The sequence below is a fragment of the Acinetobacter sp. CIP 102129 genome (assembly GCF_000368305.1).
Taxonomy (GTDB): Bacteria; Pseudomonadota; Gammaproteobacteria; order Pseudomonadales; family Moraxellaceae; genus Acinetobacter; species Acinetobacter parvus.
Genome location: NZ_KB849341.1, coordinates 948273 through 1005943, shown reverse-complemented (window position 1 = coordinate 1005943; position 57671 = coordinate 948273). Strand labels below are relative to the sequence as shown.

Annotated in this window: 60 protein-coding genes and 2 pseudogenes (1 of these 62 only partly in view); 32 read left to right on the top strand and 30 right to left on the bottom strand. The window is 43.6% G+C overall.

Annotation, left to right across the window (positions count from 1 at the left end):
* From leuC to leuB, 4 genes are all read left to right on the top strand, one after another.
* A protein-coding gene (leuC, locus tag F973_RS12845; RefSeq protein WP_004659116.1) for a 3-isopropylmalate dehydratase large subunit crosses the window boundary here: on the top strand, positions 1-452 show its final stretch. The gene continues 967 nt to the left of window position 1, outside the view; 452 of the gene's 1419 nt are visible here — the last part of the coding sequence; the start codon falls outside the window, past its left edge; it ends in the stop codon at positions 450-452.
* Positions 453-464: 12 nt separating this feature from the next.
* Positions 465-1115, top strand: coding sequence for a 3-isopropylmalate dehydratase small subunit (leuD, locus tag F973_RS12840; RefSeq protein WP_004762188.1), 651 nt, complete (start codon positions 465-467; stop codon positions 1113-1115).
* Between the two features lie 138 nt (positions 1116-1253).
* Positions 1254-1829 carry a hypothetical protein gene (locus F973_RS12835; protein ID WP_004762186.1) on the top strand — a complete coding sequence of 192 codons (576 nt, stop codon included), beginning with the start codon at positions 1254-1256 and terminating at the stop codon, positions 1827-1829.
* A 45-nt stretch (positions 1830-1874) separates the two neighbouring features.
* Positions 1875-2954, top strand: a complete 1080-nt coding sequence (leuB, locus tag F973_RS12830) for a 3-isopropylmalate dehydrogenase (RefSeq protein WP_004762185.1) — start codon at positions 1875-1877, stop codon at positions 2952-2954.
* A 64-nt stretch (positions 2955-3018) separates the two neighbouring features.
* Here leuB and F973_RS15705 read toward each other — a convergent pair whose 3' ends face one another.
* The gene (locus tag F973_RS15705; protein ID WP_081399026.1) at positions 3019-3387 is read right to left on the bottom strand and encodes a hypothetical protein; all 369 of its coding nucleotides are present in this window, start codon (positions 3385-3387) and stop codon (positions 3019-3021) included.
* Between the two features lie 182 nt (positions 3388-3569).
* Here F973_RS15705 and F973_RS12825 point away from each other — a divergent pair, with 182 nt between their 5' ends.
* Positions 3570-3941: a lysozyme inhibitor LprI family protein gene (locus tag F973_RS12825; RefSeq protein ID WP_004762183.1), complete on the top strand. Its 372-nt coding sequence runs from the start codon at positions 3570-3572 to the stop codon at positions 3939-3941.
* A gap of 63 nt (positions 3942-4004) precedes the next feature.
* Here the strand turns inward: F973_RS12825 and infA are convergent, their stop codons facing one another.
* Positions 4005-4226, bottom strand: a complete 222-nt coding sequence (gene infA, locus F973_RS12820; RefSeq protein ID WP_001284370.1) for a translation initiation factor IF-1 — start codon at positions 4224-4226, stop codon at positions 4005-4007.
* A gap of 229 nt (positions 4227-4455) precedes the next feature.
* Between infA and F973_RS12815 the strand changes: the two genes are divergently transcribed.
* Positions 4456-5463, top strand: a complete 1008-nt coding sequence (locus F973_RS12815) for an AraC family transcriptional regulator (RefSeq protein ID WP_004762182.1) — start codon at positions 4456-4458, stop codon at positions 5461-5463.
* 44 nt (positions 5464-5507) lie between these two features.
* On the opposite strand, the gene truA is transcribed toward F973_RS12815, so the two are convergent.
* The 5 genes from truA to asd all read right to left on the bottom strand — a co-directional run bounded on the left by truA (position 5508) and on the right by asd (position 11527).
* Positions 5508-6305 carry a tRNA pseudouridine(38-40) synthase TruA gene (gene truA / locus F973_RS12810; RefSeq protein ID WP_004762181.1) on the bottom strand — a complete coding sequence of 266 codons (798 nt, stop codon included), beginning with the start codon at positions 6303-6305 and terminating at the stop codon, positions 5508-5510.
* 15 nt (positions 6306-6320) lie between these two features.
* Positions 6321-7286 (bottom strand): asparaginase domain-containing protein, encoded by a 966-nt coding sequence (locus F973_RS12805; protein WP_004762180.1) that lies wholly within the window; start codon positions 7284-7286, stop codon positions 6321-6323.
* Between the two features lie 62 nt (positions 7287-7348).
* Entirely contained in the window at positions 7349-8599 is a 1251-nt protein-coding gene (locus F973_RS12800) for a hypothetical protein (RefSeq protein WP_004762179.1), read from the bottom strand.
* Between the two features lie 61 nt (positions 8600-8660).
* Positions 8661-10265 carry a type IV pilus assembly protein FimV gene (locus F973_RS12795; protein WP_004762178.1) on the bottom strand — a complete coding sequence of 535 codons (1605 nt, stop codon included), beginning with the start codon at positions 10263-10265 and terminating at the stop codon, positions 8661-8663.
* A 143-nt stretch (positions 10266-10408) separates the two neighbouring features.
* Positions 10409-11527 (bottom strand): aspartate-semialdehyde dehydrogenase, encoded by a 1119-nt coding sequence (asd, locus tag F973_RS12790; protein WP_004674561.1) that lies wholly within the window; start codon positions 11525-11527, stop codon positions 10409-10411.
* Between the two features lie 202 nt (positions 11528-11729).
* On the opposite strand from asd, the gene F973_RS12785 reads away from it, so the two are divergent.
* Positions 11730-12863 carry an endonuclease/exonuclease/phosphatase family protein gene (locus tag F973_RS12785; protein ID WP_004674563.1) on the top strand — a complete coding sequence of 378 codons (1134 nt, stop codon included), beginning with the start codon at positions 11730-11732 and terminating at the stop codon, positions 12861-12863.
* 251 nt (positions 12864-13114) lie between these two features.
* On the opposite strand, the gene F973_RS12780 is transcribed toward F973_RS12785, so the two are convergent.
* Genes F973_RS12780 through F973_RS12770 form a run of 3 tightly spaced genes read right to left on the bottom strand, consistent with a single transcriptional unit; the run spans position 13115 to position 16088 of the window.
* A complete protein-coding gene (locus F973_RS12780) occupies positions 13115-13930 on the bottom strand; it encodes a hypothetical protein (RefSeq protein ID WP_004762177.1) in 816 nt (271 codons plus the stop codon).
* Position 13931: 1 nt separating this feature from the next.
* Positions 13932-14816, bottom strand: a complete 885-nt coding sequence (locus F973_RS12775) for a DUF6502 family protein (protein WP_004762176.1) — start codon at positions 14814-14816, stop codon at positions 13932-13934.
* A 57-nt stretch (positions 14817-14873) separates the two neighbouring features.
* On the bottom strand, positions 14874-16088 hold the full coding sequence (locus F973_RS12770; RefSeq protein WP_004762175.1) for a cupin-like domain-containing protein: 1215 nt from the start codon (positions 16086-16088) through the stop codon (positions 14874-14876).
* 130 nt (positions 16089-16218) lie between these two features.
* Between F973_RS12770 and F973_RS12765 the strand changes: the two genes are divergently transcribed.
* Entirely contained in the window at positions 16219-17751 is a 1533-nt protein-coding gene (locus F973_RS12765; protein ID WP_004762174.1) for a PT dipeptide repeat lipoprotein, read from the top strand.
* A 49-nt stretch (positions 17752-17800) separates the two neighbouring features.
* Here the strand turns inward: F973_RS12765 and F973_RS12760 are convergent, their stop codons facing one another.
* Positions 17801-18733, bottom strand: a complete 933-nt coding sequence (locus F973_RS12760; protein WP_004762173.1) for an LpxL/LpxP family acyltransferase — start codon at positions 18731-18733, stop codon at positions 17801-17803.
* Positions 18734-18735: 2 nt separating this feature from the next.
* Positions 18736-20643, bottom strand: a complete 1908-nt coding sequence (locus tag F973_RS12755; protein WP_004762172.1) for an ATP-binding cassette domain-containing protein — start codon at positions 20641-20643, stop codon at positions 18736-18738.
* 32 nt (positions 20644-20675) lie between these two features.
* Here F973_RS12755 and F973_RS12750 point away from each other — a divergent pair, with 32 nt between their 5' ends.
* From F973_RS12750 to F973_RS12700, 11 genes and pseudogenes are all read left to right on the top strand, one after another.
* Complete coding sequence (locus F973_RS12750) at positions 20676-20921, top strand: SlyX family protein (protein ID WP_004674576.1); 246 nt, start codon at positions 20676-20678, stop codon at positions 20919-20921.
* 3 nt (positions 20922-20924) lie between these two features.
* A complete protein-coding gene (locus tag F973_RS12745) occupies positions 20925-21881 on the top strand; it encodes a PIN domain-containing protein (protein WP_322782733.1) in 957 nt (318 codons plus the stop codon).
* A 72-nt stretch (positions 21882-21953) separates the two neighbouring features.
* Positions 21954-22403, top strand: coding sequence for a hypothetical protein (locus F973_RS12740; protein WP_004680560.1), 450 nt, complete (start codon positions 21954-21956; stop codon positions 22401-22403).
* Positions 22404-22436: 33 nt separating this feature from the next.
* The gene (gene topA / locus F973_RS12735; protein WP_004762171.1) at positions 22437-25076 is read left to right on the top strand and encodes a type I DNA topoisomerase; all 2640 of its coding nucleotides are present in this window, start codon (positions 22437-22439) and stop codon (positions 25074-25076) included.
* Between the two features lie 88 nt (positions 25077-25164).
* On the top strand, positions 25165-25923 hold the full coding sequence (locus F973_RS12730; protein ID WP_004762170.1) for a hypothetical protein: 759 nt from the start codon (positions 25165-25167) through the stop codon (positions 25921-25923).
* 178 nt (positions 25924-26101) lie between these two features.
* A complete protein-coding gene (locus F973_RS12725) occupies positions 26102-26674 on the top strand; it encodes an HdeD family acid-resistance protein (RefSeq protein ID WP_004674586.1) in 573 nt (190 codons plus the stop codon).
* A gap of 122 nt (positions 26675-26796) precedes the next feature.
* Positions 26797-28776, top strand: coding sequence for an ATP-dependent helicase (locus F973_RS12720; protein ID WP_004762169.1), 1980 nt, complete (start codon positions 26797-26799; stop codon positions 28774-28776).
* 61 nt (positions 28777-28837) lie between these two features.
* Positions 28838-29083, top strand: coding sequence for an RNA recognition motif domain-containing protein (locus F973_RS12715; RefSeq protein ID WP_004762168.1), 246 nt, complete (start codon positions 28838-28840; stop codon positions 29081-29083).
* Between the two features lie 4 nt (positions 29084-29087).
* Positions 29088-29447: pseudogene (locus F973_RS12710) on the top strand (ASCH domain-containing protein).
* A 78-nt stretch (positions 29448-29525) separates the two neighbouring features.
* Positions 29526-30029: a DUF6586 family protein gene (locus tag F973_RS12705; protein WP_004674592.1), complete on the top strand. Its 504-nt coding sequence runs from the start codon at positions 29526-29528 to the stop codon at positions 30027-30029.
* A 112-nt stretch (positions 30030-30141) separates the two neighbouring features.
* Positions 30142-30420 (top strand): hypothetical protein, encoded by a 279-nt coding sequence (locus tag F973_RS12700; protein ID WP_004674593.1) that lies wholly within the window; start codon positions 30142-30144, stop codon positions 30418-30420.
* Between the two features lie 56 nt (positions 30421-30476).
* Here F973_RS12700 and F973_RS12695 read toward each other — a convergent pair whose 3' ends face one another.
* From F973_RS12695 to F973_RS12680, 4 genes are all read right to left on the bottom strand, one after another.
* A complete protein-coding gene (locus tag F973_RS12695; protein WP_004762166.1) occupies positions 30477-32192 on the bottom strand; it encodes a cation:proton antiporter in 1716 nt (571 codons plus the stop codon).
* Between the two features lie 216 nt (positions 32193-32408).
* Positions 32409-32564: a 50S ribosomal protein L33 gene (gene rpmG / locus F973_RS12690; protein WP_003654787.1), complete on the bottom strand. Its 156-nt coding sequence runs from the start codon at positions 32562-32564 to the stop codon at positions 32409-32411.
* Between the two features lie 12 nt (positions 32565-32576).
* The gene (gene rpmB / locus F973_RS12685; RefSeq protein WP_004649871.1) at positions 32577-32813 is read right to left on the bottom strand and encodes a 50S ribosomal protein L28; all 237 of its coding nucleotides are present in this window, start codon (positions 32811-32813) and stop codon (positions 32577-32579) included.
* A 168-nt stretch (positions 32814-32981) separates the two neighbouring features.
* Positions 32982-34436, bottom strand: coding sequence for a coniferyl aldehyde dehydrogenase (locus F973_RS12680; protein WP_004762164.1), 1455 nt, complete (start codon positions 34434-34436; stop codon positions 32982-32984).
* Positions 34437-34556: 120 nt separating this feature from the next.
* Here F973_RS12680 and F973_RS12675 point away from each other — a divergent pair, with 120 nt between their 5' ends.
* The 5 genes from F973_RS12675 (at position 34557) to F973_RS12655 (ending at position 38240) form a co-directional block, all read left to right on the top strand.
* Positions 34557-35258 (top strand): TetR/AcrR family transcriptional regulator, encoded by a 702-nt coding sequence (locus F973_RS12675; RefSeq protein WP_004674599.1) that lies wholly within the window; start codon positions 34557-34559, stop codon positions 35256-35258.
* Between the two features lie 86 nt (positions 35259-35344).
* A complete protein-coding gene (gene purU, locus F973_RS12670; protein ID WP_004762161.1) occupies positions 35345-36208 on the top strand; it encodes a formyltetrahydrofolate deformylase in 864 nt (287 codons plus the stop codon).
* A gap of 212 nt (positions 36209-36420) precedes the next feature.
* Positions 36421-37173, top strand: coding sequence for an energy transducer TonB (locus tag F973_RS12665; protein WP_004762160.1), 753 nt, complete (start codon positions 36421-36423; stop codon positions 37171-37173).
* Positions 37174-37215: 42 nt separating this feature from the next.
* Positions 37216-37836, top strand: coding sequence for a MotA/TolQ/ExbB proton channel family protein (locus F973_RS12660; RefSeq protein WP_004762159.1), 621 nt, complete (start codon positions 37216-37218; stop codon positions 37834-37836).
* On the top strand, positions 37836-38240 hold the full coding sequence (locus tag F973_RS12655) for an ExbD/TolR family protein (RefSeq protein WP_004680539.1): 405 nt from the start codon (positions 37836-37838) through the stop codon (positions 38238-38240). Before F973_RS12660 ends, F973_RS12655 begins: the two co-directional genes overlap by 1 nt.
* 56 nt (positions 38241-38296) lie before the next feature.
* Here the strand turns inward: F973_RS12655 and msrA are convergent, their stop codons facing one another.
* The 8 genes from msrA to F973_RS12615 all read right to left on the bottom strand — a co-directional run bounded on the left by msrA (position 38297) and on the right by F973_RS12615 (position 44356).
* Complete coding sequence (msrA, locus tag F973_RS12650) at positions 38297-38821, bottom strand: peptide-methionine (S)-S-oxide reductase MsrA (RefSeq protein WP_004762157.1); 525 nt, start codon at positions 38819-38821, stop codon at positions 38297-38299.
* Between the two features lie 103 nt (positions 38822-38924).
* Positions 38925-39344 carry an META domain-containing protein gene (locus F973_RS12645; protein WP_228127463.1) on the bottom strand — a complete coding sequence of 140 codons (420 nt, stop codon included), beginning with the start codon at positions 39342-39344 and terminating at the stop codon, positions 38925-38927.
* Between the two features lie 67 nt (positions 39345-39411).
* Entirely contained in the window at positions 39412-40467 is a 1056-nt protein-coding gene (locus F973_RS12640; RefSeq protein ID WP_004762153.1) for an Lnb N-terminal periplasmic domain-containing protein, read from the bottom strand.
* 20 nt (positions 40468-40487) lie between these two features.
* On the bottom strand, positions 40488-40997 hold the full coding sequence (locus F973_RS12635) for a dihydrofolate reductase (protein WP_004762151.1): 510 nt from the start codon (positions 40995-40997) through the stop codon (positions 40488-40490).
* Positions 40998-41020: 23 nt separating this feature from the next.
* Entirely contained in the window at positions 41021-41863 is an 843-nt protein-coding gene (thyA, locus tag F973_RS12630) for a thymidylate synthase (protein WP_004762150.1), read from the bottom strand.
* A 183-nt stretch (positions 41864-42046) separates the two neighbouring features.
* Complete coding sequence (locus F973_RS12625) at positions 42047-42622, bottom strand: xanthine phosphoribosyltransferase (protein ID WP_004756157.1); 576 nt, start codon at positions 42620-42622, stop codon at positions 42047-42049.
* A 144-nt stretch (positions 42623-42766) separates the two neighbouring features.
* The gene (locus F973_RS12620) at positions 42767-43483 is read right to left on the bottom strand and encodes a DUF3108 domain-containing protein (protein WP_004762148.1); all 717 of its coding nucleotides are present in this window, start codon (positions 43481-43483) and stop codon (positions 42767-42769) included.
* Positions 43484-43678: 195 nt separating this feature from the next.
* On the bottom strand, positions 43679-44356 hold the full coding sequence (locus F973_RS12615; protein WP_004762146.1) for a hypothetical protein: 678 nt from the start codon (positions 44354-44356) through the stop codon (positions 43679-43681).
* Positions 44357-44597: 241 nt separating this feature from the next.
* Between F973_RS12615 and F973_RS12610 the strand changes: the two genes are divergently transcribed.
* Positions 44598-45482, top strand: a complete 885-nt coding sequence (locus F973_RS12610) for an energy transducer TonB (RefSeq protein ID WP_004762145.1) — start codon at positions 44598-44600, stop codon at positions 45480-45482.
* 37 nt (positions 45483-45519) lie between these two features.
* On the opposite strand, the pseudogene F973_RS15515 reads toward F973_RS12610, so the two are convergent.
* The 4 genes and pseudogenes from F973_RS15515 to miaB all read right to left on the bottom strand — a co-directional run.
* Positions 45520-45627: pseudogene (locus tag F973_RS15515) on the bottom strand (antibiotic biosynthesis monooxygenase); the annotation flags it as partial.
* Between the two features lie 11 nt (positions 45628-45638).
* Positions 45639-46124, bottom strand: a complete 486-nt coding sequence (gene ybeY, locus F973_RS12605; RefSeq protein ID WP_004762144.1) for an rRNA maturation RNase YbeY — start codon at positions 46122-46124, stop codon at positions 45639-45641.
* Between the two features lie 72 nt (positions 46125-46196).
* Positions 46197-47273: a PhoH family protein gene (locus F973_RS12600; RefSeq protein WP_004680518.1), complete on the bottom strand. Its 1077-nt coding sequence runs from the start codon at positions 47271-47273 to the stop codon at positions 46197-46199.
* A 39-nt stretch (positions 47274-47312) separates the two neighbouring features.
* Positions 47313-48764, bottom strand: coding sequence for a tRNA (N6-isopentenyl adenosine(37)-C2)-methylthiotransferase MiaB (gene miaB, locus F973_RS12595; protein WP_004762142.1), 1452 nt, complete (start codon positions 48762-48764; stop codon positions 47313-47315).
* Positions 48765-49073: 309 nt separating this feature from the next.
* On the opposite strand from miaB, the gene F973_RS12590 reads away from it, so the two are divergent.
* The 4 genes from F973_RS12590 (at position 49074) to F973_RS12575 (ending at position 53238) form a co-directional block, all read left to right on the top strand.
* Positions 49074-50972, top strand: a complete 1899-nt coding sequence (locus tag F973_RS12590) for a lytic transglycosylase domain-containing protein (RefSeq protein ID WP_171062362.1) — start codon at positions 49074-49076, stop codon at positions 50970-50972.
* A gap of 73 nt (positions 50973-51045) precedes the next feature.
* Positions 51046-51684, top strand: a complete 639-nt coding sequence (locus tag F973_RS12585) for a ribonuclease T2 family protein (RefSeq protein WP_004762139.1) — start codon at positions 51046-51048, stop codon at positions 51682-51684.
* Between the two features lie 168 nt (positions 51685-51852).
* Positions 51853-52839: a malate dehydrogenase gene (locus F973_RS12580; protein WP_004674630.1), complete on the top strand. Its 987-nt coding sequence runs from the start codon at positions 51853-51855 to the stop codon at positions 52837-52839.
* A gap of 156 nt (positions 52840-52995) precedes the next feature.
* On the top strand, positions 52996-53238 hold the full coding sequence (locus F973_RS12575) for a DUF2789 family protein (protein WP_004762138.1): 243 nt from the start codon (positions 52996-52998) through the stop codon (positions 53236-53238).
* 24 nt (positions 53239-53262) lie between these two features.
* Here F973_RS12575 and F973_RS12570 read toward each other — a convergent pair whose 3' ends face one another.
* The gene (locus F973_RS12570; RefSeq protein ID WP_004674632.1) at positions 53263-53790 is read right to left on the bottom strand and encodes a hypothetical protein; all 528 of its coding nucleotides are present in this window, start codon (positions 53788-53790) and stop codon (positions 53263-53265) included.
* A 64-nt stretch (positions 53791-53854) separates the two neighbouring features.
* Positions 53855-54463, bottom strand: coding sequence for a 2OG-Fe(II) oxygenase (locus tag F973_RS12565; protein ID WP_004762137.1), 609 nt, complete (start codon positions 54461-54463; stop codon positions 53855-53857).
* Positions 54464-54581: 118 nt separating this feature from the next.
* Here F973_RS12565 and F973_RS12560 point away from each other — a divergent pair, with 118 nt between their 5' ends.
* Genes F973_RS12560 through F973_RS12550 form a run of 3 tightly spaced genes read left to right on the top strand, consistent with a single transcriptional unit; the run spans position 54582 to position 57390 of the window.
* Positions 54582-55439, top strand: coding sequence for a 23S rRNA (adenine(2030)-N(6))-methyltransferase RlmJ (locus F973_RS12560; RefSeq protein WP_004674634.1), 858 nt, complete (start codon positions 54582-54584; stop codon positions 55437-55439).
* A 39-nt stretch (positions 55440-55478) separates the two neighbouring features.
* Positions 55479-56312, top strand: a complete 834-nt coding sequence (gene pssA / locus F973_RS12555) for a CDP-diacylglycerol--serine O-phosphatidyltransferase (protein ID WP_004762135.1) — start codon at positions 55479-55481, stop codon at positions 56310-56312.
* 16 nt (positions 56313-56328) lie between these two features.
* Positions 56329-57390 carry a DUF6670 family protein gene (locus F973_RS12550; RefSeq protein ID WP_004674636.1) on the top strand — a complete coding sequence of 354 codons (1062 nt, stop codon included), beginning with the start codon at positions 56329-56331 and terminating at the stop codon, positions 57388-57390.
* The last annotated feature ends 281 nt before the right edge of the window (positions 57391-57671 follow it).

Below are 57671 nucleotides of genomic sequence, written 5' to 3'. Positions count from 1 at the left end.
ATGACTGGACTCGTGCTTATCAATATATGGGTTTAACTGCTGGTCAAGCATTGTCTGATATTCAATTGGATCGTGTCTTTATTGGTTCATGTACCAATTCTCGTATTGAAGATATTCGTGCTGCGGCAGATGTCGTGAAAGGGCGTAAAGTTGCATCTAGTATTAAACAGGCCATGATCGTTCCGGGTTCAGGTTTGGTGAAGCAACAAGCAGAACAAGAAGGCTTGGATCAAATTTTCTTAGACGCTGGTTTTGAATGGCGTGAGCCAGGTTGTTCAATGTGCTTAGCAATGAACGCTGATAAATTACAACCAGGTGAACATTGTGCATCTACTTCGAATCGTAATTTTGAAGGTCGTCAGGGTAACGGTGGTCGTACACATTTGGTGAGCCCTGCAATGGCTGCAGCGGCTGCAATCGCAGGTCACTTTGTTGATGTACGTTCATTCTAAAGGAGCAAAATAATGAAAAAATACACTGTAGAACAAGGTGTTGTTGCACCTTTAGATCGTGCCAATGTTGATACTGATTTAATCATTCCAAAACAGTTTTTGAAGTCAATTAAACGCACAGGTTTTGGCGATAACTTATTTGATGAATTGCGTTATTTAGATGAAGGTTATTTAGGGCAGGACATTAGCAAACGTCCGATTAACCCTGAATTTGTGTTGAATAAACCGCGTTATCAAGGTTCAACGATTTTATTGGCACGCACGAACTTTGGTTGTGGTTCAAGCCGTGAGCACGCACCTTGGGCATTGAATGAGTATGGTTTCCGTACCGTGATCGCGCCAAGCTTTGCAGATATTTTCTTTAACAACTGCTTCAAGAATGGCATGTTGCCTGTGATTTTATCTGAAGAGATTGTTGATCAGTTATTCAAGGAATGTGCTGAAACTGAGGGTTATCAATTGACCATCGATTTAGAGGCGCAAGAAGTACGTACGCCAACAGGTGAAGCATTTAAATTTGAAATTGATTCATTCCGTAAGCACTGCCTATTAAATGGTTTGGATGATATTGGCTTAACTTTACAAGTGGCAGATGATATTCGTGCTTTCGAAGCCAAGGCAAAACGAGTACGTCCTTGGGTATTTCAGGAAATAAAGGCCTAGTTTTTTGTTGACTGGAGATACCTGAATGTCTGGGGACATTTTAAATATAGTCATAGCGCAGACATTGAACTCTTGCTAACATGCTAGCGAATAATATTTGCTTGCATGTGTGCATGTTATGAGGGCTGGGCTTGAATAATGAAAAGAAGACTCGCTTACAGTATTTTGCTGTGTTTAGGTCTTGCGACAACTTTAACGGCATGTCAAAACGCGCCGACTGTTGTTGATCAGGTTCGAATTGCACAGACCACATTGGAAAATAAAGTGAATAATGCAACTTTATATTGTTCAGGGACTGAGAGTTGTGAGTTTGAGCGAATCAATGACATTGTTGTGATGGATGCGAAATCGCACCGTATCAGTCGGCAGGCAATGGAACATGGCATCATCCGTCTGGATGGTTCGGTTTTCAGCCGAAAACAGCAGGTCTATTTAAGTATACCTGCCAAGCAATATGAGGTTGTGATTCGTTTCTATCCAATTTCTCTAGACCGCGCCGAGATATTCCATGTGATTCACGAGTTCAAGCCGCATCAGCGCTACACCTTTAAAATGTATCGGGACAGGGAAAAACGCTCAGGTAGTTTGTTGAATGTATCTGCACCTGAACCCTTATGTGTGGATTTACAGCAAGAACAGCATACCATTCGCCGCTTCTGTCGCCCATATGATGTGAGCACAGGTTTGGGTGAATTTGTTGAGAAAAAGATTTAATCGGCTTGCAGTATGAACGCTGCATATATGAAACTGGAAGAATAAATGTCTAAACATATTTTAATTTTAGCAGGCGATGGTATCGGTCCTGAGATTGTTGGTGCAGCTGAGCAAGTACTAACTAAGGTCAATCAGAAATTTAATTTAGGTTTGACATGGGAACAGGGTTTGTTGGGTGGTTCTGCGATTGATGCACATGGGGAACCTTACCCAGCTGTCACCAGTGAGCAGGCGAAAAAAGCCGATGCAATCTTGTTGGGCGCGGTTGGTGGGCCTAAATGGGATACCATTGAACGTTCAATCCGTCCAGAGCGTGGCTTGTTAAAAATCCGCAGCGAATTGAACCTGTTTGCCAACCTGCGTCCTGCAATCCTTTATCCACAATTGGCGGGCGCTTCAAGTCTGAAGCCAGAAATTGTTGCTGGTCTGGATATCCTGATTGTACGTGAGCTTACAGGTGGTATCTACTTCGGTCAGCCACGTGGTATTCGTGAACTGGAAAATGGTGAAAAGCAAGGCTATAACACTGATGTTTATTCAGAAAGTGAGATCAAGCGTATTGCCAAGGTGGCGTTTGAGCTTGCAGGTCTGCGTGGTGGCAAGGTGTGTTCAGTTGACAAGGCAAATGTCCTTGAAGTGACTGAATTGTGGAAGCAAGCCGTAACTGACTTGCAGCAGGCACAATATCCAGATATCCAGTTGTCACATATGTATGTGGACAATGCAGCGATGCAGTTAGTACGTGCACCAAAGCAGTTTGATGTGATCGTCACAGGTAATTTATTTGGTGATATCTTATCTGACGAAGCAGCAATGTTGACAGGTTCGATCGGCATGTTGCCTTCTGCATCTTTAGATGAAAATGGTAAAGGCATGTATGAGCCATGTCATGGTTCTGCACCAGATATTGCTGGTCAAAATGTTGCTAATCCATTGGCAACTATTCTTTCAGTTGCGATGATGTTACGTTATACCTTCCGTGAAGAAGATGCAGCAAAAGCAATTGAATATGCTGTAGGTCAAGTATTGGATCAAGGTTTGCGTACAGCAGATATTATGTCTGAAGGCATGACAAAAGTTGGCACAGATGCTATGGGTGAAGCTGTAGTTTCAGCACTAAACTAAGTGTTATAGCCAATTTAAAACGCAGCTTAGGCTGCGTTTTTTATAACTCAATGCAATAGGCGAACTAACACACCTTGCCTTCATAGCGAATAGAGCGAGCAATTTGTTGTTGGTCTAGCTCAAAAATGATATGACATTTTAAATTGAGATCATAATTACTATCTGTATTGCCAGCACTTTGAATTGGTATATTTTGAGCACCAAGTCCAGCCGATTGAGCGGTTGGAGTAGGAATACGAATTCGGCGAATGACAGTGTAAATTAGCTGACTGCTTTGTTTGATTGGCTGGGCGATAGTCTGAAAACCTAGAGGTTTTAAATCGAACTGCTGTTGGATTATGATTGCAGATTGCCCAATAAAAAGTTGTAAATAATTAGGTAGGCTGGTTCGATTTTGGTATGCAGTGGTACATGCTTGTAAAGATAATATGATTAGAAATTATAAATACTTAATTTTTCCATTTTGATCTATTTTTATTCAATTCTTAAATTATGTTGGTGGCAAGTTCATTTGTATGAACTGACAAAAATATACAAACTAGTCTATTTTAGGCAATATTCAATTGAGTTCAAATGTGCTTAGATAGATCGCAAATAAGCGATTGAGAAAACTTGATGCACAAATTTATATTTGGGCTGATGTGTGGCGCTTTAGCAACATTCAGTCATGCAGATAATTGTGATAAGGCACGCAATACGTATGATGATATTTACTGTACTAATAAAATTTATGCCAGTGCCGATGCTGACTTAAATAAGAATTATCAGAAGTTACGCCAGCAGCTCAATGAGACACAACAAAAGATTCTAAAAAAGGCACAGCTCGTATGGATACGTCATCGCGACGCAAGCTGTACAGATTCACAGCAGAACAGTGTTGATGTGCAATGCCGCCTGACCACAACACAGGAACGCAATCACTGGTTGCTGGAACGTCTACGTGAGTGCCAAACCGTGGGATGTAAAACCACACGTTTAACTGAATAATCCCTTGTTTATGCACCTAAAAAAAGCCACATATTGATGTGGCTTTTTTGCATTCACTAATTCTTAGCGTGCACGGTAAGTGATACGACCCTTGGTTAAGTCATAAGGTGTCATTTCAACTTTTACGCTGTCGCCTGTCAAAATACGGATATAGTGTTTACGCATTTTACCAGAAATGTGAGCAATAACTTCGTGACCGTTTTCTAGACGTACACGGAACATCGTATTAGGAAGCGTTTCGGTGACAACGCCTTCGAACTCAATGAGTTCCTCTTTATTGGCCATGGCCTACCTGATGATCAAATTGGAAAGGGGCAAATTATAGTCAATTTATTTGAATTTTACAAGGTGAAGTTGCAGCAAAGCTTTGAGTAATCATTTGGAAAAAACTGTCAGACAATCGACGAATTTTTTTAACAAAAGAAGCAGAATAGTGTTGTCAGTTTGGTCAATCAACGTTAATCTAAATTTAGTGTTATTGTCATAATAAAGTATCTACAGGGAAGGGCACTGCGTGGGTCAGTTAACAGATGCATCAGTTGTATTACGCTTTGGGTATCAGGCGATTCGTAAAGCTGGATTACCAACTGAAGAGATTTTAACAAAGGCAGGTGTGGCACTCAATCAGGTTGATACAAACGCCAGAACACCATTAAGTGCGCAAAATGCATTCTGGATTGCGGCACAGGAAGTCAGCAATGATCCTGATATTGGTTTACACTTGGGTGAGCATCTGCCACTTTATCGCGGGCAGGTGATCGAACATCTATTTATCAGTAGTGAAACCTTTGGGGAGGGTCTAAAACGTGCTCTGGCTTATCAGCGTCTGATTAGTGATGCCTTTGATGCCAAACTGGTGATTCAGGATGGACGCTGTTATTTAAGCAATGGCGAACAGTACTGGTCTGACAATCTGGTCAATCGCCATTTTTCTGAATGTGCGATGTCAGGTATTCTTCGTTTCTTTAAATTCATTACCGAAGGGCAGTTTCAGCCAATCTACATTGACTTCAACTTCAATGAAGGTGCGGATGATGATGAATATTTTCGGGTGTATGGTTGCCCTGTCAGTCTGGGTCAAAAAGAAACCCGCCTTTATTTTGATGATGCCGTGCTTGATTATCCATTATGGCAAGCTGAACCTGAATTACTGCAGCTGCATGAACAGCTTGCGATTGAGAAGTTGCAGGAACTGGCTCGATACGATTTAGTGGGTGAGGTACGCCGTGCCATTGGTTCGACACTGGAAAGTGGTGAAACCACATTGGAAACTGTTGCGGCACAACTCAATATTACCCCACGCCGTTTGCGTACCCAGTTGAGTGAAGCCAATACCAGCTTTCAGCAGATTCTTTCTGACTATCGCTGTCGTTTGGCGAAGAGGCTGCTGGCGAGCACCAATGAAAGTGTGGAGCGAATCGTTTATTTAACAGGGTTCTCCGAGCCAAGTACGTTCTACCGTGCTTTTAAGCGCTGGACCAATGAAACGCCAGTGGAATATCGTAAACGCAAACAACGCTAGATTTTTTAAAATGGCCAGGTCTTATCTTTTATTGATAGGGCTTTTTATTCAGGCAGGTTTAACCACTGTGGACCTAATGGTGGCTGTGGCAAGTCAAATTCTTCAGGGTAATAGGCCTGAATAAAGTAAAGTCCGTCAGGCGGTGCAGTAATACCAGCAGCTTTACGGTCCTGTGCAGCGAACATGGTGTCAATATGCTCAATCTCATATAGGCCCTGTCCAATCTCCAGTAAACAACCCATGATATTTCGTACCATATGGTGTAGGAAACCGTCTGCCTGAATATCAAGAACTAAATAACGGCCATGTTCAAATAGACGACAATGCTTTACATGGCGTACAGGCTGGTTTGACTGGCAGGCCGCTGCACGGAATGACTCAAAATTATGCGTACCTTCAAACTTGGACGCTGCCGCAATCATTTTCTCTGCATTTAACGCATAATAGATATGGGTAACCTGTTTATTTAGTAATGCTGGGCGATGAGGGGCATTATACACGACATAGCGATAACGACGTGCAGTCGCCTTGAAACGTGCATGAAAATTTTCATCCATGCACTTGATCCACTGAATTGAAATATCCTTTGGAAGCTGGCTGTTCGCACCCATCAGCCAACCGCGTTCAGGGCGGACTGCCTCAGTGTCAAAATGGGCAACCATATTGGTGGCATGCACGCCTGCATCGGTACGTCCAGCACCATGTAGTAGGACAGGTGCATTGGCAATTTTGCTGAGAACTTTCTCAATGGTTTCCTGAACACTTGCAACGCCTGCCTGTTGGGTTTGCCAGCCACGGTATTGAGTACCACAAAATTCAATACCAATTGCATAACGTTGCATATTTAAACCTCAGTGCTAATGATGATGCCAATGTTCAAAGCGTTGATCATGGGTCGGGTATTTTAAATACATTTGCAATGTTTTTGCATATAAATCGGCATGACTGTGGCAATCATTGATTAAAACCCTGGCAGATTGCATCCATGAGCTGACCGCATAACGCTGGTCAAGTTGGCCAAAAGTAACCTGACTGCTGACAATGGTCAGGCACTTTTGATGATATAGATCTTCAAACAAGGCCAAAATCTTATCATTGACAGCGATATTGCCTGTTCCAAAACCTTGCAGCACCAAAAAATGTGGGGGTGCAGCCAGAATGTTTTTGAGTTGTAAGATTAGTTGCTGTTGCGGTATTGGCTGTAGCATGAGGTTAAGCACACACAGTTGTGCAGCCTGTGTAATGTGATCATCTTTTACAATAAACTGATGGGTAGATGTCAGGCATTCTTTGGTAGCAGGGATTCCTGTAAAAGCATCCAGTTCGGTTGTGTGTACTTTCAATGTGGTTTGAGCATGAAAAACCTGTTGGTGGAAAGCAAGATATACACCCGCAGGGAGTTTTAGTACCTGTTCCAGTGCCAAATACAGATTTCCAAGCGCATCGGTAAATTCCCGTGTGTCATTTCCGTCAATATTCAGTAGCGGATACTGGCTTCCTGTAATGATTGCATGGCATGAATCTCCTAGAAAACGGGCAAGTGTTGCCGCAGCATAACTTAGTGTGTCTGTACCATGAATAATCACGAAATATTGGTAATTGTTGTGCTGTAATTGCTGAATCTGTTGTATCAGTTGCAGCCAGTCCACTGCTGTGCATGCACTGCTGTCCTTAATGCTAGGAGCTGCGAAACATTCAACCTGTAAATGGGGGGGGATAATCTTTTCCAGCAAAGGTAAAAAGGCTTGTTCGGGCATTGGCATAAGTGGTTCGCCAATACAGCCAAATGTACCACCCATATAAATCAAAGCAATTTTTTGCATAATCAGAATTTTTGGTATAAAAAAAGCAGTCTATAAGACTGCTTATATTAGACGGATCAAATTCAGGAAGCTATTTTATTGAGTAACTTTTCTGAACGTTGTTGTTGCTCCGCATTTAGAAGCGCTTGGCTGTTCTTTAACAGTTCCCGTGCTGACTCATAGGCACCGAGCTCAATATATTGTTCAGCCAGTTCAAGGTTAAGCTGTGCTTCATCAAGCTGTTGCAGATCAGGGAATGATTGGGCCAAAGGATCATTGCCAGTTGCGGGTGTTTGCGGTGCGGGTTCAATAAATGCTGTTTTAGGTTGAGTCTGGGTAATTGTCTCTGTAACATCAAAGGTGAACTCGGTTTTTTCAGCCGCAGCTGGCGTCTCTACTTTATTCTCAGATGGCTCAAAATTAAAATCCAGGCTTGGGGCTGGAATATCGTCTGACTTGGTTTCAGTCTGGTTTGAACCGACTTCCAGACTGGATAGGTCGAAGTTTAATTCTGGCTTGCTCTCTATAGTTTTTGTTTCTTCAACTGCTGGAGAGGTGGTGCTTGGTTCTAAATTGAATGAGAATTCAAGTGGTTGCTGTTGTTCTTTTGTCTCAACGGGTTCAGCTACAGGACTCGGCTCAGCACTTTCTTTCTGTTCAAAAGAAAAGTTGAAATCCAGAGGTTGAACTTCAGGAACTTGTTCAGCAGGTTTCTCCTGTTCAGCAGGTGTGCTGTATTCAGACTGTAAATCATCAAAAGACTGTGTTGCTGGGGTTTGAACCAGTGCATCAAAATCAGCGGTATTGTTCTGAACAGGAGGTACAGCAGGTGTATGCGGTTGTTGAAAATTACTTGGGCTAAACTCAATTGAGTCAGGCTGTCTGTTTCTTTCGTATTCACGGTGTTTTGCTTCAGCGGCTTGCGCAATATCTTCGAGTTTTAAGGCATGGACATGCTTGATCAACTGATCAGCGGCAAAATCATCTTTTTGTGCCAAATGAAGATCAAGTAGGAACAGGTACAGCTCATGCTGGGTATTATCCTGTTTTAAGGCCTGATTGATCTGTGCCTCAGCAGTCTGGTAGTTGCCACTTTGAATTTGCTGTTCAAGTTTCTGGCGCAGGCTGTCTGGAATCGGGTTCGTGGATTGTGGGGCGGCTTTCTGCTCTTCACGTGCCAGTGTTGTACGTGAAACTTTTTTTGTAGCTGCTGTTTTAGCTGTCTTGCTAGCACCTTTTTTGGATGCTGTATTGCTTTGATTGTCACCCCGTTTTTTTAAAACGACTGCAACAACCAGTACGACGACTAGCAGTACAATTATTATAGTTGACATGATCCATACCCCTTGAAGATAGAGCCGCTTTTGTGCAAATTTATGAGAATCTTCCCGTAACCTAGCGTGTTGGCTTTTTAGTTTCCTGTTGCGCTTTCAACTGTTCCTGTAGCTCTGCAAGCCGAGCGTTCAGTAACTGAATTCGTTGTTCCTTACCACGTAATGCCAATTCTAACTGTGTTACGTTTCTTTGTAATGTAACGGTTTTTTCGCGTGCTGTCATAACTTTTAATGATAAATCTGCACTGGTTTTTTGTTGTTGTGTGTCTTTTTTCGCACTTCCAGTACTGGAATCTTGATTACTTTCAGCAATCAGGGTCATTTCCGCCTGTTGTAGGCGATATTTTGCTTTTCCTGCTGGCACACCATGCGCTGTTTGGGCTGCCATTTGATTTGTACTTGGGTTTTTGTGGCTTGGGACAGTGCCCAAATTGAAATTTAAATGAGCACCCTGTCTTAACCGATTGGCATTACCCCCAACAAAAGCATGTTCATTCTGCGCCTTGATCTGGTTCATGACTTTGTACACAGGTTGCTGGGTTTGTCCTGCAATTCTCTGTGCAATGCTCCATAGTGACTCATTACGTCTAACCAGATGTTGCTGTTGACTATTTTCACCTGATGCTGCGGATGGGGTGCTTTGGGGTGGTGGCTGTTTAATTGGCTGCTCTTTATTTTTTGCCTGATACTCAGCCATGGTATCCTGCTTTTTTTCCACAAGTTTATTTTCAGTATTTTGGATTGGTTTCTCAGCAGGAATATTTTCATTGGCTGGCTGGGCATTTGCCGCCTGAACAACCGCAGCCTGCTGAACTTCCTGCTTGATTGTTGGTGCAGGCGTTACTGGTGTTTGCTCGGCCACTGCTGTATTGGAAATAGGAGGCGGTGTTGGATTGTTTGCTGCCTGAACAACAGCCGCCTGTTGAACTTCCTGCTTGATTGTTGGAGTGGCTGGCTTTTGCGCAGTTGATAGTATTTTCGGTGTTGTTGCTTGTGTGTTGCTGGCTGCATGAATGGTGGTCGTCTGTTCTGCTTTAGCTGGGGGTGCAACCGAGATAGCTGTGACGACAGGCGCTTTGCTCTCTGGAATATTTAATGCAGGAGGAAGAGCAAAGGGTGCGTTTAGGAGTTTCTCCTGCTTTAGATTTGTTTGTTTTGAATTTGTTGCTGAATTTGCGTTGTAACGTGTACTTTCTGGTAGGTTCAGTGCAATATCTTTTTCACTGACAATGTATTTAGGCGCCAGCGTTTTTTCATTGCTGCTTTTGGCTGCTGCAATCTGGGTTTTTTTGCGTATTGGCTGTCTGATGTGTTTTAGGTGTGCTGCGCCATTTTCCTGAATTTTAATAATAATGTTCAGCTCGGCGTCGGTCATGGGTCTTGAAGAGGTAATGACAATCACCCCTTCACCCTTGTTGTTACGACGTGTAAAAAAATTAAGGGCGGCGGGTGGTTGGTGTATTGCACCGAGCATCATCAGGTCTTCTGGCGTTGCAAGGCTAACATCCAGTTTTGAATTGGCATCTGCCTGATGAAAGCTCATTTCGGCATAAAGCAACTCGCCTGGTGCGGACTGGATTTGCAATGGATCAAGTGTGATTGCATAAAGATGTTGCGAGGATAATATGGTTAAAATGGCAATTTTTAATTTGTTATAAATAGTCATCTTGATCCATGAAACAGTGATGTTTTAGTCAATTCAAAAGTATACATTACCGTGATGTAAATGAATTGTAAAATCTTCATCGGCAATCACAAGAAAAAAGCCGATCAACTGTGATCGGCTTTTGATTTTCATCTATTTTTTGCTTAGGCGTTCTTGTATTCCACTAAGATGCGCAGCATGCGGCGTAACGGTTCTGCCGCACCCCACAGCAGTTGGTCACCCACTGTAAATGCGCCTAGGTATTCTTTACCCATATTCAGCTTGCGCAGACGGCCCACTGGAACAGTTAAAGTACCTGTAACCGCCACAGGAGTCAGGTCAGTCATGGAGGCTTCGCGGGTATTTGGAACCACTTTTGCCCACTGGCTTGAATTGCGGATCATGTCCTCAATCTCGTCAAGTGGCACATCTTTTTTTAACTTCAAAGTAATGGCTTGAGAGTGACAACGCATTGCACCAATACGAACACAGTGGCCATCAATTGGAACGATTTGCTGGTTACCCAGGATTTTGTTGGTTTCGACCTGACCTTTCCATTCCTCTTTTGACTGGCCGCTTTCCAGTTGCTTGTCGATATAAGGAATTAGGGAACCTGCCAACGGCACGCCAAAGTTGGCTTTAGGGAAACCCTCACCACGTTGTAAATCGGCAATTTGACGGTCAATATCAAGGATGGCAGATTTTGGATCGTCCAGTAACGCTTTGGTGTTGTTATACAAATAACCCATGCCTGTGATGAGTTCACGCATGTTTTGCGCGCCCGCACCAGAAGCGGCCTGATAAGTCATTGAGGTTGCCCATTCCACCAAATTGTTCTGGAACAGTGAACCCAGGCCCATCAGCATTAGGGAAACGGTACAGTTGCCGCCAACGAATGTTTTAGTGCCATTCACCAAACCATCCTTGATCACGTTCAGGTTGACTGGATCAAGCACAATGATGGCATCATCCGCCATACGCAGGGTGGATGCGGCATCAATCCAGTAACCATCCCAGCCCTCAGCCTTAAGCTTTGGGAAAACTTCAGAGGTATAGTCACCGCCCTGGCAGGTTAAAATGACATCCATTTGCTTCAGGCTGTTAATGTCTGATGCATCCATAAGTGCTGGGGCAGTCTTACCACCAAATGCAGGTGCTTCACCACCTGCATTACTGGTAGAAAAATAGAATGGCTCAATGTGAGCAAAATCATTCTCTTCAACCATACGTTGCATCAGGACAGAACCAACCATCCCGCGCCAACCGACCAGACCTACTTTCATGTCATTGTGCCTCGGTATGTAAAAAACTTTATAAGGGGTTTGAGTGTATCAAAAGTGCCTGCAACTGCAAGCTTTACCTAAATAAAACCATAATTTTCTTGAGTGGAATAACTTGTTTGTATTAGATAGAAAATTGATAAGACCATAATATGATTAAGAAATCCATAATATCAGCAATGAAGTGTAATAAGAGTAGGGCAAAATGATAGCAATTGAGGTTTGTGCGGTGCTGGCGATCTGGTTGAGTGGATGGTCATTGATTCGACGGGATGAGTGGTGGTTTCGGGGGGCTGATTTTCCAAGATTACAGATTCTGTTCGTGGGGTTGGTTGCGCTTGCTGGCCTGCTTTTTATTAATGCAGAGTGGACATCCGTTAGGGAATTGCTGCTTTTGGGTGTGATTGCGGCGGTTGCCTACCAACTTAAGATGGTGCTGCCTTATACACCTGTCTGGAAAAAGCAGGTTTTGCATGTGCGTCAGGATCAACTGAATGTTGAGCAGCAAATCTCATTGCTGGTCGCCAATGTGCTGACGCCAAACCATAAATATCACCTGTTGCTGGAACAGATTAATCGTTTGCAGCCTGATGTGGTGCTGACACTGGAAACTGACCAGGTTTGGCAGGAAGCATTAAAACCGATTGAAGCGGATTATCCTTACCGCGTTGCAGTGCCTCAGGATAATTTGTATGGAATGCATCTATATAGCCGCTTGCCGTTAGCGGACACCGAAGTGAAATTCATCCTGAGTGATGAAACTCCATCCATCCATGCAACAATACGCCTGCGTTCGGGGCTAAGTGTGCAGTTGTACTGTCTGCATCCAAAGCCGCCAAGTCCCACAGAGGCAAAGGATTCCACCTTAAGGGATGCTGAACTCCTGATTGTGGGCGACCAGATCAAGGATATTGATGAGAGTTGTATTGTGATGGGTGACCTGAATGATGTGGCATGGTCAAGAACCACCCGCCTGTTCCAGCGGATCAGTGGTCTGCTTGACCCGCGTGTGGGGCGTTATTTTATGAATACCTTTCATGCGGATTATCCACTATTACGTTGGTCGCTGGACCATATTTTCCACAGTACAGACTTTGGTCTGGTTGAAATGAAGCGTTTGCCCCATATTGGTTCAGACCATTTTCCAATCTATGTGGTGCTGCAAACGGGACGGATATTTGAACAAAAGCAGCAAGAGCTGGAGCAGACAGAAAGTGATGAGGATGAGGCACAGCAGGCGATTCAGGAGGGTATAGCGAAAGCGGAGCAGGAGGGAAAAGTGGTGGTGGATGAACTTGCCCAGACTCATAAAAGTGTAATCATTAAGAATAAGCACTAAACGTTCATGTAAGCATTATCGTACAGTGATTTCAGTCCACAGCGAATAGTCATGGCCGCTTAAAAGATTTATTCTAAATACATCAGCACAGGGATGCAGGAAAGGATTTCCGATTAAGGATAGCAACGCTGAGATGGAAAAAGCATTATGGATATGATGCATGCTATGGAAGTAAAATAATAAAAAATATTGTGAAAGCACAGCCTCATTTGCCCGAGTTTTGCAGGATGCGAAACTCGGGTTTTAATTTTCTATTGAGCCACTTTCATTTTTTGCATTGGTTTTCCTGCTGTTGGCTGTTCTGGGGGTACTGTTTCATTTTCCTGTTGGGTTACAGGTATTTCCTCTTCACCCATTGAGTCCTCAGCTTCATCTGGTCTGGCGACATCCTCTGGATCCATGACTTTCTTCGGTTTGAAAACCTTATCTACGGGAAGTGTAATTTCCAGAGGTTGACATTGTGTCCAGCGTAAATCGTTGGCTGATGGCTGAATCCCATAGTTGGTGGCGGTATATTTTATTTTCCATCGGTCAGCATCTGTCGGTAGTTTGGCATCAAATTCGTAGATACGGGTTTCATAAGGGCCTAACACCTGAATGCTGTATTGGTCTGCTGTACATCTTAGATATTGATCAGGCTGTATATGAACATTGGTGAGTTCCGACCATACTTCAACCTGTCGGCATTGTGGTAGCTGTTCAAATATATAGTTTGGCGTGGTATTTCTCAGCTCAATCTGTAATGGTGTTGCCGCAAGCTCCTGTACAGTGCCTGACGGGATGGGTTGCTTGCTATCAGCATAGATAAATTGCATGGAGCGTTGTATGCCAAGACACTCATCTGCAACAGTCTCAGGGATGGTCATATAATATTCATAGCTATCTTCATCACCTTTACCATTGCCTGTCGCATCACTGCCTCCAGGTCTTGGTTTCTGCGTGCCTGAACCACTGCCCCCCAGACTGACATTGGCTGCCAGATAATGATAATCATCCCCACAGGCGGTCAAACCACTGGCCAAACTACAGAATAAAAGGACGAAGCCTAAATTTTTACCTGAATTCATTTTATCCACCCTTATAAACATAAGGCACTTGTAGATTTATTTTTCTATCGTACTGATAGACCCCAAAACGAAATTGATAATCCGCATCCTGTTTTTCCTGATCTTGTTCGCAGTAGTGAATGGCGGCATTGAGTAACTGTTTGGCCATGTCCTGCCATAGTTCAAGGCTAAGCTGGCGTAGCGCCTCAATCGACGACATGGTGAGTTTTTCCGCCAGTACAGCCTGTTCCAGATGGGTAAAGCTTTTGTTACTAATAAAGTTGTCAATACCCGCTGCAAGGTGATCACTTAAGTTTGCGGAGAACAAAGCCTTGCTTTCCTGCATCTGGTTGTCTGGTGTAAAGCTATTCTGTTGCAGCACCACCTCCTGCCCGACCTGTTGCACCACACCCAAACGTTGTAGTTCAAACAAAATTGAACGGGGGTGTTTCTCGGTTGAGATATGTCTGACCAGCGCCTCAAAACTGTTTTCCTCACCTGAGACTGGAATCTGGTGTGGCAATTCAAGGGCAATCCAGCGTGCAATCACACGTGCGGGAACACTAATGGCATAGGTTGCCTTAGCTGTTTCAGTGAGCTGGGTGGCTTGTTGCCGAAAGGCACTGACATCCTTGCGGTGCAGGCCAGAGAGCAGGCTGACAGCAGAGTCAGTTTTATTTTGCTTGATCTGGTCCAATTCAGCCAAGGCCTGTTCATAGAAAACGGGTTTCAGGGCAGCCACAAAATCGGTATAACCAATGCCTGAATGAATGAGCCAATGCGCAATGTGCTGCATCATTGGAACAATACTTTCCAAGGTGGTTTCTGCATCCTGAGGAATCACGCCTTGCGTATTTACAGAGGCCTGCTCTATAGGGGCGGTCATTTGGTCGGCTGGTTTTTCCATATCAAAATACCCTAAGCGGTTGATGCACTGAACCATGTAAGTGACTGGTTCCGATCACTAAAGAGAGGATGGGAATGTCTCGGCACCAGCATTGTCAATATTAAAATGAGTAAATGAGACACTGATGGACACATCTAAACTTTCCACACAGTGCCACCAACCCAATGGAATGAACAGCGCCTCTCCCTCATTCAGCACACATTCAATTCTGCTGCTCTGTGCAAATTCAGGAAAGGATTCTACGAGATTTGCGGCATAAGGATCAGCAATTTTACTGAACACCGCAACATCATTGTATAAATGGGCGACTTGCAGGGCTGGAATGAGGGTAATCTTTTTCCTGCCATAGACCTGAACCAGAACGTTATTGGTTAAGTCATGGTGCAGGGGGGTAAATGCACCCTTGGGGCCAAACCAGATAAAGCTGCGGTCTGTCAACTGGGTTTGGTCGGTATAGCCATGAAAATGCCCAATATCCCTAAATAGCTTGGTCAGACTGGATTGGCTGGCTTTGGCATTATTCGCCGTCATGTAAAAATTATTGGAATGATCGGTTTGGGTGACAAGGTCAACATAGTCCCGCATGGTCATTTTGGTTTTGTGTCGGATAGAGTTTCTTTCAAAGAGTGGGTCCTGTTCACGGTTAAACTGGACCTCAATTTCCTGATTGCCCACCACCTGCTGAAAATAGGCGGGTGACCAGTTTTTCAGTGCAGGCCAGTGATCAATCGCATGCGTCAGGATAACGGGTAAATTTCTGCTGTAATAATGCTGAATAAAAAAATCAAAAGACGGAACCTTAATACGTGCAATCTGTTGGTATTCAGGGTTGAGCCGAGCAAAGCGGTCTAAGGTATCTAATAGCCAATTTCTCTTTTTGACTAAAAAGTGCTGTTGCTGGGCAATCTGAAAGTAGGGGTCCTGTTTGAGTTGCAGCAATTCCTCAGAAATGGCCTTTTCACTCAGCCCTTGTACCTGAAGTGTTTGATAAATATCTTTTTGATGCTTTTTATCAAGAACTGCCTGAGCCAGCCATTTTTTTTGCTCAGTACTGAAATGGTCACTGAACTCAGCAGGGCTTGTTGTCCCATTCAACAGTTCCTGCGCTCCAGTAAAAGTTTCATCTGCCTCAAGTGTAATCAGGCCCTCACGCAGCAAAATATTGGCAAGCTCCACAGGGTTGCAGCCACGTTCAAAGTTTTCTTCCAGCCATGCACGCCATTCCTCTGGTAATGCATTGAATTGTCTTATTAAGTTTTGCTGAGCATCCATGGCTTTTGACCTATCAATACAATGATTTGACCTTTGGTTATTAATTTAAGCATAAAAATATTTGCACTCAAGCAAAAAAGTGTTAAATTTTCACAGACAATGTATGTGAAAATTTCACACAGAGGGCAACATGATGAAAAATATATGGACTCAACTTGTGCTTAGCATGACATGCGCAGCTTTGGTGGGATGTGGCGGAAGCTCATCTTCAAATAACACGCCAACCCCGACTCCAACACCGACGCCAACACCTACACCGACGCCAACACCTACACCGACGCCAACACCCACACCGACTCCGACTCCGACTGCCGTTGCAGACCGTTTTGTGGGAACATGGATGGCTGGGCAGGGGGCTTGTATCAATGGTTCTGGCTTAAAAATGAACATTGTTAAGATGGCTGACAATAGCGTCCGTTTTGTCAATGAAACGGTAAAATATGCGAATGCAAAAGACTGTACAGGTGAACTTTCCCCAAGCTACAAACAGCCAAGTGAGTTTAGTTTGGCGACTGAGATTGGGACAGCACAGACGGTACAAAGTTCCAGCTTTAATCAGGCACAATGGCAACTTGAAGTAGGGGGTAAGTTGGGGAGCAAACAGCCTATGGTGTTTGGCTTCAAAAATGCAGATCAGTTCTGTCTTGTGCCCACAGATCAGCCGAATGACATCCATGCCTATCTACAACAGGTTGACTTTAGTCGGGTGAATACCTGCTATACCCGTAGCGCAGCTTCATATAGCCAGCAAAAACCGCAGCAGGTTGTTGCAACCGCAAGTTATCGTTTCGGTGACAATCAAACGGCATGGGCAGATGTTCTGAACCAGTTGAATGACCAAGGTCGCCAGGGCTATGCCTTAATTACGCCGTCAGTTGCATTAAAAAATCCAGAGGGAAGTAACAGCATCTACAAAAACCTATATGTGAAAAATAACGCTTCACAGGATACCTACACCTATACCATCGCCGATGTCAGCACCAATATTGTGGCAAACCGCTATCTACTTTGGTTTGATGAACTGAAAAAGCAGGGCGCTTTGGGCTATCTCTACAAGCTGTCTTTTGGAGAAACCTCAAATAATACCCGTAAGTATTTATTTGTAAAAAATGACCAAAAACCAGCGACCTATAGTTATGAAAATCGCTTTATAACAGATACGACCAGAGCTAATATTCTGGCTGCGTTTAATGACATGGGGGCTAAAGGCTGCAAATTAATTGATGCGGGTTCAACCTATACCAATAATGGTACAAGTAATGGCACATTCTACGTGACTACCTGTGTCAATAGCAGCACCCATCATGGGACATATAGCTATCGTTATGTTCCACTCAATGGCGCAGATGTTGCTGCACGAGCAACGATTTTGAAAGAGCAGGCGGCAGAGGGCTATCGCCTGATTGATAAAGATAATAAAGCCAGTTTCGGTTTAACGGCATCAGGTTATCTGTTTGAGAAAGATAGCGAAAACACAGGTGCGGTTGAGTACAAGCTTTATGCCGAGGATGCGGCAGATAGTTCGGAAAGTGCTTATGGTGTGGAAAACCGTATTCAGGATCAGGGTAAATTGGGCTGGTTCTTTGCGACACGCTTAGGTATGGTATATACCAATACACCGAGTAATCATGATTTATCTACAGGTGTGGTTTTCCCTAAATAAATTATTTTTAATCAAAAAATCTGTGCTTTCGGGCACAGATTTTTTATGGCTAATAGATTTTTTCGTAGCCTTCAGCACGTGTTTTAAAACGGCGGTGGAACCACATCCATTGTGTTGGTGCAATACGAAGCTGGGCTTCAATAATCTTGTTCACGCGAACAGCATCAGCCACCTCATCTCCACTTGGCATATTTTCAACAACAGGTTCAAGTACAACTTTATATTGCGGATTCCGAATATCGCCATAACGATAAAAATACAGCGGAATAGCAACACATTTCGACATTTTGATGAGTCGACGATACGCTGTAACGGTAGCGGCAGGCACGCCAAAGAATGGTGCCATGACCCCTTGTTTTAAGCCAAAATCCTGATCGGGACTATACCAAACGGTAGCACCGGCTTTTAAGTGGCGAATTAAACCCCGCATATCATCATGATCAATTTGATGTTGATAAATCGTGGCACGGCAGCGATAAATCAACATATCTAACATTGGATTATTTTGAGGGCGATATACCACTTCAATAGGTAGATATTGCGCACACAAATAACCGCCTGCATCGAGTAAGGTACTGTGTGTCCCCAAACACAAGACACCTTTGCCAGTTGCTTTGACTTGAGTGAGATGTTCCAAACCTTCGATGCTATGTCGATCTTGAAACCATTTTGGGCAATACCATGCATTCAGCGTTTCAAATACGCCGAGCATCATATCCACAAAAACTTGTTTGGCTTGTTGTTCAACTTCGGCGGACGACCATTCAGGAAAACAAACCTCTAAATTCCTAAGTGTGGTGTTACGCCGAGATTTCAGTAATTTCCAAGATATCGTTGCTAAACCATGTGCCAGTCGCCATTGAATGGCCCAGGGCAAAATTGCCAAGAGCATAAGGAAGATGATGGCAACCCAGATTTTCCAATATTTAGGCAGTAAGAATTCCCATTGAAATTCTCCTGCGGTGTATTGTTTTCGCCCCATGTTTAGTTGCCCTTTGACAGGTTTTCTAACTCATCCCAACGTTCCAGTTTTTCCAGCAATAATTCCTCAATTTCTGCTAAACGTTGACTCGCTAAAGTTGCAGCATTAGCGTCAGAGACAAACCAAGAACCATCTGCAAGTTTTGCTGAAAGTTCGGCTTGTTCTTTTTCTAGCTTTTCCATCTCAGCAGGGAGTTGTTCTAACTCACGCTGATCTTTATAACTCAGCTTGACCTTTTTCGGTGCCGATGCTGCGGCAGCCGCTGCTTCGGCTTTGGCTTGTGCTTTTTTCACATCACTTTTCTGATCAACCACTTTCTGGTCAGGACGTTGTTCTAAGTAATCTTGATAGCCACCAATGTATTCATCAATATTACCTTTACCATCGAACACCCAAGTCGAAGTGACAACGTTATCCATAAAGGCACGGTCATGCGAAATCAGTAACAATGTGCCTTTATACTCAGACAGCATTTCTTCCAGCAGTTCAAGTGTCACCATATCCAGGTCGTTGGTCGGCTCATCCATCACAATCAGGTTTGAGGGTTTGAGCAATAGTTTTGCCAGTAAGATGCGATTTCTCTCACCACCAAACAGTGCCTTTACTGGGGTACGGGCACGTTCTGGTGAGAATAAAAAATCTTGTAAATAGCTATAGATATGGCGGCGGTTACCATTCACATCCACAAAATCAGAACCTTCAGACACGTTGGCCATCACCGTTTTTTCAAGGTCTAGCGCATTGCGTAACTGGTCAAAATAGGCGATTTCGAGCTGTGTACCTGTCTTGACTGAACCACCATGTTCGATTTCCCCTAAAATGGCCTTGATCAGGGTGGTTTTACCCACGCCATTGTCACCAACGAGACCAATACGGTCTCCACGCAACACGATTGCGGAGAAGTCCTTAATCAGTGGTTGTTCATTATAGCTAACACGTAGATGTTCAATTTCAAACACCAGCTTGCCTGAGCGATTGGCATCCTGAGTCGCCATGCTGACTTTGCCCTGTTGGGAACGACGTGCTTTTGATTCTTCACGTAAGGCTTTTAGGGCGCGGACACGTCCCTCGTTACGGGTGCGGCGTGCCTTGATGCCTTGACGAATCCAGGCTTCTTCCTCAGCAAGCTTTTTGTCAAATAAAGCATTTTGTTTTTCTTCTGCTTCCATTTGCTGAGCTTTGAGGTCGAGGTAACGTGAATAATTGCCCTCATAACCACGCAAAACGCCACGATCAAGCTCAACAATACGTGTTGCAATGCTGTCAACAAAGGAACGGTCATGTGAAATAAATAAAAGAGTTAGATTATTCTGGTCGAGCAGGAATTTCTCCAGCCATTCAATGCTTTCAACATCCAGATGGTTGGTTGGTTCGTCCAGCAATAACACATCAGGCTGGGTCAGTAGGGCACGGGCAAGCAAGACACGACGCTTACGCCCACCAGACAAGTCAGCCAGATCGGCATTTGGGTCTAGCCCCATTTTGCCCAAAATGGTATTGACCTTGTTTTCCAGTGCCCAGCCATCCAGTTGGTCGAGTTTGTGCTGGAGCATGCCCATACGGTCACAGGCTTCCATATCGCCTAATACACAGGCATCACTTGCTTCATGGTAGTCTTTGAGTACGGTTGCAGCTTCGCCTGCGCCATCAGCAACAATATCGGCCACTTTGCCTGAATCCATCGGCACGTCTTGGGCTAGCATGGAAACAGTTAAACCATTTTGAATCGAAACTTCACCTGTATCAGGTAATAGGCTTCCCTCAATCAGTTTTAATAAAGTAGACTTACCCTCGCCATTACGACCGATTAAACAGACTCGTTCGCCACGCTCCAGATTAAAGTTCGCGCCGTCGAGTAGGGCAGGTCCGCCAAATGCGAGATGGACATCCCTTAAAGTAATATAGGCCATAATGTTTCCTAAAAGCTCAGATGAGGTCTGAAATGACTAAACCAAAAAATTTTGATGATCACGCGTCATTTTCCGCACCCATTGAAGATTTGCAAGTGCGAATTGCATTTTTGGATGATTTAGTTGAGCAATTGAATCAACAGCTCGCCATTCAGACGCGTGAAATTGCTGATTTAAAAAAACAGATGCAGTTGTTGTACCAGCGTGTTGAGGCATCTGACTTGTCTGAGGGAATAGCCGCTTTTGATCCCATGAGTAATAAACCACCACATTATTAAAATATGATAGGTCATATGCAGAACATATTATTATTGGATATCGAAAACCAACCCAAAAAAGTTCGTGAATTAAACTTTCTATTAAAACAATACAGTCAAGTGATTTTGGTTTATGCAAATTCACATTTAAATATTGCACTAGATGATTTAATGGAACTCAGTCTTGCCATACAAGATAAACGCTTGCTCATCATTAAAATGCCTAAAACAGGTGCAAATTCTGCTGACTTTGGTTTGACATTCATAGCTGGGCGTTTGTCTGCTCAGTTAGATAAAGGAAGCTCAATTGATGTCATGTCAAATGATGCAGCGATGTCTTATGCAGTTGAGTTACTTGAACAAGTGGGAATTCAATCGGCACAACTCAAACAGCAATTAACTGAACCTAAGAAAATGGTTGAGGTAGCTGTCACAACGATTGAAACTAAAATCAACCCATTACAAGTGACTTTTGTAGATGATGCTATACATAAGGCTGTGCAACTTTTACTTAAAAATCAGCCCAAAAAGAGCAAATCGTTGCTGAAATCATTAATGTCCTGGTGTAGTTTAAATCAACAACAAGCTGAAGATATGTTACTTGATTTACAAAAATTACAGATGGTTTCAATCAAGCAGAATAAACTTGAATATCATCAAAAACAAATGAAAAAGTTTCTACAAGTCAATGGAACAAAAGCAGTAAGTGATGATGATAAAATGACAATGGCATATATTAAAGAACGTCCACATTTGATGCATATCAAGCAATACTGTGACTATTTATCCAAAGTCAACAATAACAAACCCTCAAAGTTAGAAACCTTATCTAATTCAATCAAGGCAGCATTGAAGTTTGAAAACCAAGCGCAAATTACACATATGCTAAATTTGCTGAAAAAGTATCAAATCGTTCAAATTCAGGAAAATAAACCTGTTTATTTACAAAATAATATCGACCTTTGGGCAATGCTAAAATAAATATAATGTGATCAACTTGCCTTTTAACTTAAACTTATGTAACGCTAATAAAAGGAAGTTTTAGGCGGCTATATGAGTAATATTGGAATTTGGATCACGGTTGCGATTGTACTGTTTGTACTTGGCTCTATTTTTGGCTTACGTGTCAGTCCACGGGAAAAGGCGCTTGGCATGATGCGTGAGCAGGCGCGTAAAATGGGGCTGCATCCACGTTTGATTGTGGCACCTGAATGGACAAAGATTCCAATGGCATCCGAAAAACGTGCCAGCATGGTGGCTTATTATAGTGTACTGATTCCAGATGCACGTTTGGCACTCATGCGCGCGCGCGTGGTGGATGGAAAACTTCAGGTGGTGCAGGGTGATCAGAAATTTAATGATTTACCCATTGCATTAAAAGGAGTTTATGCTATTGATATGCAAGCAAACTGTGTGGGGCTATATTGGGATGAAGAAACTGATTTAAGAGCCACTCAGCTTGAAGCAATGAAAGCATATTTACATGAATTAGCTCAGCGCTAATTATTTGATTAATTATAGGAAAAACGATTTATTATGGCGAATACTCCACGCTCTGCTTCCAAAAGCACAGCAGCTTCTAACTCTGCTGCAACTAAACGTGCCTTAGTGATTGTGGAGTCGCCTGCAAAAGCGAAAACCATTAATAAATATTTGGGTTCACAATTTATTGTCAGGTCATCGGTCGGTCATGTGCGTGACCTACCTACAGGTGGCGGTGCAAAATCGACTGAAAAGAAGCCTGCCACCCGTACCAAACTGACCGAAGCGGAAAAAGAACAAAAAGCACAATCTGCCCTGATCAACCGTATGGGTGTCGATCCAGAACATGACTGGATTGCCCATTATGAAATACTGCCTGGCAAGGAACATGTGGTTGCCGAACTAAAAAAACTCGCTAAAGATGCGGATGCCATCTATCTCGCAACGGACTTGGATAGGGAAGGAGAGGCAATTGCATGGCATCTACGGGAAGTGATCGGTGGTGATGATAGCCGTTACCATCGTGTGGTCTTTAACGAAATTACCAAGAATGCCATTCAGGAAGCATTTAAACAGCCAACACGTCTAGATTTAAACCGTGTCAACGCGCAACAGGCACGCCGTTTCCTTGACCGTGTGGTGGGCTTTATGGTATCGCCATTGCTGTGGGAGAAAATTGCCCGTGGTTTATCGGCAGGCCGTGTTCAATCGGTTGCGGTAAAACTGGTGGTAGAACGTGAACGTGAAATCCGTGCCTTTATCCCAGAAGAATATTGGCAGGTTTTTGCAGACACGCTATCAAAGAAAGAAGAAATTCGCTTAGAGGCGGTTAAGCAGGCAGGTAAAACGCTTAAACTCAAGAATAAAGCGGAAACGGATGCGTTGTTAAACGTATTAAAAGATGCCGAATATAAGGTCGCACTGCGTGAGGATAAACCGACCAAGGTCAATCCAAGTGCGCCATATATCACCTCGACCCTGCAACAGGCGGCCAGCACACGTTTAGGTTTTTCAGTGAAGAAAACCATGATGCTGGCGCAGCGTTTGTATGAGGGTGGTTTTATTACCTATATGCGTACTGACTCAACCTTTTTGAGTGATGATGCGGTGAATATGGTGCGTAACCATATCCAGCAAAATTTTGGTGAAAAATATATCCCAGCCAAACCAAATCGTTATGGTAACAAGGCGGGCGCACAAGAGGCGCATGAAGCAATCCGTCCATCGGATGTAGGATTGACAGGCGATAAACTTGCGGGCGTGGAGCGTGATGCACAACGTCTGTATGACTTGATCTGGCGACAATTTGTTGCCTGTCAGATGACCCCAGCAGAATACCTATCCTCAACCTTAACGGTTGAAGCGGCGAATGTTGAGTTAAAGGCAAAAGGCCGTACTTTGGTATTTGATGGTTTTACCCGTGTTCGTGGTGCCAATAAATCTGATGATGATATTTTATTACCTGCGGTAAAAGTGGGCGAAGTGCTTAAGTTGGAAAAACTTGACCCAAGCCAGCATTTTACCAAACCACCTGCACGTTTTACCGAAGCATCTTTGGTTAAGGAACTGGAAAAACGTAGTATTGGTCGTCCATCAACCTACGCCGCGATTATTTCCACCATTCAGGAACGTGGTTATGTAAAACTGGAAAATCGCCGTCTTTTTGCAGAAAAGATGGGTGAGATCGTGACTGACCGTTTGGATGAAAGTTTTAATAACCTGATGAATTATGCGTTTACCGCAGATTTGGAGGCGCAACTGGACCGTGTGGCGACAGGTGAGCGTAACTGGAAAGAATTACTGGATACATTCTATGGTGACTTTAAAAAGCGTTTGACTAATGCACAAGGTGAGAACGGTATGCGCCGTAATCAACCTATCGAAGTTGCCGATGTCTCTTGCCCTGAATGTTCTCGCCCAATGCAGGTTCGTACAGGCACAACAGGTGTATTCCTAGGATGTTCTGGTTATAACCTGCCACCAAAAGAACGTTGTAAAGGTACATTGAACTTAACGCCTGTCGAGTCTTTGGCGGCATTGTCTGATGATGATGGTGCTGAAACGGCCGACCTGATGTCAAAACATCGTTGCCCTAAATGCGGTACCGCGATGGACAGCTATGTGGTGGATGGCGGTCGTAAATTGCATGTCTGTGGTAACAATCCAGACTGTGATGGCTACGAAGTTGAAGAAGGTGAATTCAAGATAAAGGGTTATGATGGCCCAACCATTCCATGTGATAAGTGTGATGGTGAAATGCAGTTGAAAACAGGTCGATTTGGTCCATACTTCGCCTGCTCAAGCTGTGACAATACCCGTAAAGTGTTGAAGAATGGGCAGCCTGCGCCACCGCGTGTTGACCCAATCAAAATGGAACACCTACGCTCAACCAAACACGATGATTTCTTTGTGTTGCGTGATGGCGCGGCTGGTTTATTCCTTGCAGCAAGTAAATTTCCGAAAATTCGTGAGACCCGTGCACCGAAAGTGGCTGAACTGCGTAGTGTTGCTGATCAACTGGATGAAAAATATCAATTCCTCTTGCAAGCACCAGATGTTGATCCAGAAGGTAATCCAACGGTCGTGAAATTCAGCCGTAAGAATCAAGCACAATATGTAGGTTCTGAAACCGCTGAAGGCAAGCAAACCAAGTGGAGTCTGGTGTTCCAAGATGGGAAATGGGTAGAAGCTTAAACATTAAAGTTTAAAAAATGCTGGCGATTGCTGGCATTTTTTATTGAACAAATAAAAAGAAAAATTAATTTTGATTGGGGTGAAATGCATGTGGAAAAATATTCGAGTCGCTTGCTTACTACTGGTGTTATTGATTGTTGCAGTCAATGCTTGTCGTGATCAAAATCAGGATTGGAATCAGCCGATAAATATTCTTTTGCATCCGATCAACGCTGATGGTTTACCCTCTACCCAAAAATATATCCAGCAATTGCAGTTGGATGATTTCTATGAAGTCAAACATTATCTGGAAAAAAATAGCCAGCAATATCGAGGGCAAAGCAGTTACTTTATGATCGAGATTGGGCGGGAACTACAGCAAGCACCGCCGAAGATGTCTGAGCAGCCAAGTATTCTGAATAATATTCTATGGAGTCTAAAGTTTAGATTTTATGGATGGAGGCAGCATCAATCGATTGATGGTTCACCGAGTTTAACTTTATATCTGAATTTCTATGATCCGAAGCAAAATCGGGAACTCAAGCATTCAACTGCACTGGAACGCGGTCGGATTGGTTCAGTCAATTTATTTGCCTCAGCTAAACAGACACAGCAAAACAATGTGGTATTGGTACATGAGTTATTGCATGGTTTTGGCGCTACCGATAAATATAACTTAGCCAATGGTGAACCTATTTTCCCGATTGGCTATGCACAGGCAGATAAACAGCCGCTCTATCCACAAACCGAAGCTGAAATTATGGGCGGACGGATTCCATTGTCCGAACATAAAAGTAAAATGCCGAATGATTTGGAACAAACCGTGATCAGTGTACTGACTGCTCAGGAAATTGGCTGGATCAAGTAAATTGTGGATAAGTTTTGACTTATCCATATCTTGCAAAACAACAAGCTCAATAAAAAATTATGGAATAAAACACAGGTTTTTCAACATTTTGTTATGAATTCTCAACATGACTTATACAGAATTAGGTCTACAACACGCTCAATATATACATAGCACATTGATGATAAAAGAGTAAATCATGATGAAAACGGTGGGTAACGATCTGATTCGCAATCAGCTACACGCTGATCGTAAATGGTATCTGTTATTGGGTGTCTTGTTGGTTGTTTTCGGTTTGATTCTTTTAGCTGCTTTGCCATTCGCAACATTGTCTGCCGTACTGCTGTTCGGTGTATTGATGATGCTGGGTGGTATCCTGCATTTTGTTGCGGCATTTACGGTGTTTAAGGGCGGTACACGCTGGTTGTGGGCGTTGTTTGGTGTGTTGTATTTGGTGGCAGGTTACTTTGCCTTTACCACACCTGTGATAACCGCTGTTGTGTTGACCAGCTTTTTGGCAGTTGCCTTAATTATTGCGGGGATTATCCGTAGCGTAAACGCATTTATCCTGAGGCCGATTTCAGGCTGGGGATGGGTGTTGTTTTCAGGTGTATTAACACTTTTAACAGGTATCCTGATTTTATCATCACCTGATTCACCGTTCTGGGTATTGGGAATGTTCCTTGCAATTGATATTTTATTTCAGGGAATCAACTATCTGAGTTTTGCAGGAGCGATTAAGCAGTTACCCCATAGTTCAACCACAGTTTAATTCATGATTCATTTGACAAGTGAGAGCATGTGTCACACATGCTCTTTTTGTTTTGTAGCAGAAAATATCTCTCGTACTTTTAGTCTGTTAAAATAGCACTTCGCTTTTAATTGATTGCTTTTATGACGCTTGCCAAGCTAATTGATGAACTGAATCCACAACAAAAACGGGCTGCCACCGCAACAGCACAAAACTGTCTGGTGCTGGCAGGGGCAGGTTGTGGCAAGACCAAAACCATTGTGGCAAGGGCAGCGTATTTAATTGATCAAGGTTTGCCAGCGCAACAGGTCCAGATTCTGACCTTTACCCGTCGTGCAGCCAGTGAAATCGTGACCCGCGTTGAACAGCATATGGGCGCACAAGCCAAAGGGCTACGAGCTTCGACCTTTCATACCTTTTGTATGTATTTATTGCGCCGCAATCCTAAAGCCTTTGGTCTCACACAGTTTAGTATTATTGATCGGGATGATCAGTTGCTGATGTTTCGCCTGTTGCGCGGTAAGGATAAGGGCAATGTCTTACCCAAAGCGGCCGAATTGTGTGATCTCTATTCCTATGCTCGTAATACACAAACCAAGCTCTCTGATGCATTAATCACCCAGTTACCCCAAGCTATCGAATATAAAACACAAATTGCTGAATTGATGAAAGCCTACGAACAGCGTAAGCAGGAACGTAATTTTCTGGATTATGATGATATTCTGGCGATTGTGGCAGTACATTTGCAGAATTCACCTGAGTTGGTGAATTGGGTCACAGGCTTTTGTTCTGCACTGTTAGTCGATGAAATGCAGGACACCAACCCCCTGCAATGGGCCTTACTACAACCTTTGATTGGCAAGGTTAAGCTATTTTGTGTTGGGGATGATGCGCAGTCCATTTACGGCTTTCGTGGCGCTGACTTTGAAAATATTCATCACTTTAAAGAGCGTGTACCTGATGCTGAAGTGCTGACGCTGGAAGTGAATTATCGTTCCACACAAGGCATTCTGGATCTATCCAACTGGTTGCTGGGACAAAGTCCGATTGAGTATGGCAAACATTTACAGGCCTATCGTGGTCAAGGTTTAAAACCACAACTGCATATCTTGAGTAATGAGTTTGAAGAAGCCAACTGGATTGTTCAGGATTTAAATCAGCGACATCTGCAAGGTGCTGCTTGGGCTGAACACATGGTTCTGTTGCGTTCAGGATTTAGCGGTCGTTATCTTGAGGGAGCGTTAATTGCGGCAAATATTCCATATCGTTTTATTGGTGGAGTGAAGCTGCTTGAATCAGCGCATGTCAAAGACGTGTTGAGCTTGCTTCGCGTTAGTGTCAATCCACAGGATGATCTGGCCTGGATGCGTTTCCTGACGCTCTGGGATGGGGTGGGTGATGTCGGTGCCAGCAAATTGGCGCAGGAATTGATTCAATTACCTGATATTGAGGCACGCTGCCAGCGTTTGGAACGACATGGCAAAGTACCACAACAAGCGATTTTAATCTTGATGCAACTGGATGTATTGCAACAGCATGTCGAAGCCTGCATTGGACTGGCACTGGATGCCTTGAATGAACAGCTGGAAAATAATTATAAAACTAAAGACTGGACACGCCGTGTCAAAGACTTTGACCTAGTCAAACAACTGGCACGCAAGCACAGTTCGCTTGGAGAATTCCTTGAGGAATATGTACTTGATCCGATTTCAGTTTCAGAAATTGATAAAACTCCAGATCAGGACTTGGTGACATTGATTACCATCCATTCAGCCAAAGGGGCTGAACAAAAGGTCTGTTATGTGCCGCATGTCTCACCCACACAATACCCTCATGCACGGGCGCAGGGTGACTTTGATGATGTGGAGGAGGAACGTCGCGTTCTTTATGTGGCCTTAACCCGTGCAGAGAATGAGTTGATTTTGACCAAACAGAATTTAAATTTATGGTCACATGACCAGTATGATGAGCTGGGTAGAAAAATAGAAAGCTACTTCCTCAATGATTTACCTCAAGATTTAGTCGATGTGCAGATTCATCGGCAAATTCCGCAAAGTTTTGGACAATCACAGACTCGATATCGTGTTGCAAACAATTTAGGTTTTGGCATTGATTTCGATTAAACTACCCAGATTGATTTTTTGATTCGCCTATTTAAGCGTGAATCATCTTTTAGGTTTTAGCATGAAAATTTTAGTTCGTAATTTAGACCGTGGCGTGACCGATGCAGAAGTACTCGACTTATTTAAAGCCTATGGCGCAGTTGAATCCTGTGTGGTGGTCAAGGATTCTGCGACAGGTAAATCGAAAGGTTTCGGTTTTGTTGAAATGCCAAATCCACGTGAGGCGGTTAAAGCCATCAAAGGTTTAAATACTCTTCGAGTCAGAGGGATGGGAATTCGAGTTAAAGCTGCGGAAGATAAAGCTTAAATGTATGACTAAGCCCTACCTCGCACTTTCGATTGTTGCACCCTCTGGTCAACGCATTGCACAAGGTTTAAAAACATTAGAAGTTCGTTCTTGGCGACCAGATCAATTCCCATTAAAAGACCTTGTGATTGTTGAAAATCAGACCTATTTGAACAATGAGGGCGATGAAGAGCTAGGGGTATGTTGTGGCGCTGGTGGATTTCATTCTATTCACACATGGCAGGAAAATGAAGTTGATGCTGCCTGTGCCTCCTATTGAGCAGATGGATATTATGCCTGGGTGATCAGTAATCTTCGTCCATTATTACAGCCACTTGAAGTAAGGGCTAAAATAAAGCTTTATACTCTTGAATTGCATGAATGATCTGAAAGATCGCTTTTGTTTTTGGGATAATTCATTTTACAATCTGATTCACTCCTACCTGATTTATAGGTTATCGTTATGTCCCGTGTTGCCCGTTACCATGCTGATCGCACCAATCAAAAACTGTATTTTGCCCGACTCGCATGTCAACAAGCTGAGCAAACTGAACATATCCAACAGGCACAGGCCTATCGTGAAGCTGCGGTTTTCCATTTGCACGGGGCGATTCTAGCTTTTTTGCAGGAACTGGTGCGCTACTACCGCTTAAATGATTTACAGCCGACCTTTAAATCCATTGAGGAACACATGGCGGACAAGGGGCAGGTGTCGCCAGAAGTGCTTGTGTTGCAGCAACTGGCGAAAGATGGCTTTATTGCCGAATTAAAACGTGCTTACCGCATGTGTCAATACGCACCTGAGCCAACAGCACCAGAGCCTGAAAATGAGACCTCCTCAAACCTGATTATCAAGGTCACCCAAAGCCCACAGGCATGGCTGCCAGATGCGAAGATTCTGCGAGAGTGGCATCGTGAGTTAAGCCATTTAATTGATGGTTTTCGTAACGAGATGGTTGAGTTTTAGCCTGAATTGATCTTAGACTTGAAATCTGCGCAAACAGGACTCATATAGATAAGACGTGAGAGCGCAAAGTGCAAGGGTACTTTGCTACCATGTTGAAGCATGGAGAAAATATATGTCAATGCAACAGTTAAAAGAGTTATTCGGTAATCAGGAAGCGATACTGGAATTGGTTCAACTTGAAGGTGGCGAACTTGCTTTGCGTAATGCTGGTTCTGAACAGGAACCCTTGGTGAAGATACAGTTTAGTGATGAAGTTAAGGCAATTTTAGGTGAACAGACACCAATGGTTGCACAGCATATGATTCAGGCAGCCCTGTTTGGCCTGCTGGAAAAGCAGATGAATGAGTTGCAGGCTGAGATTGTGGATGAACAACCCACCCATTTCAGCTAACGCTGAATGTTAAAAAAGCGTACTTTGGGTACGCTTTTTTATTGTCCTGAAAATGCTTAATGTGCAGGGGATTGGTGTGCGATTTCAATCTGGTTCAAAATATGATGACTCATATTCTTTGCCATTTCTTCCTTGGCATAGAATACTTCACCCAGGTTTTCCTGCCGAATCACGGCAGCCTCTTCCTTGCTTTCAGCACAGATCAGCACCTGAATCTCAGGGTTAAGCTGTTTGGAAATATCAACAATACGGTGAATATCCAGAATATCCATTGGGGAAATGACTAGTAGGCGTGCATGCTGGATATGGGCCTGAATCAGCACATTGGGTTCAGTTGCCTCACCACTGACCGCAGCAATGCCTTGAGAACGCAGTTTTTCCACAATCTCACGGTTCTCTTCAGCAATCACCACCTTGATGTTTTGCTGTATCAGGTTTTCACTGATACGGCGACCTACGCCACCATAGCCAATAATCACCACCTGATCGCGTAAATAGGCTTGATCCACCTCATCTGGCAGCATGGCCAGTGGGTCAGCACTACGCTCTAATAACCGTGCCAAATGCGAGCGCTCACGAATCCAGCGTTGTACAGGCTCAATGGCTGAGAACACAAATGAGTTGAGGGTAATGGAGAACAGCGCACCCGCCAGAATCAGGTTCTGTGCATCAGGGGTGAGTAAACCTAGTGATAAGCCGAGTGTCGCAAGGATAAATGAAAACTCACCGATTTGCGCCAAACTGGCACCGACCGTTAATGCTGTATTGATCGGATAACGGAAGAATAAAACCAGTGCTATCGCAGCCAAAGTTTTACCCACCATAATAATGGCAATCACAGCCAAAATACGAAAAGGCTCTTCAATCAGGATACTTGGATCGAACAACATCCCAACTGAGACAAAGAATAAAATTGAGAAGATTTCACGTAATGGTAGGGTTTCCTCTTCTGCACGATGGCTAAAGTCGGACTCTTTCACCACCATACCCGCGAAGAAAGCGCCAAGTGCCATGGAAACGCCAAAAACTGCATAGGAACCGTAGGCAATTGAAACTGCGGCAGCAACCACGGTGAGTGTAAAGAGCTCACGGGAACCTAAACGGGCAACAAACTGCATGATCATTGGGACAAGACGTTTACCAATAATCAGCATAAATGCAATAAAGCCTGTGACTTTGAGTAGGGTAATGCCAATGGTCAGCCAGATACTTTGTGAGGTGTCTGTACCAGGCAAGGCGTGTCCGCCCAGTAACATGGCGGTTGCAGGTAAAAGAACCAGGGCGAGAACCATGACAAGGTCTTCAACCAACAGCCAGCCCACTGCGATTTTCCCATTGACCGAGTCGAGTAGCCCACGATCACCCAGTGCCTTGAGCAAGACCACGGTACTGGCACACGATAAACTTAAACCAAAGATGAGCGCTGAACCGAAGCTCCAACCCCAGTACATGGAAACACCGATACCAAGCAGGGTGGCAACCGCAATTTGTAGAATCGCACCAGGTAGGGCAATACGGCGCACCTGAAGTAAATCATTGAGGGAAAAATGCATTCCCACGCCAAACATCAAAAACATCACACCTAGCTCTGCGAGCTGGTTGGCGAGATGAATGTCACCGACGATACCTGGTGTATTTGGGCTAATGATAATGCCCGCAATTAAATAACCGATCAAAGGAGGTAGGCGTAAACGTGCTGCGATATAGCCAAAAATAAGAGCCATACCAAAGCCAACAGCAAGTAATATAATTAAATCAACATCATGTGGCATCGAAGCTCCTTAATCGTTGCGGTTAAGGTAGAAATAAATGAGCATAAAACATGCCAAGAAAACAGCGCATAAATTGTAACAAGTAAAATCGAATTTGTTGATGATAATTTTTTTAATGATCAAAAAAAATCATGTAACTCATTTCTTACTATTAATAGCATTTTTTAGGCAATAAAAAACGGCTTCAAAAGAAGCCGTTTTTTAAGAAAACTAAAATTATTTAATTTTAGCTTCTTTGAAGATTACGTGTTGACGGATTTTTGGATCAAATTTTTTGATTTCCATCTTTTCCGGCATAGTACGTTTATTTTTAGTTGTGGTATAGAAATAACCAGTACCAGCTGTAGAAACGAGACGAATCTTATCACGCATTGCTCAGACTCCTTAGATCTTTTGACCTTGAGCACGGAGATCAGCAACAACTTTCTCGATACCCAATTTATCAATAATACGCATACCTTTAGTGGTTAAGCGAAGACGTACAAAACGTTTTTCGCTTTCTAACCAAAAGCGGTGGTGGTGCAGGTTCGGCTCGAACCGGCGTTTGGTTTTGTTGTTTGCGTGCGATACGTTGTTACCAACGATTGGACGCTTGCCGGTAACTTGGCAAACCTTAGACATGGTGAACTCCATTGCTAGTTCATACAGCACGGTTTCGTGCAACTAGCCATTCAAGTAAACGGATGAAATCATTCAAGGGGCGTTTTATACCAAAAATACGATTAAAAGACAAGCGAATTTGGTAAAAACACGGCATGATCTCGTGTAATAGATCATGCCTTGATCAGCTTAACGAAATAGGGTTTTCAAAAGCAGTTTGTGTGCTGCTTTATTGTACGGCGGCAAAATAAATTTGAGGCTGTACAGTTTTGGACTGACTGGATTAGACATCACTGAGCGTTCATGTGAGAAGCTGAAAAAACCTTCCTTGCCGTGGTATTTACCCATACCCGATGCACCTATACCACCAAATGGTAGATCATCTTGCGCTACATGAGTGAGGGTTTGGTTAATACCAAAATGTCCAGAATGGGTGCGTCCTGCAACATAATCAGCACGAGCCATATCAATATCAAAATAATAGAACGCCAATGGACGTGGTCGACTATTGATAAATTGAAGTGCATCTTCAATATGTTCATATTCTAGAATAGGAAGAATTGGACCAAAGATCTCATTTTTCATAATTTCCATTTCTGTGGTTACACCTGTGAGTAACGTTGGTGCAATTTTACGAACTTCAGTTAAAGATTCTTTCTTGCTGTTTAACTCGATGATCGTCGCACCTTGATCACGTGCATCTTCTAAATAGCCTTGAAGACGATTGTATTGTTTGTCATTGACAATAGAGGTATAGTCCTTGTTGTCACGCAGTGTTGGGTACATGGTGTTCACAAAATCCTGATAGTGTTTGGTGAATTCTGCCGTTTTGCCTTTAGGTAGGAATATGTAATCAGGTGCAACGCAAGTTTGACCTGCATTCCAAAGTTTACCTACCGCAATACGTTGTGCCACATCACGAATATTCATTGCCGAATGTACAAGAGCAGGCGATTTTCCACCTAGTTCCAGAATTACAGGAACAAGGTTCTGTGAAGCGGCAGCCATCACGGTTTTGCCGACAGACGTTGAACCTGTGAAAATTAATTTATCAAATGCTAAATGACTAAAGGCATCTGAAATCGCGCCACCACCATTGATAACACTCACAAGTTCCTGAGGGAATGCTTCAGAAAGGGCATTTTCAAGCACATAACCGAAGTTTGATGATGCACTTGAAATCTTGATCATGGCATGGTTACCCGCAGCCAATGCACAGATCAGTGGGCCAACTGAAAGCAGCAGTGGATAGTTCCACGGTGCAATAATGCCGATCACACCTAATGGCTGATACTGTACCCAGCCTTTTGCAGGTTGGTGTAACATGCTGATGTGGCGCTTAGAGGGCTGCATCCATTCAGTCAGGTTCTTGCTATAGTACTTGATATGTTCTAAACAGGTAAGAACTTCACCAATCTTGGTTTCCATAATGGCACGGTTGCCATAATCCTGACTGATTGCGTTCGCAAATTGATCTTGATATTTTACCAAGATGTTTTTAAGTCGGGCTAAGCGTTCAATACGTTCTTTGGCGCTTGGTACAGGATGGCGTTGGTAGGCTGCTTGCTGCTGCTCAAGCAAATCATGTAACCGTTGCACATCGACACAAGGTGTCATCGCGGTTGTTTTTGTTTGACTGTTCATAGGAGTAGACCAAAAAAAGCTTATTATTTTTTAATTTTTAGAGTAAATACTCTAAAGTGTCAAGTCGCTTTATAGGTTTGTTTTATAACCTATTGATAATGTTATAGATGGTTAAAATCAATGTCGCATGCTAAACCGAACAAAACCAAAGATCGAATTTTGCAAATCAGTTTGCAACTGTTTAATGAGCGTGGCGAGCGTTTGGTCACAACCAACCACATTGCGGCTGAACTGGGGATCAGCCCAGGCAACCTGTATTATCATTTTAGAAACAAGCAGGAAATTATTAAGGAATTAGCACAGCAATATCAGGCTGAAACTTTGGAAATGTTGGCATTACCAACAGATCGACCTTTAAATGCCAATGACAAAATCAGGTATTTTCAGGTGTTGAGCAACCAGTTGTGGGCCTATCGTTTTATTCATCGTGATGTCTATCATCTTGTTGAAAACAATGAAGACTTCCGAAAAGTTTATCCTCGCTTTGCTGGACAGGTGATGCAGCAGGGCCAGAAAATTTACCGTGCATTCGTGGATGCTGGCCTGATGAAAATGACGGACTCGGAAATTGAGGCATTGATCATCAACCTTTGGATTGTGCTGACCAACTGGACCAACTTTTTGTATATGTCGGGCCATATCAGTGACAACAACCGTCTGGAGGAAAAGTGGGTCTGGCAGGCACTGCGTCAAATGGTTTTCCTGGAAGGTCCATATTTAATGGGGGAAAGCCGTCAGACCTACGAGCAGTTACTGCGCTCACTCGGTCCATCAGAATTGTTTGCCAGCCTCTCCAACCTTAAAAATGACGACGATGAGTAGGCTTCACCTATTTAGTCATAAGCAAAAAAGAGCTAGAATGCTCGGCTTGATTTTTAATTTTGATTCCAATAAGTGATATTAACCACATGAACACGACCACTGCCCATACGGCACGACTACTGATTACTTGCGAAGACAAGCCAGGGATCGTGCAAGCTGTATCGAGCTTTTTGTATCATCAGGGAGCAAACATTACCGCACTTGATCAGTACGCAACAGAAGCTCAAGGCGGACGTTACTTTATGCGTGTTGAGTTTGAGCTGGATCATTTACAGTCCCGTAAAGAAGCCCTGATGCAAACCTTTGCGGCCAATGTTGCAGATCGCTATGAAATGCAATGGAAACTGACTTTCGTGGGTGAATTGAAGAAAGTCGGGATTCTGGTTTCCAAGGTGGACCATGCCTTGCTGGAGCTGTTATGGCGCCATGCACGTGGTTCGTTGCCTTGTGAAATCACCCAGGTGGTTTCCAACCATCCAGACTTACGCGAAGCGGTTGAGAATTTTGGCATTCCGTTCCATGTTGTGCCTGTCAACAAGGACAACAAGGTGGAAGCCTACGCCCAGATCAATGAGATGATGCAAGGCAATGACCTATTGGTTCTGGCGCGTTATATGCAAATCCTGAGCGAAGACTTTGTTGCCAAGTGGGAAATGAAGATCATCAACATTCACCATTCATTCCTGCCTGCTTTCGTTGGTGCAAACCCGTACAAACAGGCCTATGAGAAAGGTGTGAAGCTGATTGGTGCCACAGCGCATTATGTCACTGCCGATCTTGATCAGGGGCCAATCATTGAGCAGGATGTTGAACGTGTCAGCCATGACTACAATGTTGAGCAATTGCGCGAGTTGGGCGAGGATGTAGAGCGTAATGTATTGGCACGTGCAGTCAAATGGCATCTGGAAGACCGCATCATTGTCGATGGCAATAAAACCGTAGTGTTCTAATCTGTTATTGTGTATGCATTATGTAAAAAGAACATGCTTCAGGGCATGTTTTTTTATGTCTATTTTTCAATGGATAATGATTCGACAAGAAAAAATAGTTGAAAATGAAAACACTTCTCATTTATTATTACGGCACTTTCATTGTTCTATCCGATGAGTGAAATCGTTTTTTATTTTTAAAGCGTCACCATCTATTAGGTAACTAGATTCTCATGAGTCAATCTCCTGCACTATTGAATACATCTCATCCGATGAAGAAAAAAATCCTTGCCGCCCTCGTGGTGGTCGTGATGGGTCATGTGGGAGTTCTGTGGGCGGTGAACCACATGAAAACGATGGAACTTAAACCAGTTGAAAAAGATCCAATCAGGGTAAAATTTGTCAAGATTCAGGAACCACCTAAGCCTGAGCCACCGAAGCCTAAAGAAAAGCCCAAACCACCAGAACCTAAAAAAGAAGTGAAACAGGTCAAGGTGGTTGAAAAGGCATTACCACCACCTAAAAAAATAGAAAAAATTCAGCAGGTTAAAAAAGCCGAGGCACCGAAACCTGTGGTTGAAAAAGTTGAGCCAAAGGTTGAGTCGGTTGTGGTGAGCACGACTGTCACAGAAAAAGTGATTGAGAAAACTCAGCCTGTTGTTGAAGTGCCTAAAGCCGCAGCGCCGCCAGCCGATCCATCGCCAAAACGTGTTTCAATTGGTGGTTCAGGCGTGCAGTGGAGCCGTTCACCAAAACTGTCAGTGTCCGCAAAAGATCTGGAAAACCAGCCGCGTTCGGCAATGGTACTCATCGAAGCAGATGGGAAAGGTAAAATTACCAATGCCCGTATTACGCGTAGTAGTGGTTTGCCAGGTCTGGATGAAAAGATTTTACGTGCCGTTAAAAGTGCGAAATTTAAACCCTATATGGAAAATGGTGTTGCGTACCCAATTCGCGCAGAACAACCGTTTGATCTTAGTCCTTAACCAATTTGAGTCCTCGCGACAGATAAAATCAGGAGTTCGTATATGAACTTTTCAGTTTATTGGCAACATGCAGATGCAGTAAGTAAAACACTGTATTTCATCCTATTAGCAATGTCGATTGCGACATGGACTATTTTCATTCTACGCTTATTGGGAACACGCCAGTTGAAGCAACAGGCCTATGCCCAGCTTGCTCAGGCTCTGGCAACCTTGAAATCTAAACTACAGCCTTTAACCTTTGAACAGCGCAAGGCGGTTGCGGAGCAGGCATTGCTTCGCCAGATCTCTGCGGAAAAATCACAAGCAGAAAAAGGTGTATCTGTGCTTGGAACAATTGCTTCCCTTGCACCGTTTGTGGGCTTGTTCGGGACGGTATGGGGTATTTTTCATGCGTTGGTTGCCGTAGGTAATAGCGGTCAAGTTGGTTTGGCTCAGGTTGCAACACCTGTAGGCGAAGCCTTGATTATGACGGGTTTGGGTCTTGCAGTGGCAATTCCAGCGGTGTTGGCTTACAACATTTGTGTACGTTTCAATCGTGGCTTGGCACATGATTTACAAGATCAAGCGCATAGCCTGTTAATCGATACGATGTTGCAGCAAGAAACACCTATAAAAACAGAAACTAAAGCGACTCAACAAAGCTTAGTTGGAGGTCAGGCTTAATGGGTTTTCAATTGGGTGAAGACCACGATAGTGGCATGAATGAGATGAACCTCATTCCTCTGATCGACATTATGCTGGTATTGATGATTATCTTCTTGGTCACAGCAACGGTTGCCAACCCCTCCATTCCCTTAACCTTGCCAAAAACAACGGCTGAGATACAGCCACCGCCACAGAAACCGATCACGATTAACGTGAACCAGCAAGGTGAAGTGGCCTGGAATGCGGAAGTGGTAAGTCTGGATGAGCTTGAGCAACGCTTTCAGGATCAGGCGAAGCAGTCTGTTCAGCCTACCATTGTGTTAAGGGCGGATAAAGAATCAAAATATGATACAGTTGCTCAGGTGATGTCCCGTGCCAGTGAGGCAGGTTTGACAGATATCGCATTTGCCAGTGAAAACTGATCTTGTAGTGGGCTGGATAAAAAAAGCAACTCTATGATGAGTTGCTTTTTTTTTGGCTATTCGGTTTTGAGCAAGTCCGCAAACCTCGAGCGTAGCTTGGAAAGCTTGGGTGGAATGCTAAAGTTGCAATAACCCTGTGATGGGTTACGGGCATAGAAATTCTGGTGATACTCTTCCGCAGGATAGAATGTAGGTGCTGGACTTAACTCGGTGACAATGTTGAGGTTTTCATCTTCCAGACCCTGAATGACCTGTTCAGCCTGCTGTTTCTGTTCATCATTGAAATAGTAAATGACGGAACGGTATTGTGTGCCAATATCATTGCCCTGACGATTCAATGTAGTGGGGTCGTGGGTGGTAAAAAACACGTTCAGGAGTTGTGAATAGCTGATCTGCTGTTCATCAAAATCAATCAGGACCACCTCGGCATGCTGTGTATTGCCCTGACAGACCTGCTCATAATTTGGGTTGTGGACAATACCGCCCGCATAGCCACTCACCACTTTTTCTATACCTTTAAGCTGTAAAAACACAGCCTCTACACACCAAAAACATCCACCACCAAACAGTGCCTGCTGCATATATTTCCCTTTTCTAATCTTTCAGAATGCTATTAAAGTAAACGAAGTGCCTAAAAAGTAAAAGCCCGTATTTGAAATGGGCTTTTACTTTTAACTCAAGACATTATCGGTTCTTGAAAGGAAGCGGCTGAATAACCGTCACAAACTTCACTAAAGTTTGACCTGATTTATCTAGAAACTTCAGCTCATGTCCTTTCACCTCATAGCGATTGGTTTGTGCCAGTGCATCATTGTATTCACGAGAAATAGTATCCTGGGCACCATGACAGGCCATTAATGTTGACGCTATTTGACCCAGCTTTAAGTGTTGATTATTGCTGTCAAAGCTATCCTGTATTTTGTTACAACCATCTGCACCTGCAAAACGCTTGTTTTTTGCATCAAAATAAATAGCAGGGCGGTTGGGACTGTCGACCTCTAGGAATTTGCCGTTGATTTCTGTGCCAATCCACGGACGTTCAAATAGGGTAATTGTTTGTTTTGCTGAATATATTACATCAAAATATAATATGAAATGATTCACGGTTTTATATGTCTTTTCGTAGGATGAACGTAGTTTTTGGTAAATATTCACGTGAATTTATACTTAATTATTCACTCTTTGGTAAACCTGTTCGAATCAACCTGGAAAATGCCTCACTGCTTTGGTCTGACCGCTGCCCAAAATCTGCGGTACGAGTATTGATATGGGCCATCTGATACCATTCTTTCATGCTGTAATTTTGATCCAGTGCCTTAAGATCATAGAGGTAATTGGGTAGATAGCCTGATGCCAATAAACGGTAATCTTTAGGCAGTCGTTGTGGATTAATCGCCTGTATCATATCAAATACCAGCGTAGTGCAGTTACTGGTCAGCGTGTTGTACCATTTCGCCACAGCCTGCAACTCATCAGCCTTGTCGAGATACTCGATGAAGAGGGCCTTGCGTTCAGTGGCAGGCATTTTAATGGGAAATAAATAGACTTGTTCATGGCGGATATTGCTTCGGGTATACACAATGTCTTTTTCGTCAGAGGCAACTAGGCTAAGTTCATATTTACGGAAAAAACCGCCAATGGCTGAAAACTCTTCACCCTTTTCTTTGCGAATTTCAATGGAAAAAACCAGGGGCTTTTGATCAGAGAAATCAAAGCTGACCAATGTATGGGCAATTTGTGGCCCCATCCAGTAGGAGGTAATCACATTCACGCCCGTAATTTTATTCAGGTCTATGTGACGGTCTTCCCAGCGAATATCGTAGTTGCCATCTTTATGCCAGTCAAAATTGCGGACCTTATGCAAGGTTACAAGGTCACCGTGTTTTTCATAACTCAACTGTTCGGCAACTTCAGGATCCCAGTCTCGGTCCTGTTTTGCATCCTGGGAAAAATACCAGCCAAGTGAACAGGCAAACACCAGAGAGTAGATAATGATGTCGGTACGGCGGCTAAATAAATGCCCACTGACATAAAAGCCAATCAGGCTCAGGGCGAATAAGCCCCAGATGACAATGACCACACGGCTAAGCAGCGTTCCAAGAGGTTGTTGAATCCATAAAGCAAGGCATAACCAGATACTGGAGATGATCACGAACAGGGCAAAAAGGCTGTGTAGGAAACCAATCCCTAGAGCAATAAAGAACTCTCGTGATCCAATGTTATGCATAAGCATCCGCAATCCATTTTTTATTTTTGGTAGCTTGCAAACTCGAACGCTATATTGGTTTTTTCATCAGTATGATGTTCTGAGTTTACTTTATAAAAATCCTCAGAGAGTTCTGGATAATGTGCGTCTCCCCGAACATCCAGATCCACATGGGTCAGTTCAAGGCGATCGGCAATCGCAAGTGTTTGGTTGAAGATCTCTCCTCCACCTATAATAAATAAGGATGACTTTTCAGCTTGTTGTACGTCTGTAAGTGCACCATCAAGTGCCTCTTCGATGCTGTGCGCCACCTTGACACCCTCATACTGCCATGACGGATCACGGGTAATCACCCAGTTCACACGGTTTGGCAGGGCACGTCCCATTGATTCCAGGGTTTTACGGCCCATGATCACCACACCGCCCTGGGTGATGGCCTTGAAATGCTTGAGGTCAGTAGAAATATGCCAGGGTAGAGCATTGCCCTTGCCGATGCAGTTGTTTTTATCCATTGCCACCACGTGAACAACTTCTATACCTTGCCATGCCATTTGATCGTCTCCCTCATCTGATTTTAAACTGCCACAGGTGCCTTGATCGCAGGATGTGATTCATAATCCATAATTTCAATATCTTCAAATTTAAAATCGAAAATATCCTTGATGTCTGGGTTAAGCTTTAACTGGCACAACGGTAAGGGTTCACGCGTAAGCTGTAACTGGGCCTGCTCAAAATGGTTGGCATATAAATGCGTATCACCGCCTGTCCAGACAAAGTCACCTACCTCTAAACCGCATACCTGCGCAATCATATGTGTAAGCAGGGCATAGCTGGCAATATTAAATGGCACACCTAGAAATACATCCGCGCTACGCTGGTAAAGCTGGCATGACAGTTTGTTATCCTGAACAAAAAACTGGAACAGGGTATGACAGGGCGGCAAAGCCACTTTCCCAGCCTCGTTTGGATTCCAGCCTGACACAATCAAACGGCGTGAATTGGGATTGGTCTTGATTTCATTAACCAGCCATTTGATTTGGTCAAAACCATTTTGCTGGTAGCTGCCATCTTCATTTTGTGTTGCGCCGAAATTGCGCCACTGGTGGCCATAGACTGGACCAAGCTCACCCTCTGGACGACCAAAGCGGGCGGTTTGTTCCGCAGTTGCCCATTCATCCCAAATGGTGACTTTATTGTCCTGGAGATATTGAACATTGGTATCACCTTTTAGGAACCAAAGTAGCTCAATCACAATGGAACGAAAGTGAACTTTCTTTGTGGTTAAAAGTGGGAAACCTTTGGAAAGGTCAAAGCGCATCTGATGACCAAATACTGAACGTGTACCCGTTCCAGTGCGGTCACCCTTGTCACCGCCATTGTCTAGGATATGTTGTAAAAGGTCTAAATATGTACGCATAACTTTCTCTAAAACATTCTGTGGTTAATCAGGATAGGGATTGAAACCAATGAATATGGAACAGCAAAATTGTTGTCATGATACCCTGATTGCGCCCAGCATGACACTTGCGATGTGTAGTATTTTTTCATTTTCCAATATAAAAAAAGAGCGCTCAAGGCGCCCTTTCGTCAGCAGTCAGGCTTATTCTGTGATAAAGCTAACTTTACCATCCGCCAAAGATTTTACGCGCGCCAGCGACTCAACACGGTAGCCTTTCTCAAGCAGGACCTCGCGGCCTGGCTGGAATGACTTTTCAATCACAATCCCGACACCCACAACTTCCGCATTGGCTTGATGAATGAGGTCGATGAGGCCCAGTGCAGCCTGACCATTTGCCAGAAAGTCATCAATCACCAGCGCCTTGTCTGTTGAACTGAGATGCTTGTTTGAAATGGCAATAGTGCTTTCAGTTTGCTTAGTGAATGAGAACACTTTAGAGCGGTAAAGATCATCCTTAAGTGTTAAGGACTGGTATTTACGCGCAAAAATCACAGGAACACCAAGTTCTAGACCCGCCATGATGGCTGGCGCAATCCCCGATGCTTCAATGGTGATGATTTTGGTAATTCCCGCATCCTTAAAACGAGCGGCAAATTCCTTACCAATCAACTGCATCAGTACAGGGTCGATTTGGTGGTTCAAGAAAGCGTCAACTTTCAAAACTTGGTCAGATAGAACGATACCTTCATTTAAGATTTTCTGTTCTAAAGCGTACACGGGAGAATCCTCTAAACGGATGCTTTTTCAAGCAAAGGCATATTTTAAAAAGCATCCCAAAAATTGCAAGCCAAAATTATCGGGTTGATGTAGTTTTCAACCCTATTTACACACTGAACCCGAAGCCGCATATTGTTTTAAAAATTAGTTGGTTTTCCCTGAATAGCCTGTCAATAAAAGGCCATAGGATGATTTGCCATCATTATGGGTCACTTTTACTGGCAGATAGTCGAGCTTTGGTGCCAGCCAGAAAACGGTATTGCGTTCAGGCTTGTCATGCTGGAGTACCACCTTAATTGTGTTAAAAGTACCATAATTGGTCTTGACGGTTTCGTTGCCCTGTTTCACAAAACGACGTTCATCCACAGCCTTGTCATCAGCAATCAAGTAGCGCGGCTGGAGTGTGTTGCCATTCTTTAGGTCTTCACGCAACTGGAGTTCGGCGTTCAACTCATCCAGTGCCCCTGCCTGCCAGGCAAATGAACGGGTTTTGTCATCCTTTTTGGTGTTGATCACCTTGCTGGCTGGATTAAAGTTGATGCTCATGGTGTTGTTGTGGATCAGGACTTTACTGCTGCGGCTAAATTTTTGTGAGATGATTTTATTGTCCACAAAACTAAACTGGCTGGTTTCAGTTGCGGATGCAATACCACCTGCCTTTGCATTGAATACATAGGTCCAGTTTTTGCCTTGTTGCGAAAGGGTACGTGTCGCAGAACCGAGATTCTTGTTGTTGTAGCTGAACTGATAGCTCGCCTGAAAAGGGGCCATTGCCAATGCATGACTCGATAAGCCTGCACATAGGATTGCAGCTGAGGTTACTGTCGTAAAACCAAGAACTTTCGATAATTTCTTTGTCATAACATGGTTTCCTTTGAGTGAGTCGCAAAGTAGAACACTCATTTATCATTACGATTTATGCTTATTATGCCTGTAGATTATGAAGAAAAGATCAGGTTTTTTACTAAGCGCTTGTTAATTTTTCGTATAAAACATGAAGATGTGTATTTTTGAGGCGTGAAAGATTTTATAACATGCCCTATGTATGCGATTTCCTTACCTTCTGCTATCTTTCTGTTGGATAGGGGTAACTTCAGTCTCGTCCAGCCCATCATCAAGGTGATCTTCGTTGGATGGATACAGGATTGCGGCCAGATTGACATTGCCCCAGACAATCAATTCGGCGGGGCGTACTCTGGCACGGTTCACATGCACCTTGCTCAGTGTTTCGATAATACTTGGCTTATTTTTAAACCATTGGTTTAAATCAAGATAAAGTAAATCATCTTCGACACTAACGACTTTAAAATGCTCTAAAATTTTGCCTAGAGGATCTTCATCACGAAATTTTTGATAATACCAAATCGCAATATAAAATCCCCATTTCTGCAAGATGTTCTTGAAACGTGCTTCAATGACCTGAGTATTGCTAATCTGTTCAAACACCATTAACTGTACATCTTGATTCATTTCCATCTGAATCAATTTTAAGTCGACAGATAAAGTTGTGTGTAAGCCCTTAACGTCCAGAGTGGTATAGAGGCGTAGCCAGCCATCATAGAGGTCAGCGTGCAGGTCTTGCATAATACTGACATTTTCTGTGACATAACGTTCCATTGTCGCATTGACAAACACTTGCGACAATGAAAACTCTCTTTCTTCTTCGATGAATTCTTCGGCTTTTTGGTAAACTTTACGTAGACGTTTAACAACGGATGAAATTAGCGTTTGCATAAAAGTTGTTCCAGAAAGTGAATTGTTTTTAATGCAATGCCACAATCTTTGTAATAACTAAAAATAAAAATAAATTTCTAACTTGCAGTGTAGCAAAATTAATTGCTACATTTTCATAAAATGATGGTATGGAAACACTGTAGCTATAAGTGGATCACGTTTTTGTAAAATTTTGAATATCGGTTAGGTTTTTATACGTTAACCACCGTTGGGGATGAGGCATTTTTGTCGCTTGAATCGCATGTTGAAGAAAATAAATTTTCGTTCTGAACTGTCTCCTTATTGGTGGCAAGATCCAGTCTTTATTGCAGCAGTGGCTTTGGCGATGCTGTTGCATGGTGTTGTCTTGACCATTCAGTTTGCGATGCCATCACCCGCCGATACCTCAACCAAGGAAATTGCGGTCACGGTTCATCCCAGCAAGGAGCAGGTGAAAGATGCCGACTTTTTGGCACAGGCTGACCAAAAGGGTTCAGGTGAATTCCGCGAGGCACACTTGATGTCGAGTGACATACCCTCACCAATGCAGGCCGATGCAACCACAGGTGAGTCAGAACTGGAAAGCCTGGAAAAGGTTCAACAAAAACGGGAATTAAAATTCGAAGAAAAAGTCTTGATGACCGTACTTAGCTGGCAGAAACAGGCTGAACAGAGTGAGCGGAAAAAGGCACTGGATGAATTACAAAGCCAGTTTCAGGCGAAAGCTGCAATGGTGGCAAGCCTTGAGGCCCAGTATCTGAAACGCCAGCAAAACTTTAGCCGTAAACAGCGTATTAAAACGGTTGATGGCATTCAGGCAAAGCAGGATGCTTCGGCGGCTTATCTGGATAAGTTCCGTCAGAAAGTTGAGTTGTATGGCAACCGTTACTATCCAGATGAAGCAAAACAACAGCGCCTGTCGGGTGAAGTGCGTCTAATGGTCATCCTGAATGCGCAGGGGGGTATCCGCGCCATTCGCCTCATTGAAAGCTCTGGACATGCAATTCTGGATGAGGCAGCAAAAGCCTCTGTACGCCGTGGTGCACCATTTGGAGCTTTTGATGCCAATATGAAAGATATTTCTGAGTTACGAATTGTGCGTACCTGGCGTTTTGATCCTGTCGATGCTGAATTTGAAGTGCATTGATTATATGGGCGAACAGCATATTGAATAAAACGTAATGCCTTATTCCTTTAAATTGACTCAATGCCTTATTCCTCAGCTTTTGTGCCATTGCTGAGTAGGTTGAATCCAGTTCTTTGACAGTGGCTTTAAAAATAACGATATACATGGGAGGTTATTCTAGATTTCATCTGCCTGATATGGATTTGCAACACCAAGCTTTTTAAGAATCTCAATTTCCAACGCTTCCATTTCTTCAGCATCAGCTTCAGTGGTTTCATGGTCATAGCCAAGCAAATGCAGGATGCCGTGAACCAATAAATGCGTGAAATGATCAGTTGGTGTTTTTTGCTGTTCTGTGGCTTCTTGTAAAACCACGGGAATACAAATCACCAAGTCACCCAAAGGTTCTGCATCCAGTAAGCTAAGCACTTCTTCTGGAATGTCACTTGGAAAGGACAGTACATTGGTGGGTTTGTCTTTCTCGCGATATTGCAAATTTAGCTCGTGGCTTTCTGCCAGATCAACACAGGCAATACCTATTTCACAGTCTGTATTGAAACCGACATGACGCAGTGTGGTTTCAATCTGCTTTTTAATTTGACCACGTTTTAGTGGTAATTCATTCGCTTGAAAGTCTTGTTGAAGACTTAAATTGATTTTCAAAATAGATCCTTAAAAGCGTCCCCCTGAGATGCGATTAAAGTATTGCAATAAAAGGGGGAGTGAGGGGGATTTTTAAATGTGTTGCGCATCTGCCGCAGAATCATTTTCTGCAATCAATGCTTCTTGTCGAGCTTTGCGTTCGGCACGGGCTTCAGCAGACAGGCGTTGCTGTTCGCTGTCCCAGCCCTCGTAAGCCTCAACAATTTTTTGTACCAGTTGATGACGCACCACATCACGGGAATGGAAACGGGTAATATGAATTTCATGGACATTTTCAAGCACCCGTAAGGCATGAGCCAAACCAGACTGCTGTCCACGAGGTAAGTCCACCTGAGTCACGTCACCTGTAATCACGGCACGCGAACCAAAACCTAAACGGGTCAGGAACATCTTCATCTGTTCAGGTGTGGTATTTTGTGCCTCATCTAAAATGACGAAAGAATGATTCAGGGTTCGTCCACGCATATAGGCAAGCGGAGCAACCTCAATTACCTGACGCTCAATCAGTTTGGCCACTTTTTCAAAGCCCAGCATTTCATAGAGGGCATCGTAAAGTGGGCGTAAATAAGGGTCAATTTTCTGGGTGAGGTCACCTGGCAGGAAACCTAGCTTTTCACCCGCTTCAACCGCAGGACGGACCAATAAGATTCTCTGGATTTCATTGCGTTCCAGCATGTCCACTGCGGCAGCAACGGCGAGATAGGTTTTACCAGTACCCGCAGGGCCAATTCCGAATGAAATGTCACTTTGTAAAATACGCTGCACATAGCGTTTCTGGTTGGCACCACGCGGATTGATTCGTCCTTTGCGGGTCTGCAACCAAACGCTATCCAGTCCTGTATGTTCCTGATCTGAATCATCCATCAGTTCACGGTCGGTCTGTGAACCCTGAATCATCAAATGCAGGACATCGGCACTGATTTGTGAAGAAATTTCTGATTCTTGATAGAGCCGTTGCAACAGTGCCTCGGCCCTTTCGATTGTTTCGATATCACCGTCTAGATAAAAGGCATCGCCTCGGTGAGTAATTTTGACATCTAAACGTTGTTCGATTTGCTTTAAATGCCCGTTGTATGCACCGAGCATTCGTTTTAAATGTTCCATGGAAATTTCAGGGAACGTTACAGTACGTTTAATCGCTGAAGTCAAGAGAAACCCTTTTAGCTCACGTGTAGGAATACCCTTACATTACGCCACGTCAGGTTCAAGATTCAAGAGTTCACCATAAACTAAATTTAAAGTTTTAATTTCAGTGATCTCAATCTCCGCGAAACGTCCAATCCACGCGGCGTCACCGATAAAGGTCACAAGACGAGTATTGTCCGCTGTACCAATTAAAACATTCGGGTCCTTGTCAGACACCTTTTCAATCAGGACACGTTCAATTTTACCCAGCATGGCATCGGTCTTATCAATACTTGATTGCTTAATCAATTGCTGAACCTGAGCCAAACGGTCTTTTTTCACCTGTTCAGGCGTATCATCTGGCAGGTCTGACGCAGGTGTGCCAGGACGTTTTGAATAAACAAAACTATAGGAATGGTCGAAATCCAAGTCCTTAATAAACTGTAGGGTCTCAGCAAAGTGTGCATCGGTTTCACCTGGGAAACCAATAATAAAGTCGCTGGATAAATGCATATCTGGGCGGACCTTACGCAATTTCGCGATCTTATCGATGTAGACATCAATGGTGTGGTTACGTTTCATTGCCTGTAACACATCGTTGGAACCACTTTGCACAGGCAAGTGCAGATGCGACACCATCTGTGGCAGGTCACGGTAGCATTGAATCAGGTCATCTGAAAATTCAAGCGGGTGGGAGGTGGTATAACGCAAACGACCAATGCCTGGAATTTCAGCCACTAAACGCAGCAGTTCAGGGAAAGTGCAAATTTCACCATCAAAGGTTTCACCACGATAGCCATTTACGTTTTGACCAAGCAAGCTGATCTCACGCACGCCTTTTTCAGCCAGCCCTGCAATTTCTGCCAACACATCATCCAGTGGGCGAGAAACCTCTTCCCCACGAGTATACGGCACTACACAGAATGAACAGTATTTTGAACAGCCTTCCATAATCGAGACAAAGGCTTTAAATCCCTCAACACGTGGTTCAGGCAGGAAGTCGAACTTTTCAATGTCAGGGAAAGAAATATCAACCAGTTTGATTTTTTCTTTCTTCGGCTTTTCCACCTGTGCCTGATGCTGATCAAGCATTTGTGGCAAACGGTGCAGGGTTTGCGGGCCAAACACCATGTCCACATAGGGCGCACGTTTCTGGATATTGTCACCTTCCTGAGAGGCAACACAGCCACCCACACCAATCACCAGATCAGGATTCTGTTCTTTTAGCTTACGCCAGCGGCCTAAACCGCTAAACACTTTCTCCTGCGCTTTTTCACGGATCGAGCAGGTGTTCATGAGCAGAATATCTGCCTCATTTGGATTGTCGGTGAGCACATAGCCATGTGAATCACCCAGCAAATCTGCCATACGATGACTGTCATACTCATTCATCTGACACCCTTGAGTTTCAATATACAGCTTCTTTATTGAAACATCAGCGGTGTGCATTGGCTGGGTAACAGTGTTTTCTGAGGCAGCTTTTACAGCACTTGGAATGAATGTTTGAACCGTCATGCAGGCTCCTAAACAAGGTGGATTTAAACAAACCGCGGATTATAGCAGTATTTTTCGATGTGCGCAGAGAATAAAAAACTGAAAAAAATGGACACATTGTGGGTGAAATTACGTGAATCTTAATGAATATGAATCAGCAAGTTACATAACACAACAATAGTGGGAAGCCAGACTTATTACACTATGAGGGCAGGGCAAAACTGGGCAAATGTATTGATGAAGATGAATAAGCAACATGATTTTATAACAACCGTGACCAATAAACTGAATAACAAGAAAAACTTCCACCGTATTGTGGCGGTTGGTGGAATGATTGTGTGCTCTTCTGTCTATGCGCTGGATGAACAGTTTAACGATGCCCTGCGTGCGGCCAATAGCAGCAACACCGCCTTGCTGGATCAATATCAAGCTGCGATGCAGAATGATGTATTGGGCTATTATCCAGAATATTGGAAACTCAACACCAATCTCGGTTTTCAGCCTGCGTCCTCAATTCTCAGCTTTGCCCAACGCTACCCAAAATCTGCAATGGCTGAGAAGCTAGCGGCGGATTATGTAGAAGAAAAAGTCAAACAAGCGAATTTTAGCGAAGCAAAACCCGTTTTAAGCTATGTGACCAATCCAGACCAGGCCGAAAGTTGCGCGGTTGCGCAGGTCAGGGCACAGACAGGCGACAGTCTGGTTTATGCGGAATATAAAGATGTCTGGTTAGCCACCAATGCCCAGCCTGACTCATGCACGGGATTGGGGCGAATGATGCTTTCCAGCCCGCTTATGACTGCTCAGGACCGTCAGCAACGCTTGTGGGGACAGTTGCGCGCAGGGCAGTCGGGGCAGGCTATTGCAACCGCACAAACTATGGGGCTGAATCTTTCACTTGCCCAGTTGAATCAGATTCAGGAAAACCCATTGGGGTATTTATGGAGTGCGCCAAAAACCAATGATGCGGATTATGCCTATCTGATTTTTGCTCTGGGGCGTGTGGCTGACAGTGATTTAAGCAATGCCCTGGCAAATATCCAGCGCGCGGCTCAGGATACGCCACCGCCTGTACAAAAATATTTGTACCGTACCATTGGATATGTGGGTGGCACCACAGTGATGAAAAATGGTTTTAATCGTGAAGTGCTCAATGCCTACGACCAAAGTTATGGCTATCCGCTGAGCCCAGAGGAAGCCGAAATTTACGCGCGTCAGGCGATTCGTTTCGGTGCATGGGAAAGCTTGATTCGTGCGATTGATGCGATGTCAGTCACCCAGAAACAGGAAGATCGTTGGCAATATTGGTTGGCGCGTGCCTCTGAGCAACGTTCAAATGCGGCATCAAAACAGGCGGCGCAGCAGATTTATCGCAAACTGGCGCAAAGTGGTGATGACTATCATAACTTGCTTGCCAAGGATCGTTTGGGCGAGCGTTATAACCATCAACCCTATGATGAGCAGCCGAGTTCACAGGATATACAGCGTTTAAATCAAAACATCCATTTTAGACGTGCATTTGCACTTCGGGATGTGAATGCGCCAGCAAACTACACCAACAGGGAATGGAACTGGGCGGTTCGTCAGGCCTACTTGCAGCAGGATGATGGAATGTTGCTGGCCGCGGCAAAACGTGCACATGACATGGGTTGGTATGATCGGGCAATCTATGCGGCTGACCGTACCATCAACAAGCATAACGACACCTACCGTTTTGCAACACCGCACCGTAGCAATGTCACCAGCCATAGTTACAATGCTGGTATTGATCCTGCCTGGGCGTATGGTTTAATGCGTCAGGAAAGCCGATTTGTAACAACAGCACGTTCCAATGTTGGAGCGGGTGGCCTGATGCAGATCATGCCAAACACGGCCAAGTTGGTTGCCCGCCAAATGGGGGAAACCTATAACCCAGCCGCACTGAGCGAAATGAATACCAATATTCGCTATGGCACCTATTACTTGTCCATGATTCAAAGCCAGCTCAGTGGCAATGCGGTACTGGCAACAGCAGGTTATAACGCTGGTCCAAATCGGGCAAGACGCTGGCAGCCAGATTTCCAGAGCATGGCGGCAGACCAGTACACAGAAAGCATTCCATTATTGGAAACACGTGATTACGTCAAGCATGTCATGACCAATGCAACACATTATGGCGTGGTACTAGGGCAGGGTGCGCAATCCTTGCAGAAACGCATGAGTATCATTCCTGTGCGCAATGAACCCTAGAACACGAGATGTTTAATTTGAAACAATGAAGTTTTTGTATTTGATGAAATTGAAAAAAATATTCAAGCGATCAATGTTGTTAACCTTGCAGAGCCTGTTCTGCTACTTGGTTCTATCATTCAGTGCGCCATTATATGCAGCAGATAATAACGATCTGGTGGGTTATGTCATGCATATACAAATGACGCCTGCGGCTTGTGCATTGGATACATCGAAGCAGAAACAGCGAAAATGTCTGGAGGGTTATTCACTAACCATCTCTAGTCTGCTGCCAGAAGTGCCTGTCAATAAAAACTGTGAAACCAAGACTTCAGCAAAACTAAGCCCATTGCAGGCAAGAGTTGTCGCACGGGTTATGCCTGATGAAAACGCACGGGTTCAACTTTGGCAAAATGTTGGCGGCTGTGTCCCTATGAATGCCAGTCAGTATTTCAGGACGGTGATCAACTTTGCCGAGCGCCTGAAAATTCCTGCCGACCTGACCAGTCCAAATACCATTAAGGTGCAAAAGGAAAACCTGCGTCAGCAATTTGCCAAGCTCAATCCATCCCTGCCACCAAACGGAATCCGTTTTAGCTGTCAGGCTTCCAGATTCGATTCCATCCTGACGGAAATCCGTGTGTGTTACCAGAAAAATGGGCAATACAAACAATGTGCAAGCCATATTGTCACGGGCTGTCCAAACGAATTTACCATCAAGGGCAGCTATTAGGCATTTTTTCTAGCTTAATTTGTATTTTCTATCAGACTTTTGTTGAAATGCATTCTCTTTTACATGCATCTATGTTCGCTTTAGAGTACAATCTTTGCCGTTTATGATAATTCGGTTGAAGAACAAGAAAATTCAATCGTGCTAACGCATCTCACTGGAGAATATCACATGAAGCAACCCGTTCGTGTTGCCGTTACAGGCGCTGCTGGTCAAATTGGTTATAGCTTACTATTCCGTATAGCAAGCGGTGAAATGTTAGGTAAAGATCAACCAGTCATTCTGCAATTGCTTGAAGTTCCTGTTGAAAAAGCTCAACAAGCGCTTAAAGGTGTAATGATGGAACTTGATGACTGTGCTTTCCCATTATTGGCGGGCATGATCGGGACTGATGATCCAAAGGTTGCATTTAAAGATGCAGACTATGCGTTGTTGGTAGGTTCTCGTCCACGTGGCCCTGGTATGGAACGTGCTGACCTGTTGAAAGTAAATGGCGAAATCTTCATCGGTCAAGGTCAGGCTTTAAACGAAGTTGCCAGCCGTAACGTTAAGGTATTGGTTGTAGGTAACCCTGCAAACACCAACGCTTATATCGCGATGAAATCTGCTCCAGACCTTCCAGCGAAAAACTTCACCGCAATGTTGCGTCTTGACCACAACCGTGCGTTGACCCAGATCGCTCAGAAAGCGGGTGTTGCGGTTGCTGACATCGAGAAATTGACAGTTTGGGGTAACCACTCTCCAACAATGTATGCTGACTACCGTTTTGCAACTGCAAATGGCGAAAGCTTGAAAGACAAGATCAACGATGCGGAATGGAATAAAGATGTATTCCTTCCAACTGTTGGTAAACGTGGTGCTGCGATTATCGAAGCGCGTGGTTTGTCTTCAGCTGCTTCAGCTGCCAACGCTGCAATAGACCATATGCGTGACTGGGCGTTGGGTACAAATGGCAAATGGGTAACTATGGGTATTCCATCTGACGGTTCTTACGGTATCCCTGAAGGCGTAATGTACGGTGTACCAGTGACTTGTGAAAATGGCGAGTACACCCGTGTTGAAGGCCTTGAAATTGACGAGTTCAGCCGTGAACGTATGGACAAGACACTTCAGGAACTTGAAGAAGAACGTGCGGCAATTGCTGACATGCTAAAATAATTTATCTTTTTGATAAATTGAAAGCACTCTCCAGGAGAGTGCTTTTTTGTTGCGATAAAAAACAAAAAACAACAAGAAAATATAGACATACCTCTCCATGTAATCAGTATTTGCTGGTAGATTATTTTGATCTAGATAATGATGTGGAGAATAACAATGTTTGAACAACAACCAACGCTTAAGCTTTTATTTGAACAACTGGGACTTGAGGCGGATGATGCCTCAATTGAAAGTTTTGTAAAAACCCATCAGCTTGGGGCTGATCAAAAACTACATGAGGCTGAATTCTGGAGTGCTGGCCAGCGTGATTTCCTAAAAAGCCATTGGTATAAAGATGACGACTGGGCCATTGTGATTGATGAGCTTAACCAGCAACTGCATTTAGATAGCACTCAATAGGCACACATAAAAATAAAGCTCACATTAGTGAGCTTTATTTCGAATCAGGGTTTTAAACCATTCTTTCTCACGGGCAAGGCTAAATGCAGGGTGAACCTGTAACAGTTCCAGATCATGGTCTAAACAGGAGACATACTTTTTCAGCCAATGTTGGGTTAATGCCTGTTCCTTTTTCGCTGCTGAGGCATAAGCCAGAAAGAAATAAATCTCTAAGCTTTCGGTATAAGCCAAAGGTTTAAGAATTTGCTGAGTAATTAAGGCGAACCGTTGCTCCTTAGTCAATTCAAAATAAATCATATAAGCCTTTGCAAGGCATAAAGACAGATTTAAATATAGACTTAAAGGCATTTCTTCATATTCAATGCGAGCCTGTTCAAGTAGAACAATCGCTTCCTGCAAAAAATGCAACTGTTCCTGACGGACATGGCTCAGCAAGACCAGTTGCAAACGCAATTCAGCCCGCTCCAAAGCCAGTTCAGGGGTATTACCATTTAAATAAAGTTGGTCGGTTTCACCAATCCGTGCAATCACCTGTTTGGTTTCATTTGACATTTATCGATCCAAAATCGTCAGTTATACCGAGTTATATCGGGCTGTTTTTCGTAATTTAAAGGATTTAACCATTCCATATTGAGTTTCCACGTCGTAGCCATGCGGTGATGGATAAACGCTGTTGTTTCGATAATAGAACTTCGTGCAATAAATCACTTTGAAAGATTGCAAGGCGATTGGGTAGGGGCTGGATGATATGCCACTGATCATTCTTATCCTGCAAACGTAATTGACCACCCCAATCTTCCTGCCAGTCTTCATGTAAATAGAATACGGTTGAAATCATGCGGTCATTTTTCTGTTGTGGATTATCCCGATGCAGCGTATAAAACTCACCTGCGTGATAACAGGCAAAATGCGCCTCCACCTCTTTAATTCCCAGATAAAAAGCCTGATTCAAAACTTTGGATAAATGTTCCAGAGTCTGGATATGTTGTTGCGCAATGGGAAGTTGACCATCAATCCATAAAATATGATCGCTACGAATGTGACTCATCACACCATTCTGTACACCTGCCGCCCTGAACTGTTCCAGATGTAAACTACATTCATCTACCAGAGCCTGTACATATTCATTTGGATACACCTCATCAATCAGGGCAAATCCAGCATCATTTAAATCATCCAGAATCTTGTCCAGATTCCAGTGGCTTGGGAGGGAAGAAGATTGCATACAGTTCCAGTTCACGCTTAATCGTTTATAGGGCAATTTGAGGTGATCACATCAATGCTAAAGAATAGCCTCTATTTTCATGTTAAACTATCCTCTGAATTGAGGAATAATTGTCAACATGAATTACCGTCACCATTTCCATGCGGGTAACTTTGCCGATGTTATGAAGCATGTACTCTTGCTTCAACTGCTCACGCGTTTAAATGCCAAAGATAAACCTTATCGATATATTGATACTCATGGCGGGGCGGGCAAGTATGATCTATCACTTGCGCCAGCGCAAAAATCTGGCGAGTTCTTAACAGGGATTCATCGTCTGGTACAGTTGGGTGAAATGGAAAAACGCCAGGCACCTGAAGCCATTCAGGAATACCTGAAACTGGTGGAAAGCCTGCGTGCTGAAGAGGGCAAAGGCAGCTATCCTGGTTCTCCGTGGTTTGCCTTGCAGGCGATGCGTGAAATTGATAAAGCGACTGTGTTTGAAATGCAGCGTGATGTATTCCAGCAATTACGCCACAACATCCGTGATAAACGTATGGGCTTGCATGAGCGTGATGCTTATGAGGGTTTGTTGGGTGTTATTCCACCTAAAGAAAAACGTGGTTTGGTCATGATCGACCCACCTTATGAGATCGAGCGTAAAGATTTCCCACAACTGGTTGAGCTGTTGCAGACTGCCTATAAAAAATGGCCTACAGGCGTATTTGCGGTTTGGTATCCAATTAAAGACCGTGCCATGATCGAACGTTTTGAAAAGAAAATGTTCAAGACGGGGATTCGCCGTCAGTTGGTGTGCGAAATCTGTGTATGGCCAGATGACACACCAGTCGGGTTAAATGGCTGTGGTTTGTTGGTGATCAACCCACCCTGGAAGTTCTCAGAAGATGCGGACCAGGCTCTACAATGGCTATTCCCACATTTGCGCATGAGTGAAAATGGTGGTCACGCTGCGGTGCGTTGGTTGGTGGGTGAATAAGCCCACCACCGTCAAGATATTCTCGAGGAATTGAAAATAATGACAAATTCTCTTAAACCAGATTCTGATTTAGATAATAGAGACCATTCTTTCGATGGCATCACATTTGAAGTGGAAGAAGAAGAGCAGACGCATGAGGGACAGAAAGTAAAACGCCGTGGCATCTATCTATGGCCTAACCTGATTACCACTGCTGCACTTCTTTCGGGTTTCTATTCCATCATCGCAAGCATGAATGGAAACTTTAACCAGGCGATTTATGCCATTTTTCTGGCGGCATTGCTGGATGGTCTGGATGGTCGTGTTGCACGCGCAATCGGGGCACAAAGTGCATTTGGCGAACAATATGATTCACTGTCTGACCTATTGGCATTTGGTGTTGCGCCAGCAATTCTGATGTATAGCTGGAGTTTACATGACCTTGGCCGTATTGGTTTGGCATGTTGCTTTATCTATACGGCCTGTGCCGCATTCCGTTTAGCACGTTTCAATGTGCAGATTGGCGTGGTAGACAAGCGTTACTTTATTGGAATTGCCAGCCCGCTTGCAGCGGTGACGGTGATCTCAATGGTCTGGGTTGAACAGGATTTTCCATTCGTTTTTGACTTAAAGGATATCGTGGTTCAGGTTGTTAACTGTGTGGTTATGATTGGTATTGGCCTATTGATGATTTCAAATATCAAGTACTACTCATTTAAACAAATGGACCGCAAACGTGTACCTTTTGTTGTGATGCTGCCTGTGGTCTTGATTTTTGCCGCAATCACGTACAACATTCCAGTAGGAATCCTGATTGTATCTATTCTCTATATTCTTTCAGGCTTCGTAACCACTTTATTTGCCAAAAAGAATGATTCAAAAATAACAACCTAAAAAATGGAGGTTCAGTATGCCAATATTGATGAATAACAATCAATTAAAGCTTCTGAACCTGAATAAGACAGATGCTTTAACGTTTTATCCCCCAAAAGGCTTGTTCAAGATTGTCTATCAGGCCTTGATTTTGCCAAACTTGCCTGAACCGTTTCATTATCTCAACTTTATCAGCCTGATTGGGCAACCACGAATTCCTGTCTGTTATAACGCCAGCGCAATTGCGACCACAGCTATTGATACCGCAACTGTTTTGGTCAGTAGTAGTGTTGCCACTGTAGGGCATCTCAAAAGTTATAGTGCCAAAGAACAGTGTCAGTTTGAAATGGACCGTTATCAATTTTTAGATGTTGACCATATTCAGGCAGAATTTCCCAATTATTACTTTAAGCGTATTGATGAAGAATTAAGTTGTCAGCTTAAGGTAAATACCCATGCGGAAATAGAAAATCATTCAGCTTTACAATGGGGTGTAGCGGACTATTGGTATGCAAGATGCCAGTGTGAGGGTGAAATCACCTACAAAAAACAGAAATACCAAATTGAGGCACAGGGCATCTTAAAACATGCCAGGGCAATTTATTTACCTTTCATAGCCTTTAATTTTTTTACTTATCAAATTATTCAGGTGACTCCAGACTTACAAATCGTATTCTCAGAACTAAGAAACCAATGGAACAACATCGTTTTTTCAAGAATTGAGATTCAGTCTGCGGGACAGGAAACACGACTTTATGAGAAACAGGTCATTTTTGATGTGACACGGCTCTATCCTAAAATCCAGACACCGAATGGTCGGGAAATGTATTTGCCCAGAGAGTTTATTTGGCAGTATCAGGAAAATGATGAGGTTGTTTTTCATCTACAGGCACAAAGCCGAGGGGACTATAAATTTGGCTTGGCAGCGGGTTATGTGGGAAGCTTCAACTACCAATTGTTCTGGAAAAATGAAAATTATGAGGGTTCAGGCTATTGTGAATACATCGACTGTCGTCCCTTGCATTGGCAGGAAAAAAGTAAGACTGAACAAATAATGGACCAAATTCCACATTTTCAACCCTATTTGTGCAAGAAGTAGGCAGTTGTTGCAATAATTTAAAGAAAGGGGTTGTAAGGTATTTAGAATGATCTATAATGCGACTCCATCGGCGGTGCTGTTGATTGAAAGTTGTTTTAAATCAATTATTTAAAGTGGTTTAAAATAAAGTTGAAATTGATGGTTGACTTTAAAGAGATTTAGGGTAACATAGCCGACCTAGCTTGATGATGACGAATCATTGAGAAGATCATTAAGAGAATAGAAGAACAACTTGTGTGGATTTTTACTGATTGATTGATCGATATATTATCATTGATTGA

Coding starts and splice junctions, on each gene's coding strand:
- leuD (WP_004762188.1), top strand. CDS start 465: ATGAAAAAATACACTGTAGAACAAGGTGTTGTTGCACCTTTAGATCGT.
- F973_RS12835 (WP_004762186.1), top strand. CDS start 1,254: ATGAAAAGAAGACTCGCTTACAGTATTTTGCTGTGTTTAGGTCTTGCG.
- leuB (WP_004762185.1), top strand. CDS start 1,875: ATGTCTAAACATATTTTAATTTTAGCAGGCGATGGTATCGGTCCTGAG.
- F973_RS12825 (WP_004762183.1), top strand. CDS start 3,570: ATGCACAAATTTATATTTGGGCTGATGTGTGGCGCTTTAGCAACATTC.
- infA (WP_001284370.1), bottom strand. CDS start 4,226: ATGGCCAATAAAGAGGAACTCATTGAGTTCGAAGGCGTTGTCACCGAA.
- truA (WP_004762181.1), bottom strand. CDS start 6,305: ATGCAACGTTATGCAATTGGTATTGAATTTTGTGGTACTCAATACCGT.
- F973_RS12805 (WP_004762180.1), bottom strand. CDS start 7,286: ATGCAAAAAATTGCTTTGATTTATATGGGTGGTACATTTGGCTGTATT.
- F973_RS12800 (WP_004762179.1), bottom strand. CDS start 8,599: ATGTCAACTATAATAATTGTACTGCTAGTCGTCGTACTGGTTGTTGCA.
- F973_RS12795 (WP_004762178.1), bottom strand. CDS start 10,265: ATGACTATTTATAACAAATTAAAAATTGCCATTTTAACCATATTATCC.
- asd (WP_004674561.1), bottom strand. CDS start 11,527: ATGAAAGTAGGTCTGGTCGGTTGGCGCGGGATGGTTGGTTCTGTCCTG.
- F973_RS12785 (WP_004674563.1), top strand. CDS start 11,730: ATGATAGCAATTGAGGTTTGTGCGGTGCTGGCGATCTGGTTGAGTGGA.
- F973_RS12780 (WP_004762177.1), bottom strand. CDS start 13,930: ATGAATTCAGGTAAAAATTTAGGCTTCGTCCTTTTATTCTGTAGTTTG.
- F973_RS12775 (WP_004762176.1), bottom strand. CDS start 14,816: ATGGAAAAACCAGCCGACCAAATGACCGCCCCTATAGAGCAGGCCTCT.
- F973_RS12770 (WP_004762175.1), bottom strand. CDS start 16,088: ATGGATGCTCAGCAAAACTTAATAAGACAATTCAATGCATTACCAGAG.
- F973_RS12765 (WP_004762174.1), top strand. CDS start 16,219: ATGATGAAAAATATATGGACTCAACTTGTGCTTAGCATGACATGCGCA.
- F973_RS12760 (WP_004762173.1), bottom strand. CDS start 18,733: ATGGGGCGAAAACAATACACCGCAGGAGAATTTCAATGGGAATTCTTA.
- F973_RS12755 (WP_004762172.1), bottom strand. CDS start 20,643: ATGGCCTATATTACTTTAAGGGATGTCCATCTCGCATTTGGCGGACCT.
- F973_RS12750 (WP_004674576.1), top strand. CDS start 20,676: ATGACTAAACCAAAAAATTTTGATGATCACGCGTCATTTTCCGCACCC.
- F973_RS12745 (WP_322782733.1), top strand. CDS start 20,925: ATGATAGGTCATATGCAGAACATATTATTATTGGATATCGAAAACCAA.
- F973_RS12740 (WP_004680560.1), top strand. CDS start 21,954: ATGAGTAATATTGGAATTTGGATCACGGTTGCGATTGTACTGTTTGTA.
- topA (WP_004762171.1), top strand. CDS start 22,437: ATGGCGAATACTCCACGCTCTGCTTCCAAAAGCACAGCAGCTTCTAAC.
- F973_RS12730 (WP_004762170.1), top strand. CDS start 25,165: ATGTGGAAAAATATTCGAGTCGCTTGCTTACTACTGGTGTTATTGATT.
- F973_RS12725 (WP_004674586.1), top strand. CDS start 26,102: ATGATGAAAACGGTGGGTAACGATCTGATTCGCAATCAGCTACACGCT.
- F973_RS12720 (WP_004762169.1), top strand. CDS start 26,797: ATGACGCTTGCCAAGCTAATTGATGAACTGAATCCACAACAAAAACGG.
- F973_RS12715 (WP_004762168.1), top strand. CDS start 28,838: ATGAAAATTTTAGTTCGTAATTTAGACCGTGGCGTGACCGATGCAGAA.
- F973_RS12705 (WP_004674592.1), top strand. CDS start 29,526: ATGTCCCGTGTTGCCCGTTACCATGCTGATCGCACCAATCAAAAACTG.
- F973_RS12700 (WP_004674593.1), top strand. CDS start 30,142: ATGTCAATGCAACAGTTAAAAGAGTTATTCGGTAATCAGGAAGCGATA.
- F973_RS12695 (WP_004762166.1), bottom strand. CDS start 32,192: ATGCCACATGATGTTGATTTAATTATATTACTTGCTGTTGGCTTTGGT.
- rpmG (WP_003654787.1), bottom strand. CDS start 32,564: ATGCGTGATAAGATTCGTCTCGTTTCTACAGCTGGTACTGGTTATTTC.
- rpmB (WP_004649871.1), bottom strand. CDS start 32,813: ATGTCTAAGGTTTGCCAAGTTACCGGCAAGCGTCCAATCGTTGGTAAC.
- F973_RS12680 (WP_004762164.1), bottom strand. CDS start 34,436: ATGAACAGTCAAACAAAAACAACCGCGATGACACCTTGTGTCGATGTG.
- F973_RS12675 (WP_004674599.1), top strand. CDS start 34,557: ATGTCGCATGCTAAACCGAACAAAACCAAAGATCGAATTTTGCAAATC.
- purU (WP_004762161.1), top strand. CDS start 35,345: ATGAACACGACCACTGCCCATACGGCACGACTACTGATTACTTGCGAA.
- F973_RS12665 (WP_004762160.1), top strand. CDS start 36,421: ATGAGTCAATCTCCTGCACTATTGAATACATCTCATCCGATGAAGAAA.
- F973_RS12660 (WP_004762159.1), top strand. CDS start 37,216: ATGAACTTTTCAGTTTATTGGCAACATGCAGATGCAGTAAGTAAAACA.
- F973_RS12655 (WP_004680539.1), top strand. CDS start 37,836: ATGGGTTTTCAATTGGGTGAAGACCACGATAGTGGCATGAATGAGATG.
- msrA (WP_004762157.1), bottom strand. CDS start 38,821: ATGCAGCAGGCACTGTTTGGTGGTGGATGTTTTTGGTGTGTAGAGGCT.
- F973_RS12640 (WP_004762153.1), bottom strand. CDS start 40,467: ATGCATAACATTGGATCACGAGAGTTCTTTATTGCTCTAGGGATTGGT.
- F973_RS12635 (WP_004762151.1), bottom strand. CDS start 40,997: ATGGCATGGCAAGGTATAGAAGTTGTTCACGTGGTGGCAATGGATAAA.
- thyA (WP_004762150.1), bottom strand. CDS start 41,863: ATGCGTACATATTTAGACCTTTTACAACATATCCTAGACAATGGCGGT.
- F973_RS12620 (WP_004762148.1), bottom strand. CDS start 43,483: ATGACAAAGAAATTATCGAAAGTTCTTGGTTTTACGACAGTAACCTCA.
- F973_RS12615 (WP_004762146.1), bottom strand. CDS start 44,356: ATGCAAACGCTAATTTCATCCGTTGTTAAACGTCTACGTAAAGTTTAC.
- F973_RS12610 (WP_004762145.1), top strand. CDS start 44,598: ATGTTGAAGAAAATAAATTTTCGTTCTGAACTGTCTCCTTATTGGTGG.
- miaB (WP_004762142.1), bottom strand. CDS start 48,764: ATGACGGTTCAAACATTCATTCCAAGTGCTGTAAAAGCTGCCTCAGAA.
- F973_RS12590 (WP_171062362.1), top strand. CDS start 49,074: ATGATTGTGTGCTCTTCTGTCTATGCGCTGGATGAACAGTTTAACGAT.
- F973_RS12585 (WP_004762139.1), top strand. CDS start 51,046: ATGTTGTTAACCTTGCAGAGCCTGTTCTGCTACTTGGTTCTATCATTC.
- F973_RS12580 (WP_004674630.1), top strand. CDS start 51,853: ATGAAGCAACCCGTTCGTGTTGCCGTTACAGGCGCTGCTGGTCAAATT.
- F973_RS12575 (WP_004762138.1), top strand. CDS start 52,996: ATGTTTGAACAACAACCAACGCTTAAGCTTTTATTTGAACAACTGGGA.
- F973_RS12570 (WP_004674632.1), bottom strand. CDS start 53,790: ATGTCAAATGAAACCAAACAGGTGATTGCACGGATTGGTGAAACCGAC.
- F973_RS12565 (WP_004762137.1), bottom strand. CDS start 54,463: ATGCAATCTTCTTCCCTCCCAAGCCACTGGAATCTGGACAAGATTCTG.
- F973_RS12560 (WP_004674634.1), top strand. CDS start 54,582: ATGAATTACCGTCACCATTTCCATGCGGGTAACTTTGCCGATGTTATG.
- pssA (WP_004762135.1), top strand. CDS start 55,479: ATGACAAATTCTCTTAAACCAGATTCTGATTTAGATAATAGAGACCAT.
- F973_RS12550 (WP_004674636.1), top strand. CDS start 56,329: ATGCCAATATTGATGAATAACAATCAATTAAAGCTTCTGAACCTGAAT.